43 protein-coding genes and 2 pseudogenes (1 of these 45 running past the window's edge) are annotated in these 57,671 nt (G+C 71.0%); 28 read left to right on the top strand and 17 right to left on the bottom strand.

Annotated elements, in window-relative coordinates; translation table 11 throughout:
• The 5 genes and pseudogenes from ACFP2T_RS31790 to ACFP2T_RS31770 form a co-directional block, all read left to right on the top strand.
• Positions 1-756, top strand: partial view of an N-formylglutamate amidohydrolase gene (locus ACFP2T_RS31790; RefSeq protein ID WP_377428283.1) — the 3' portion only. It extends 42 nt beyond the left edge of the window; only the last 756 of its 798 coding nucleotides appear in the window; its start codon lies beyond the left edge, outside the window; its stop codon occupies positions 754-756.
• A gap of 79 nt (positions 757-835) precedes the next feature.
• A pseudogene (locus tag ACFP2T_RS31785) lies at positions 836-1,054 on the top strand (Acg family FMN-binding oxidoreductase); the annotation flags it as partial.
• Positions 1,055-1,234: 180 nt separating this feature from the next.
• A complete protein-coding gene (locus tag ACFP2T_RS31780) occupies positions 1,235-1,735 on the top strand; it encodes a GbsR/MarR family transcriptional regulator (RefSeq protein ID WP_377428281.1) in 501 nt (166 codons plus the stop codon).
• Positions 1,736-1,921: 186 nt separating this feature from the next.
• Positions 1,922-2,845: an ABC transporter ATP-binding protein gene (locus ACFP2T_RS31775; RefSeq protein WP_377428279.1), complete on the top strand. Its 924-nt coding sequence runs from the start codon at positions 1,922-1,924 to the stop codon at positions 2,843-2,845.
• Positions 2,842-4,419, top strand: coding sequence for an ABC transporter permease (locus ACFP2T_RS31770; protein ID WP_377428277.1), 1,578 nt, complete (start codon positions 2,842-2,844; stop codon positions 4,417-4,419). The genes ACFP2T_RS31775 and ACFP2T_RS31770 overlap by 4 nt, the downstream gene beginning before the upstream one ends.
• 47 nt (positions 4,420-4,466) lie before the next feature.
• Here the strand turns inward: ACFP2T_RS31770 and ACFP2T_RS31765 are convergent, their stop codons facing one another.
• Positions 4,467-6,302 (bottom strand): glycoside hydrolase family 15 protein, encoded by a 1,836-nt coding sequence (locus ACFP2T_RS31765; RefSeq protein ID WP_377428275.1) that lies wholly within the window; start codon positions 6,300-6,302, stop codon positions 4,467-4,469.
• A 417-nt stretch (positions 6,303-6,719) separates the two neighbouring features.
• Here ACFP2T_RS31765 and ACFP2T_RS31760 point away from each other — a divergent pair, with 417 nt between their 5' ends.
• Positions 6,720-6,887: a hypothetical protein gene (locus ACFP2T_RS31760; RefSeq protein WP_377428274.1), complete on the top strand. Its 168-nt coding sequence runs from the start codon at positions 6,720-6,722 to the stop codon at positions 6,885-6,887.
• 127 nt (positions 6,888-7,014) lie between these two features.
• On the opposite strand, the gene ACFP2T_RS31755 is transcribed toward ACFP2T_RS31760, so the two are convergent.
• Positions 7,015-7,851: an Acg family FMN-binding oxidoreductase gene (locus tag ACFP2T_RS31755; protein WP_377428941.1), complete on the bottom strand. Its 837-nt coding sequence runs from the start codon at positions 7,849-7,851 to the stop codon at positions 7,015-7,017.
• A 402-nt stretch (positions 7,852-8,253) separates the two neighbouring features.
• Here ACFP2T_RS31755 and pta point away from each other — a divergent pair, with 402 nt between their 5' ends.
• From pta to ACFP2T_RS31730, 5 genes and pseudogenes are all read left to right on the top strand, one after another.
• The gene (pta, locus tag ACFP2T_RS31750; protein WP_377428272.1) at positions 8,254-10,335 is read left to right on the top strand and encodes a phosphate acetyltransferase; all 2,082 of its coding nucleotides are present in this window, start codon (positions 8,254-8,256) and stop codon (positions 10,333-10,335) included.
• Positions 10,332-11,456: an acetate/propionate family kinase gene (locus tag ACFP2T_RS31745; protein WP_377428270.1), complete on the top strand. Its 1,125-nt coding sequence runs from the start codon at positions 10,332-10,334 to the stop codon at positions 11,454-11,456. The genes pta and ACFP2T_RS31745 overlap by 4 nt, the downstream gene beginning before the upstream one ends.
• Positions 11,457-11,637: 181 nt before the next feature.
• Positions 11,638-13,268: pseudogene (locus tag ACFP2T_RS31740) on the top strand (GAF domain-containing sensor histidine kinase).
• A 194-nt stretch (positions 13,269-13,462) separates the two neighbouring features.
• Positions 13,463-14,428: a DUF4034 domain-containing protein gene (locus ACFP2T_RS31735; protein WP_377428268.1), complete on the top strand. Its 966-nt coding sequence runs from the start codon at positions 13,463-13,465 to the stop codon at positions 14,426-14,428.
• 75 nt (positions 14,429-14,503) lie between these two features.
• Positions 14,504-14,842: a DUF952 domain-containing protein gene (locus tag ACFP2T_RS31730; RefSeq protein WP_377428267.1), complete on the top strand. Its 339-nt coding sequence runs from the start codon at positions 14,504-14,506 to the stop codon at positions 14,840-14,842.
• Between the two features lie 73 nt (positions 14,843-14,915).
• On the opposite strand, the gene ACFP2T_RS31725 is transcribed toward ACFP2T_RS31730, so the two are convergent.
• The gene (locus ACFP2T_RS31725) at positions 14,916-17,741 is read right to left on the bottom strand and encodes a VWD domain-containing protein (RefSeq protein WP_377428265.1); all 2,826 of its coding nucleotides are present in this window, start codon (positions 17,739-17,741) and stop codon (positions 14,916-14,918) included.
• Positions 17,742-18,209: 468 nt separating this feature from the next.
• On the opposite strand from ACFP2T_RS31725, the gene ACFP2T_RS31720 reads away from it, so the two are divergent.
• From ACFP2T_RS31720 to ACFP2T_RS31710, 3 genes are all read left to right on the top strand, one after another.
• A complete protein-coding gene (locus tag ACFP2T_RS31720; protein ID WP_377428263.1) occupies positions 18,210-18,851 on the top strand; it encodes a hypothetical protein in 642 nt (213 codons plus the stop codon).
• Positions 18,852-19,095: 244 nt separating this feature from the next.
• Entirely contained in the window at positions 19,096-23,655 is a 4,560-nt protein-coding gene (locus ACFP2T_RS31715; RefSeq protein WP_377428261.1) for a glycoside hydrolase family 2 TIM barrel-domain containing protein, read from the top strand.
• Positions 23,656-23,757: 102 nt separating this feature from the next.
• A complete protein-coding gene (locus ACFP2T_RS31710) occupies positions 23,758-25,209 on the top strand; it encodes an MFS transporter (RefSeq protein ID WP_377428259.1) in 1,452 nt (483 codons plus the stop codon).
• A gap of 84 nt (positions 25,210-25,293) precedes the next feature.
• On the opposite strand, the gene ACFP2T_RS31705 is transcribed toward ACFP2T_RS31710, so the two are convergent.
• The 3 genes from ACFP2T_RS31705 to ACFP2T_RS31695 all read right to left on the bottom strand — a co-directional run bounded on the left by ACFP2T_RS31705 (position 25,294) and on the right by ACFP2T_RS31695 (position 30,380).
• The gene (locus tag ACFP2T_RS31705) at positions 25,294-27,183 is read right to left on the bottom strand and encodes an adenylyl cyclase (RefSeq protein WP_377428257.1); all 1,890 of its coding nucleotides are present in this window, start codon (positions 27,181-27,183) and stop codon (positions 25,294-25,296) included.
• A 285-nt stretch (positions 27,184-27,468) separates the two neighbouring features.
• Positions 27,469-28,749, bottom strand: a complete 1,281-nt coding sequence (locus tag ACFP2T_RS31700) for an MFS transporter (RefSeq protein ID WP_377428255.1) — start codon at positions 28,747-28,749, stop codon at positions 27,469-27,471.
• Positions 28,750-28,928: 179 nt separating this feature from the next.
• On the bottom strand, positions 28,929-30,380 hold the full coding sequence (locus tag ACFP2T_RS31695) for an MFS transporter (RefSeq protein ID WP_377428253.1): 1,452 nt from the start codon (positions 30,378-30,380) through the stop codon (positions 28,929-28,931).
• Positions 30,381-30,478: 98 nt separating this feature from the next.
• Between ACFP2T_RS31695 and ACFP2T_RS31690 the strand changes: the two genes are divergently transcribed.
• A complete protein-coding gene (locus tag ACFP2T_RS31690; protein ID WP_377428251.1) occupies positions 30,479-30,973 on the top strand; it encodes a winged helix-turn-helix transcriptional regulator in 495 nt (164 codons plus the stop codon).
• A gap of 244 nt (positions 30,974-31,217) precedes the next feature.
• Here the strand turns inward: ACFP2T_RS31690 and ACFP2T_RS31685 are convergent, their stop codons facing one another.
• Positions 31,218-31,877, bottom strand: coding sequence for a response regulator (locus ACFP2T_RS31685; RefSeq protein ID WP_377428250.1), 660 nt, complete (start codon positions 31,875-31,877; stop codon positions 31,218-31,220).
• On the bottom strand, positions 31,874-33,172 hold the full coding sequence (locus ACFP2T_RS31680) for a sensor histidine kinase (RefSeq protein ID WP_377428248.1): 1,299 nt from the start codon (positions 33,170-33,172) through the stop codon (positions 31,874-31,876). Before ACFP2T_RS31680 ends, ACFP2T_RS31685 begins: the two co-directional genes overlap by 4 nt.
• Before the next feature lie 112 nt (positions 33,173-33,284).
• On the opposite strand from ACFP2T_RS31680, the gene ACFP2T_RS31675 reads away from it, so the two are divergent.
• From ACFP2T_RS31675 to ACFP2T_RS31660, 4 genes are read left to right on the top strand one after another with little or no spacing between them, the layout of a single operon-like run.
• A complete protein-coding gene (locus tag ACFP2T_RS31675) occupies positions 33,285-33,836 on the top strand; it encodes a hypothetical protein (RefSeq protein ID WP_377428246.1) in 552 nt (183 codons plus the stop codon).
• Complete coding sequence (locus tag ACFP2T_RS31670; protein ID WP_377428244.1) at positions 33,833-34,882, top strand: peptidoglycan-binding protein; 1,050 nt, start codon at positions 33,833-33,835, stop codon at positions 34,880-34,882. The genes ACFP2T_RS31675 and ACFP2T_RS31670 overlap by 4 nt, the downstream gene beginning before the upstream one ends.
• Positions 34,879-35,532: an ABC transporter ATP-binding protein gene (locus ACFP2T_RS31665; RefSeq protein ID WP_377428242.1), complete on the top strand. Its 654-nt coding sequence runs from the start codon at positions 34,879-34,881 to the stop codon at positions 35,530-35,532. The genes ACFP2T_RS31670 and ACFP2T_RS31665 overlap by 4 nt, the downstream gene beginning before the upstream one ends.
• A complete protein-coding gene (locus ACFP2T_RS31660) occupies positions 35,529-36,722 on the top strand; it encodes an ABC transporter permease (RefSeq protein WP_377428241.1) in 1,194 nt (397 codons plus the stop codon). The genes ACFP2T_RS31665 and ACFP2T_RS31660 overlap by 4 nt, the downstream gene beginning before the upstream one ends.
• A 71-nt stretch (positions 36,723-36,793) precedes the next feature.
• Here the strand turns inward: ACFP2T_RS31660 and ACFP2T_RS31655 are convergent, their stop codons facing one another.
• The 5 genes from ACFP2T_RS31655 to ACFP2T_RS31635 all read right to left on the bottom strand — a co-directional run bounded on the left by ACFP2T_RS31655 (position 36,794) and on the right by ACFP2T_RS31635 (position 43,116).
• Entirely contained in the window at positions 36,794-38,068 is a 1,275-nt protein-coding gene (locus ACFP2T_RS31655; RefSeq protein WP_377428239.1) for a pectate lyase, read from the bottom strand.
• 236 nt (positions 38,069-38,304) lie between these two features.
• Positions 38,305-39,645: an ROK family protein gene (locus ACFP2T_RS31650; RefSeq protein ID WP_377428237.1), complete on the bottom strand. Its 1,341-nt coding sequence runs from the start codon at positions 39,643-39,645 to the stop codon at positions 38,305-38,307.
• Positions 39,642-40,559, bottom strand: a complete 918-nt coding sequence (locus tag ACFP2T_RS31645; protein WP_377428235.1) for a DUF6807 domain-containing protein — start codon at positions 40,557-40,559, stop codon at positions 39,642-39,644. The genes ACFP2T_RS31650 and ACFP2T_RS31645 overlap by 4 nt, the downstream gene beginning before the upstream one ends.
• A gap of 29 nt (positions 40,560-40,588) precedes the next feature.
• Positions 40,589-41,482, bottom strand: coding sequence for a DUF6807 domain-containing protein (locus ACFP2T_RS31640; RefSeq protein WP_377428233.1), 894 nt, complete (start codon positions 41,480-41,482; stop codon positions 40,589-40,591).
• A gap of 5 nt (positions 41,483-41,487) precedes the next feature.
• Positions 41,488-43,116, bottom strand: coding sequence for a glycoside hydrolase family 43 protein (locus tag ACFP2T_RS31635; protein ID WP_377428231.1), 1,629 nt, complete (start codon positions 43,114-43,116; stop codon positions 41,488-41,490).
• Positions 43,117-43,378: 262 nt separating this feature from the next.
• Between ACFP2T_RS31635 and ACFP2T_RS31630 the strand changes: the two genes are divergently transcribed.
• The 5 genes from ACFP2T_RS31630 to ACFP2T_RS31610 are packed head-to-tail and all read left to right on the top strand — an operon-like array spanning position 43,379 to position 49,511.
• Entirely contained in the window at positions 43,379-44,860 is a 1,482-nt protein-coding gene (locus tag ACFP2T_RS31630; protein ID WP_377428229.1) for a pectinesterase family protein, read from the top strand.
• Between the two features lie 34 nt (positions 44,861-44,894).
• The gene (locus ACFP2T_RS31625) at positions 44,895-46,349 is read left to right on the top strand and encodes an RICIN domain-containing protein (protein WP_377428228.1); all 1,455 of its coding nucleotides are present in this window, start codon (positions 44,895-44,897) and stop codon (positions 46,347-46,349) included.
• A 12-nt stretch (positions 46,350-46,361) separates the two neighbouring features.
• On the top strand, positions 46,362-47,687 hold the full coding sequence (locus ACFP2T_RS31620; protein WP_377428226.1) for an ABC transporter substrate-binding protein: 1,326 nt from the start codon (positions 46,362-46,364) through the stop codon (positions 47,685-47,687).
• Positions 47,684-48,616: a carbohydrate ABC transporter permease gene (locus tag ACFP2T_RS31615; protein WP_377428224.1), complete on the top strand. Its 933-nt coding sequence runs from the start codon at positions 47,684-47,686 to the stop codon at positions 48,614-48,616. Before ACFP2T_RS31620 ends, ACFP2T_RS31615 begins: the two co-directional genes overlap by 4 nt.
• A 31-nt stretch (positions 48,617-48,647) precedes the next feature.
• Positions 48,648-49,511, top strand: a complete 864-nt coding sequence (locus tag ACFP2T_RS31610; RefSeq protein WP_377428222.1) for a carbohydrate ABC transporter permease — start codon at positions 48,648-48,650, stop codon at positions 49,509-49,511.
• A 27-nt stretch (positions 49,512-49,538) separates the two neighbouring features.
• On the opposite strand, the gene ACFP2T_RS31605 is transcribed toward ACFP2T_RS31610, so the two are convergent.
• The gene (locus tag ACFP2T_RS31605; RefSeq protein WP_377428220.1) at positions 49,539-50,063 is read right to left on the bottom strand and encodes a hypothetical protein; all 525 of its coding nucleotides are present in this window, start codon (positions 50,061-50,063) and stop codon (positions 49,539-49,541) included.
• 524 nt (positions 50,064-50,587) lie between these two features.
• Here ACFP2T_RS31605 and ACFP2T_RS31600 point away from each other — a divergent pair.
• A complete protein-coding gene (locus ACFP2T_RS31600) occupies positions 50,588-51,883 on the top strand; it encodes a glycoside hydrolase domain-containing protein (RefSeq protein WP_377428218.1) in 1,296 nt (431 codons plus the stop codon).
• Here ACFP2T_RS31600 and ACFP2T_RS31595 read toward each other — a convergent pair whose 3' ends face one another.
• Positions 51,884-53,128, bottom strand: coding sequence for an MFS transporter (locus ACFP2T_RS31595; RefSeq protein ID WP_377428216.1), 1,245 nt, complete (start codon positions 53,126-53,128; stop codon positions 51,884-51,886).
• 248 nt (positions 53,129-53,376) lie between these two features.
• Here ACFP2T_RS31595 and ACFP2T_RS31590 point away from each other — a divergent pair, with 248 nt between their 5' ends.
• Complete coding sequence (locus tag ACFP2T_RS31590) at positions 53,377-54,366, top strand: LacI family DNA-binding transcriptional regulator (protein WP_377428214.1); 990 nt, start codon at positions 53,377-53,379, stop codon at positions 54,364-54,366.
• A 60-nt stretch (positions 54,367-54,426) separates the two neighbouring features.
• Here ACFP2T_RS31590 and ACFP2T_RS31585 read toward each other — a convergent pair whose 3' ends face one another.
• Both ACFP2T_RS31585 and ACFP2T_RS31580 read right to left on the bottom strand, forming a co-directional pair.
• Positions 54,427-54,852: a nucleoside deaminase gene (locus ACFP2T_RS31585; protein ID WP_377428213.1), complete on the bottom strand. Its 426-nt coding sequence runs from the start codon at positions 54,850-54,852 to the stop codon at positions 54,427-54,429.
• Entirely contained in the window at positions 54,849-55,721 is an 873-nt protein-coding gene (locus ACFP2T_RS31580; RefSeq protein WP_377428211.1) for an LLM class flavin-dependent oxidoreductase, read from the bottom strand. The genes ACFP2T_RS31585 and ACFP2T_RS31580 overlap by 4 nt, the downstream gene beginning before the upstream one ends.
• A gap of 93 nt (positions 55,722-55,814) precedes the next feature.
• Between ACFP2T_RS31580 and ACFP2T_RS31575 the strand changes: the two genes are divergently transcribed.
• Both ACFP2T_RS31575 and ACFP2T_RS31570 read left to right on the top strand, forming a co-directional pair.
• Positions 55,815-56,264, top strand: coding sequence for an Lrp/AsnC family transcriptional regulator (locus ACFP2T_RS31575; protein WP_377428209.1), 450 nt, complete (start codon positions 55,815-55,817; stop codon positions 56,262-56,264).
• 156 nt (positions 56,265-56,420) lie between these two features.
• Complete coding sequence (locus ACFP2T_RS31570) at positions 56,421-57,617, top strand: ROK family transcriptional regulator (protein ID WP_377428207.1); 1,197 nt, start codon at positions 56,421-56,423, stop codon at positions 57,615-57,617.
• Positions 57,618-57,671: the final 54 nt, after the last annotated feature.

The following is a 57,671-nucleotide window of genomic DNA, read 5'->3' as shown; positions in this document are numbered from 1 at the left end:
GGCGTCATCCTGCACGTTCCGCACGCCGGGCGGCTGATCCCACCGACCGCGCGGCGACGGCTGCTGCTCGGCGACCCGGAACTGGTGGCGGAACTGGACCGGATGACCGATTCGCACACCGACCTCGTCGCGGCCCGATCGGCGGCGACCGCCGGGCGTACGCCGTGGACGTTCGTGAACCTGCTGTCCCGGTTGGTCGTCGACCCCGAGCGCTTCCCCGACGAACGGGAGTCGATGCGGGCGGTGGGGATGGGTGCGGTCTACACCCGTACCAGCGATGGCCGACGGCTGCGCGAGGACGATCCGGCCGCCGAGGAGGAACTGCTGGACCGCTGGTACCGGCCGTACGGCAGGGCGATGACGGAACTCGTGGACGCCCGGTTGGCCTCGGCGGGGCGGGTGACCATCGTCGACGTCCACTCGTACCCGAGCGCGCGGCTGCCCTACGAGATCGGTGGCGCCGCGCGGCCGGCGATCTGCCTGGGAACCGATCCGGACCACACGCCCGGCTGGCTACTGTCGGCCGCGCGGCAGTCCTTCGCCGGCCACGGTGACATCGAGGTGGACACGCCCTTCGCGGGCTGCTACGTACCGCTGCGGCACTACCGCCGGGACCGTCGGGTACACGCCCTGATGGTGGAGATCCGTCGGGACCGCTACCTGGTCGAACCCGGCGGGCCGCCCACCGGGGGACTCGCCACTCTGGGAAGCGCCCTGGCGACGCTCGTCGACGCGGTCGACGCCCGTACCGACTGATCCGGCGCGACGATCCGGCGACGGCGACGGGACATCCGGCCTCCGACACCATCCCGAGCGCCCGTCAGGAACGCCGGCCGCCGGCCAGGCCCTGCAACGCGTGCTCCTCACCGCCACCGACAGTCGCCTCGCCGTCTCGATGCTGTCCCAACCCATCGAGGTACCCCGGGCCCGCGAGCAGCTGCGGCTGGCCCTCGGCAGGTACGGCACGCCGCAGATGGTCATGCGGATCGGGTACGGGCAACGAGGCTGGCCGTCTCCCCGCCGCGACGTCGACGACGTGATCGATCTCGCCTGATCGCCGGACCTCGGAGTCTTCGGGCCCCAGCCGGCGTCGGTCCGTCCCCGCCACTGCCGGGGGCGCTTTCCGCGGCGCGCGACGCGCCCGGGGCAAAGCAGTGATCCACGTGGATGGATCCGGCGGCGTTCGCTCGGTATAGTCCGTTCAGTACCCCTTGAACGCCGACAGGTGTGTGTGATGGTGGAGCCGTCGCCGGGCGAGCGTGAGTTCATCGAGCGGATCGGCATGTTCTTCGAGACGCTCGGCACTGCCCGGATGATGGGCAGGATCTACGGCTGGTTGATGATCGGCCCGGAGCCGCAGCAGTCGATCACCGAGCTGGCTGCCGCGTTGCAGGCGAGCAAGGCGTCGATCAGCACGATGATTCGGCAGCTGGAGCTGGGTCAGCTGGTGGAGCGGGTGCCGGTGCCCGGTTCACGGCAGCATCACTACCAGCTGAGGTCGGGTGGCTGGACGCAGATCCTGCGGTCGAGGGTGGACCGGTTACGGCCCGGGATCGAGACGGCCGAGTTCGGCCTGTCGATCGTCGGGAGTGATCGGCCGAACCAGCGCGAGCGCCTGTACGAGCTCATGGACTTCTTCGACTTCGTCGGCGTGGAGTACGGCGAGGAGCACGTGCGGCGCTGGGAGGCGTACGCCGAGCGGGCGCGGGCCCGGCGGGCGGGGGAGCGGTCATGACCGCGGTGGCAGGCACGCCCCGAGGGCGGATGCGGTGCTCGTGTGCCGCGGCACGCAAGACGGATTCGGACCCGCCGCGCCGACGGCGCAAGTACCTCTTCACCGACGCATCGTGACTGGCATCGCGCCGTGATGCGTGATGCCCACCGCTTGAATTCTTCTTCCCTCGTCACAGAGGAGCATTTCGTGGGCGCACAGAACGGGGCGGCGATCGAGATCGCCGGCCTGACCAAATCCTTCGGCCCTGCCAAGGCCCTGGACGGGCTCGACCTGAGCGTGGAGTCCGGCCAGGTGCACGGCTTCCTCGGCCCGAACGGGAGCGGCAAGACCACGACCATCCGGATCCTGTTGGGGCTGCTGCGCGCCGACGCCGGCACGGTCCGGATGCTCGGCGGGGACCCGTGGCGGGACGCCGTCGCCCTGCACCGCCGCCTGGCGTACGTGCCCGGCGACGTCAACCTGTGGCCGACCATCACCGGCGGGGAGGTGATCGACCTGCTCGGCCGGATGCGCGGTGGCCTGGACCGGCGTCGGCGCGACGACCTGCTGGAGCGGTTCGACCTCGACCCGCGCAAGAAGGCCCGGACCTACTCGAAGGGCAACCGGCAGAAGGTCGCACTGGTCGCCGCGTTGGCCTCGGACGCCGAGCTGCTGCTGCTCGACGAGCCCACGTCGGGGTTGGACCCGCTGATGGAGGCGCAGTTTCAGCAGTGCATCCACCAGATCAAGCAGGAGGGGCGCACGGTGTTGCTGTCCAGCCACATCCTGGCCGAGGTGGAGGCACTGTGCGACCGGGTGAGCATCATCCGGCTCGGCCGTACCGTGGAGAGCGGCACGCTCGGCGAGTTGCGCCACCTGACCCGTACCTCGATCGCGGTGGAGACGGCGCAGCCCCTGACCGGCATCGACGCCCTGCCAGGAGTGCACGACCTAGTCCTCGAGGACCATCACGCCCGGTTCGATGTGGACACCGCCGAGCTGGACGCGGTGGTCCGGCAGCTGGCGTCGCTGGGGGTGCGGAGCCTGACCAGTACGCCGCCGACGCTGGAGGAGATGTTCCTGCGGCACTACGGCGAGGAAGAGACCTCCGGAGCAGGGGCGGCGTCATGACCGGGGCCGGTGGGCTGCTGCGGTTCATGCTGCGGCGGGAACGGTTCGCGCTGCCGTGGTGGCTGCTGGGTACCACGCTGCTGGTGCTCGTCCAGTCCACCCAGAGCCAGGAGCTGTACGACTCGGCCGAGGACCTGGCCAAGCTGCGCCAGAGCATCGGCGGCAACACGGCGGTCATCGCGATGAGCGGACCCACCCGCCTGCTGGACACCATCGGTGGCGAGGTGGTGTTCGAGATCTTCGCGTTCACGTGCATCGTGGTCGCGCTGATGAACATGTTCCTCATCGGGCGGCACACCCGCGCCGACGAGGAGTCCGGCCGCGCCGAGCTCGTCCGCTCGGCCCGGGTCGGCCGGCGAGCCACGCTGGCCGCCGCGCTCGCCCTGGCCGGCCTGGCGAACCTGGCCACCGGGCTGCTGGCGTTCGCCGCGGCCACCGGCACCGGTCTGCCGGTTTCCGGGTCGGCCCTGTTCGGCGCGGCGTTCGCGGCGGTGGGGATGGCGTTCGCCGCGATGGCCGCCGTGGCGGTGCAGGTGTTCGAGAACGCCCGGGCCGCGTACGGGGCGGTCGCCCTCGCCCTGGGCGCCGCGTACGTGCTGCGCGCCGCCGGCGATGTCGGCAACGGCGCCCTGTCGTGGCTGTCGCCGATCGGCTGGGGACAGCGCACCTTCCCGTACGTCGACAACCGGTGGTGGCCGCTGGCCATCCCGGTCGCGGTGACCGCCATCCTCGGCGCGGCGGCGATGGTGCTGCTGGGGCGGCGGGACTTCGCGACCGGGCTGGTACGCCCACGGCCTGGGCGGCCGACCGCCTCCGCGGTGCTGGGGTCCCCGCTGGGCCTGGCCTGGCGGCTGCAGCGTGCGTCCCTGGCCGGCTGGGCCGCCGGCCTGTTCCTGCTCGGCGCCGCCTACGGTTCGATCGGCGACAGCATCCAGCAGTACGTGGCCGACAACCCCGAGGTGGCCGAGTTCCTGCCCGGTGGCGCGGCGGACATCGTGAACTCGTACCTCGCGCTGACCGCGATGACGCTGGCGTTGACCGCCGCCGCGTACGCGGCGGTCGCCACGCTGCGGGCCCGCAGTGAGGAGACGTCCGGGCGCACCGAGCCGGTACTGTCCACCGCGACCAGCCGGGCCGGGTGGCTGGCCAGCCACCTGACCGTGGCCGCCGTGGGCAGCGCGGTGGTGCTGACCGCGGCCGGCTTCGGCGAAGGCCTCGCGTACGGGCTCACCGTCTCCGACGCCGGCCAGATCCCGCGCCTGCTCGGGGTCGCGCTCGGCTACCTGCCGGCCCTGTGGGTGGTCACCGCGGTCGCGGTCCTCGGTATCGGCTGGGTACCCCGGGCCGCCGCCGGGCTGGCCTGGGCGGTGTTCGGGTACTGCGCGGTCATCGCGTTGTTCGCCGACTCGTTCGACATCCCGGGCTGGCTGCAACGCGGCTCTCCGTTCGCGCACACGCCACGAGCGCCGCTGGACTCGTTGAGCCCGACACCGCTGTTGGTCCTCGGGGTCGTCGCCGTGGCGATGGCCATCGGCGGGTACGCCGGCTTCCGCCGCCGCGACCTGGGCTATTAGTACGCCGGCCGTCGCGGGCCGGCGAGGCGGCCCGCGGCGGTCTCGGCTCAGCGGCGGGCGTCGAGCAGTTGGTCGAGGCCCAGCGCGGCGCTGATCAGTGAGAGATGGCTGAGCGCCTGGGGGAAGTTGCCGGTCTGCTCGCCGGTTGGCGCGATCTCCTCCGAGTAGAGGCCGAGCGGGCTGCTGTAGGTGAGCATCTTGTCGAAGACCAGCGTGGCGTCGTCGAGGCGGCCGGACTGTGCCAGGGCCCGGACGTACCAGAAGGTGCACATGGTGAAGGTGTTCTCCCTGCCGGGAAGGCCGTCGGGCGAGGCGGTCGGGTCGTACCGGTAGACGAGGCTGTCGGAGACGAGTTCCGCGTCTATGGCCGCCAGCGTCGACTGCCAGACCGGGTCGGTCGGTGCCACGAATCCGACCGCCGGCATGGCGAGCAGCGCGGCGTCCAGGACGTCGCTCGAGTAGTGCTGGACGAAGGCGCGGCGTCCGGGGTGGAAGCCACGGGCCATGATCTGTTCGTAGATCTGGTTCCGGTTGTCCACCCATCGGCCGGTGTCACCCGGTCGTCCGCGTTCCTGGGCGAGGCGGACAGCGCGGTCGAGGGCCACCCAGGACATCAGGCGCCCGAAGGTGTAGTTCTGGCGGCCGCCGCGCGCTTCCCAGATCCCCTCCTCGGGCTGGTCCCAGTTGTCGCAGAGCCAGTCCACCATCCGTACCGTGTTCGACCACTCCTGGTGCGAACTCATCAGGCCGTGACTGTCGGCGAAGTGGAGAGCGTCGAGCGCCTCGCCGTAGATGTCGAGTTGCAGTTGGCGGGCCGCGCCGTTGCCCACCCGTACCGGTGCTGACCCCCGGTACCCCTCGAGGTGGTGCAGCACCTCCTCGGCGAGGTCCGGTGAGCCGTCGACGCGGTACATGATCTGGAGCGGTACGCCACTCTCCTCGGCGTCCCGGATCCGGTCGTCCACCCATCGCCGGTAGTGCCACGCCTCGTCGGTGAAGCCCAGGCTGAGCAGCGCGTACACGGAGAACGACGCGTCCCGAATCCAGGTGTAGCGGTAGTCCCAGTTCCGTCGCCCGCCGATCTGCTCGGGCAGCCCGGCGGTGGGGGCGGCGATCACCGCGCCGGTCGGTGCGTACGTCATGAGCTTGAGCGTCATCGCCGACCGTTCGACCATCTCCCGCCACCGGCCGGTGTAACGGGAACGGCCCATCCAGCGCTTCCAGAAGTCGCGGGTCCGCACCAGCATGTCGCTCGCCTCGGCGGGGGAGTAGATACGCGGCCGGTCAGGTGCCACTCCGGTTTCCAGTACCACGCCCGCCTGCTCGCCCTCGCGCATCGCGAAGGTCACAGACAATCCCCCTTCCTCGGTTCGCTGGAGTGGCCGCTCAGCGATCCGGGACTCCGGATATTGAATAATGCTGATCGTGAGGGAAAACGCGGGGCTGCGGAAAACCTGCCCCTCGTAGTACATGTCGAGTTCGTGCGGATCCCGGCCGTAGTTGAAGCGGGGCTCGCACTGGAAACGGAACCGCATGACGCCCCGGACAACCCGCAGTATCCGCACCAGGCGGTGGCGGTCGGTGGGACGGTCCCCGGCGACGGGCATGAAATCGATGAGTTCCCCCACGCCGTCCGTGCTGAGAAAGCGGGTGATCAGGATCGGCGTTCCCGGCAGGTACAGCTGTTTGGTCACGTACTCGACGCCGTCGGGCGACACCTGGCAGTAACCGCCCTTGTGCCGGTCGAGCAGGCTGCCGAACAGACTGGGCGAGTCGAACCGGGGGGCGCAGAACCAGTCCAGCGTCCCGTCCGTCGCCACCAGCGCCGCGGTCTGCAGGTCGCCGATCAGGCCGTGGGCCTCCACCGGAGGGTACGAATCCACCAGACCACCCCACCTCGTCCGAGCAGCCGGATACCCCGAGCCTGACGCAACACACGGCGTTGCCGCTGATTTGGTGGAACCCGGCCGGATCGAACCGGCGACATCTCGCTGACAAGGCGGCAATTCGGGCCAACTGAGCCGGACGAAGCGTACGGACAAGACTCGAAGTTCCGCCTCGGCCCCCGACCGGTTTCCGCGAGCCGGACATCGCTGTGCGGGGCCCGAGGTCCCACGGGACAGGGATTTTGTCCCGCCGTGTCGGTGTCCTCTGGTCCTACTGGCGCCGTGTCGTCCGCGGTGAACTGTAGTTGAGCGCCGGCCGACCGGTCCGGCGGCGAAAAATTGGAGGATGCAATCCCCACCATCGTCTCCCCGCGTCACGACAGGGCCCCCCGCAACGCGTCGGGGACCGGTCCGGTGGCACGGAACCTCCGCACTCCGGCCACTGGCGCGGTCATCGACGACCACCTCGTCCTGGCCGTGCTGCTGATCGGGATCGCCGCCGCCGGAGCCGGCGCCACCCTCGGCCTCGGTCGCTGGTGGACCAACACCAAGCTGGTCAGGAGACTGCCCTGGCTCACGTAGAAACACCCGGTAACAAAGGGCGGTACGCCACCAGGGCGTGCCGGCCCTTCCGTGCGTCCTGGTGTCCCGGGCGCCGGCACACGGGTGGGACCACGGGAGCGCCTGTCTTCGCGGGTTGGTGCGGGACTCAGGCGTCGAGGGTGTCGACGACCTGTGCCGCCGGCAGCCGCGGGGTGTGTGGCGGGCCGGCGTGTTCCGGGTCGGCGATCCCGAGTCGGAGCACCAGGTAAGGGTGGCCGAGACCGGCCAGCACGACGCGCAGGGTCTGTCGGGTGCTGGCCACCTCGATGACGCCGCTGAGCGGTACCACGGACACCCCGAGTTCGGTGGCCCGCAGCCATCCGGCCGAGAGCGCCTCGCCGGCGCGTAGCCAGTCGCGCGGTTCGTCCTCGTCACCGTAGAGCACGGCGTAGACAGCGGTCCGGTCATGTCCGGGGCCGATCGGCAATGTTCCGGGTCGGCCGAAGTCCCGGCCGGGGACAGTCGTCTCCTGCTCGCGCTCGGGCAGTACCTCCGCCGGCAGGCCGGTGCCCGCCGGTGGGGTCCGTCCGGTCCAGTACTCGAGCTCTTCGTGAACCTCCGGCTCGGCACCCTCCACCGCGCCGGCCCGGGACGCCACGGCCGCCAGTTCGAGGACCTGGTCGGCCGACAGCACCCGGATCCGCGCTTCGGCGGATACCGCCTTCTCGATGGCGCGCAGTGCGTCCGCCGGCACCGTTTCGGCGCTGACGGGCCGACGGTCGGTGTGCCGGACCCGGATGGTCTGCGCCAGGCGCGTCGCCTCCGGGGTGACCGGTGTCCTGCCGGTCAGCCGAAGCTGGGCGAGGAGATCAGGCTGAGCGGGATCGGGTAGCCGATCCGTCTCGGCAGTCCAGCCCTCGGCGGCGAGGGCGACCCGGGCATGGTGCAGCGCCGCCCCGCAGCTGAGCAGCAGAAGGTGGCCCGGTGAGTCGGTCGCGCTCAGTTGCCTACTGTGGTCGGCGAACAGTTCGAGTCGGTCTGCGGACCCGCCACCGCCACGGCTGGGTGTTGTGCACCGACGGTGCGTATCCGGCCGCCGTGGCCGCGTTCGCGAGGGCGACCGCGCTCCGTTCCGCGGTGTTGTCCTGGTTCATCGTCGCCATCCTCCGGTCGGTCCGAAACTCCAGCCTCGCGCCGTCAACCAGCCGCTGACAATGGCCAACGTCCCCCGGCGGCCGGGACCAACGGCCCGGATCCCTGCCCCGGGTTCCGCCTTCCAGACCGCCGGGTTCCGTCGGCCGGCATGACCTAGGCTTCGCTGAAGGGGCCATCGTGATCGCGCTCGGGGATCCGGGCGGTGACTTCCGCGACTGAACGGCGATCGACACGGAAGGTCAGGTGAGTCGTGGCTCCCAGTGTGTACGTCGCCGGGGTCGGCCCGAGCGCGGGCAAGGCCACCGTCGCCCTGGGGCTGGCCGAGATGCTGTCCCGGCGGGTCGCTCCGCTGGGCATGTTCCGCCCGGTGGTGCCCGCCTCGCGCGAGGATCCGGTGCTCGCCCTGCTCACCACCCGCTATCCGGTCGCCGCCGGCTACGCCGACTCGTACGGCGTGACCACCACCCGGGCGGCGGCGCTGGCGGCGGACGGGCGTCAGGAGGAGCTGATCGGTCGCATCGTCGAGCGTTACCGTGAGTTGGAGCGCCGCTGCGACGCCGTGGTCGTCGTCGGCGGGGACGTCACCGACCCCGACGACGGTGCCCCGGGCGGGCCCGACCGGCTGCTGGCCTTCCACGCCCGACTCGCCACCGAGTTCGGGAGCCTGGTCGTACCCGTGGTGGACGGCCTGGGCGGGACGCCCGAGGCGGTGGCGGCAGCCGCCCGGACGGCGTACCACGGCGTGGTCGAGGCGGGCGCCACGGTGCTGGCGGTGATCGCCAACCGGGTGCCGGCGGGCACGCCGGCACCGACCGGCCTGCCCGTGCCCGCGTACGCGATCCCGGAGGTGCCGGCGGTGTCGGCGCCCACCGTGGCGGAGGTGGCGACGGCGCTCGACGCGACCGTCCTCTCCGGCAGCCCGGCCGCGCTGGACCGCGACGTGCTGGATGTGGTGGTCGGGGCCGCGCATGTGCCGGCGCTCCTCGACCATCTCACGGACGGCTGCCTCATGATCACTGCCGGGGACCGGGCCGACCTGCTCGTCGCGGCCAGCGCGGCGCACGCCGGAGGAGCCGTCACCCTGGCCGGACTGGTGCTCACCCTTGGCGACTATCCCGACCCGCGTGCCGTACGGGTGATCGAACGCCTGCACACCGGGCTGGCGATGCTGGTGACGAAGAGCGACAGCTTCCATACGGTCGCCGCGGTCGGTCGGATCGAGGGCCGGCTCGCCGTCACCGCGCCTCGGAAGGTCGAGGCGGCGCTGGGCGCCTTCGAGGCCCATGTCGACACGGCCGAACTGTCCCGCCGTCTAGACGTGACCCGCTCGCGTCGGGTCACCCCGTTGATGTTCGAGAACGGTCTCCTCGACCGAGCCCGCGCGCGGCGTCGGCACCTCGTCCTGCCGGAGGGCACGGAGCAGCGGATCCTGCGGGCGGCGGAGACCCTCCTTCGCCGGGGCGTCGCCGACCTGACCCTGCTGGGAGATCCGACGGAGATCACCCGCCGGGCGAACGAACTCGGGGTCGACGTCAGCGCGGCGCGGCTGGTCGACCCCGAGACGAGTGACTGGCGCGACGACTTCGCCGCCCGCTACGTGGAGCTGCGCCGGCACCGGGGTGTGACCCTGGACCTGGCGTACGACGTGGTGCGCGACGTGAACTACTTCGGCACCCTGATGGTCGAGGCCGGGTTGGCCGACGGCATGGTGTCCGGCGCCACCCACACCACCGCGGCGACGATCCGACCCGCGTTCGAGATCATCAAGACCGAACCGGGCGTCTCCGTCGCCTCCAGCGTCTTCTTCATGCTGCTCGCCGACCGGGTCCTGGTGTACGGCGACTGCGCGGTCAACCCCGATCCGGACGCCTCCCAACTCGCCGACATCGCGCTGTCCAGCGCCGACACCGCGGCCCGGTTCGGTATCGAGCCGAGGCTCGCCATGCTCTCCTACGCCACCGGCAGTTCGGGCGTCGGCGCGGACGTGGACAAGGTCGCCCAGGCCACGGCGCTCGTCCGGACCCGCCGGCCCGATCTGCTGGTGGAGGGGCCGATCCAGTACGACGCGGCCGTCGACCCGACGGTCGCGGAGACAAAACTGCCGGGCAGCCCGGTCGCGGGCCACGCCACTGTGCTCGTCTTCCCGGACCTCAACACCGGGAACAACACGTACAAGGCGGTGCAGCGGTCGGCCGGTGCGGTCGCGGTCGGCCCGGTACTCCAGGGACTGCGTCGTCCGGTCAACGACCTGTCCCGGGGTGCCACGGTCAAGGACATCGTCAACACCGTGGCCATCACGGCGATCCAGGCCGCCGGGGAGGAAAACCCGTGACGAGGGTACTGGTGATCAACTGTGGCTCCTCGTCGCTCAAGTACCGGATCTTCCACGACGGCCGGAGCGTGGACCGGGGCCTGGTGGAGCGGATCGGTGAGCCCGGCGGTGGTGCACCGGACCACTCGGCGGCCCTGCGCGACGTGCTGGCCGAGGCGGACCTGGAGAGCCTGGATGTCGTCGGCCACCGGGTCGTGCACGGCGGCACCGAGTTCACCGGTCCGACCGTCGTGGACGACGAGGTCGTATCGGCCATCGAACGCCTGGTTCCGCTGGCGCCGCTGCACAACCCCGCCAACCTGACAGGGATCGCGGTGGCCCGACGACTGCTACCAGGGGTGCCGCAGGTGGCGGTCTTCGATACCGCGTTCCACGCCATGTTGCCCCCGGCGGCCGCGACGTACGCGCTGGACACCGACGTGGCCCGGCGCCTGCACATCCGGCGCTACGGTTTCCACGGCACGTCGCACGCGTACGTGGCCCGACACACCGCGCGGCTGCTGGGTCGCCCACCGGAAGGGCTTGACCTGATCACTCTGCACCTGGGCAACGGGGCGAGCGCCTGCGCCGTGTCCGGCGGGCGCAGCGTCGCCACCTCGATGGGGCTCTCGCCGCTGGCGGGCCTGGTCATGGGCACCCGAAGCGGCGACCTGGACCCGGCGGTGCTGTTCCACCTGCACCGGGTGGGTGGCCTGTCCGTGGAAGCGATCGACGACCTGCTCAACCACCGCAGTGGACTGCTCGGGCTGGCCGGCGACAACGACATGCGCGCCGTGCTGCGCCGCCGTGCGGCCGGCGACCCCGCCGCAGGTCTCGCCTTCGACGTGTACTGCCGACGGATCAAGGAGTACGTCGGCGCCTACCTCGCGGTGCTCGGGCGGCTGGACGCGGTCACGTTCACCGGTGGCGTGGGGGAGCACGCCGCCCCGGTACGCGCCGCCGCGTTGGCCGGGCTCGAGGGTCTGGGGATCGTCGTCGATCCTGACCGCAACGAGCGGTCCGAGCCCGTCATCTCGCCGCCGGCCGCGCCGGTCGCGGTGTGCATCGTGCCGACCGACGAGGAACGGGAGATCGCCGAGCAGGCTCTGGCGGTGCTGAGGATCCCCCGTACGGATCGGTAGGCACGGGCGTACGTCGTCGAGCACCTGGCGGACTTGCGCTCTGAGGTGCGGCAGGGTCGGCGGTAGCATCGCGTGGTGACCGAGCCGCCGCAGGTGCCGTCGGACGAGACCGGCTTCGCGGCTCCGTCGCTGGGGGATCACCCCGCTGTCCCGGGTCCGTCTGGACGAGTTGCTCCAGGAGATGCTGGACCGGGTCGGTGAGGTGATGACCAGCCGCGAGCGGCTGCGGGCGCTGCTGGACGCGGTCGTCGGGCTCAGCACCGACCTGGATCTGCGCAGCACCCTGGAACGGATCGTGGCGGCGGCCTGCCAGCTGGCCGGAGGCCGGTACGCGGCCCTCGGCGTCATCGGGCCGGACCGGCAGTTGACCGAGTTCATCACGCACGGCATCGACGCGCGGACACAGGCCCGGATCGGGGACCTTCCGCACGGCCGGGGGTGCTGGGCCTGCTCATCGCCGATCCACGTCCGGTACGGATGCCGGACATCACCCGGCACCCGCAGTCGTACGGCTTTCCGCCGAACCACCCGCCCATGCACTGTTTCCTCGGTGCGCCGGTACGGATCCGGGACCAGGTGTTCGGCAACCTCTACCTGGCGGAGAAGCAGGGCGCGTCGGAGTTCACCGACGACGACGAGGAGATCGTGGTGGCGCTGGCCGCCGCCGCTGGTGTGATCATCGAGAACGCCCGGCTGTTCGCCCTGGCGCGTCGGCGGGAGCGCTGGCTGGCCGCCACCGCCGAGATCACCGCCGTGCTGCTCGGCGAGGTCCGCCGTACCGGCGCGCTGCGGTTGATCGCCCGGCGGGCCCGCGAGGTCGCCGAGGCGGACGTGGCTCTGGTGCTGCTCTACGACGACGAGGCCGGTCAGTTCACGGTCGAGGTGGCCGACGCCGGGGACGGCGGAACTGCCGGCGACCTGGTCGGCGCGGTCCTCGCCGCCGCCGACACCGTCTTCGTCGAGCCGGTGACCCGCCGCCGGCAGGCTGTGGTGGAGAGCCTGGCGAAGGCGGCGCCCTGGCCGGTTCCGGTCGGCGCCGGCCCGGCGCTGGTGTCGCCGCTGACCGCCGGCGATGCCCTGCACGGCGTGCTCGTGGTCGCGTATCCGGCCGGTCAGCGGGCCGAGAGCGACGTCGAGGTCACCCTGCTGGCGACCTTCGCCGGCCAGGCGGCGTTGGCCCTGGAACGCGCCCGGGCCCAGGAGGAGCGGGAGATGCTGGTGGTCCTGGAGGACCGGGAGCGCATCGCCCGCGACCTGCACGACGTGGTGATCCAGCGGCTGTTCGCGATGGGGTTGCAGTTGCAGACGGTGGCGCCGCTGGCCGGTCGGACGGAGGTGCGGCAGCGCCTCGACACCACCGTCGACGACCTGGACTCGACGATCCGGGACATCCGTCGGGCGATCTTCGAACTCCGTACGCCGATGGCCTCCGCGCTCCGGGCCGAGATCCGGGACGTGGTCGCCGGCTGTGCCGAGGCGTTGGGATTCCGTCCCGCGCTGGAGATGTCCGGTCCGGTCGACAGCGCCGTACCCGACCCGCTCCGCCCCGACCTGTTCGCGGTACTCGGCGAGGCACTGTCCAACGTGGTGCGTCACGCACGGGCGAGCCGGGTCACCGTGGGGGTCGACGTGCGCGACGGTGAGCTGGTCGTCCGGGTCGCCGACGACGGGGTGGGCACCGATCCGGCGTGCGCCCGCAGTGGCCTGGTCAACCTGCGCGAACGCGCCGAGCGGTGGGGCGGTGCCCTGGACATCGGTCCGGGCGCGCCGACCGGCACCACGATCGTGTGGCGGGTGCCGCTGCACGACTAGGAACCGCCTCGACCGTGGCGGTGCGGTGCCGGCGGACGGGGACGACAACCGACGCACGGGCATGCCCCGACCGCGCCCTCGACGATGCTCGTCGATCCGGCGGATCTGCGGTCCGGCGGGCGGAGCGACCGTCGATCCGGGCTCTCGGACGGCCGCCTATAGTGGGCGACCGGACGCTACGGGGAGGAACGTTCATGTGGCCCTTTCGACGCCGCCCGAAGGTCGAGCGACTGACGACCGACCCGGCGATGGGTGATCCGGTCGGCGCGCGGTTGGTCACCGCCGCGAAGCAGGGCGACTGGCGTACGATCCGCGACACCCTGGCCGCGGTCGAGCACCCCGACGACCACACCTTCTATGTCCGTACCGCGGCATACAACAGTGGTGTGGAACGGTGGATCGACGACTGGGTCGCGGCCGAGCCGAGGTCGGCGCTGCCGCTGCTGGTGAAGGGTGCGCACGCGATCGACTGGGCCTGGGACGCCCGTGGCGGTGGGCGGGCGAGCACGGTCGGCGACGAGGCGTTCAAGCTCTTCTTCAAGCGGCTCAAGATCGCGGAGGACTGCCTGGACGAGGTCACCGAGCGGGACCCGGACAGCGCCACCGCCTGGTCGTTCCTGGTCATCCTCGGCCGGGGCAGGCAGCTCGGGGTCGACGAGACGCGGCGGCGCTTCGAGGAGGTCCGCCGCCGTCATCCGTGGCACCTCGAGGCGCACGACCAGATGCTGCAACAGCTCTGCCGGAAGTGGAGCGGCTCGCACGAGCAGATGCACGACTTCGCCCGGCAGACGCTGGCCGACATGCCGGCGGGTTCTCCGCTGGGCCGGCTGACCGCGATCGCCCACCTGGAGCACTGGCTCGACCTGCCCAGCGGCGAGGACTCGGCGTACATCAGGTCGCCCGAGGTCGGTGCGGCACTGCTCGCCGCCGCGGACCGTTCGGTGCGGCATCCGGACTACGTACGCCGGCCGGGTTGGCCGTCCGTGGCCAACTCGTTCGCGCTGGCGTTCACCCTCAACGCGAACTGGCCCGCCGCGGGCGAGCAGTTCGACCTCCTCGGTGACCTGGTGACCGAGTGGCCGTGGCAGTACATGCACCAGCTGCACGACATCTACTTCCTCCGCTTCCGCAACCAGGTCTACAGCCAACTGGGTCGCTGACGCGGCGCTGCCCGAGGCGGAGGTGAACCGGTCGACGTGGGGATGATTCCCCACGTCATCCGGTATCGTCCGGTGGTGATCTTCCACATCGCCGAGGCGTCCGACTGGCAGGCGGCACAGGTGTCCGGGGACTACCGGGTGTCGACCCGGGGCCGGACGCTGGCCGACGAGGGGTTCATCCACGCGGCGCGGCGCGGTCAGGTCCTCGGCGTCGCCCAGGCGTTCTACGCCGACGCCGGTCCGCTGCTGCTGCTCAGCATCGACCCGGCCCGGTTGTCCTCGCCGGTACGGGACGACGAGGTGGCGCCCGGAATCGTCTTTCCACACATCTACGGACCGATCAACCTCGACGCGGTGGTGGCCGTGGCCCCGCTGCGCCGAGAGGTCGACGGCAGGTTCGTCCTGCCCTCGTGACGGCGGCGGGTTTCGGAGGAGACGTGGCCGAACACCGGGCCCGGCGGTTGCGCGCCGGACCCGGTGTCGACGGTCAGGGCAGGGACTCGATGCCGAAGTGGTAGTCGCCGGTCCGCCCGGCCTGGGACCAGACGATGAGCAGGTACGGCCGGCCGGCCGTCAGCGTGGCGAGCGTCTCCGCGAAGCACGGCGAGTACGGGCTGTAGACGTGCGGCGACGGCTCGTCGTCGACGATCGCCAACGCGATGTCCTCGCACGGGCCGCCGCCCGACAGCGCCACCCTGGTGTCGGCGTCCACGGAGAGCCGGTAGAGATCGACCCGTCCCGGTACGTCGAGCCGGCCGCCGACCTGGTCACCCACCTTCGCGGTGAGCCGGCGTTCCTTTGCGGTGACGAGCCGGAAGCCGAACTCCCCGCCGGTCGTCACCCCCTCCGGGTACGACACCTCGAGCTGGTAACTGGCTCCGGGCCGGACCATCCACTGGTAGGGCGAGGTGACCGTGAAGCCGGGGAGGTCGTCCGTACCGCCCGGTGACGGGCCCACCATCGAGACCCGTACGTTGTCCGGCACCTCGTACAGCCGGACGACGGTGGCGTCGCCCAGTTCGAGTGGGAACCGGACCACCTGCCCCGGCCCGGCCAGCTCGCCGCTGGCGGTGTCGCCGTCCCGCAGGACGTCGCCGGGCGTCACCGTCCGGCCTCCGGCGGCCGGCGGTGTCCCGCCCGAGCCGGCCGGGTCGGTGCCGGTCGGAGGGTTACCGGCGGCGCCGATGCCCTGGCTGGCCCCGGCAGCGACCGCGAAGGCGGGCTGCCCGGTCAGCACCACGTCCAGCACGCAGGCGTCGAGGAGCGCCGGCCCGCTGACGCCGACGAACTCGCAGGTGGTCCGCGCCGCCGTGCGGACGTTCTCCGGCAGGTCCGCGACGGTCACGGCCCGGTCCGGGAAGGTCGGGTCGGCGAACGTTTCCGGGTCCGTTCCGGGCTCGTAGTCGAACAGCGAGGTGGCCGCCGTCACCGCCCAGTCGTCCCCGAACGTGCGGTAGAGCTGCGCGTGGTCGGGATCCGGGGGGAGGGTTTCGCCGTCGGAGCCGCGCAGGTCGTTCTCCGGATCGCCGTCGAAGTTCCCCAGCAGGCCGGCGACCTTGCCGCGCCGGTCCGGCGCGAGTTGCAGGTAGAGCCGGAGCCCCCAGCCGCCGATCGGGTCCAGCCAGGCGGCCGAGCCGTCCGGCCAGTCCACCGTGTACCCGTGGCCGCCCAGATGCATGTCCGCCTCGCGGCGGGTGACCGCGCCACCGCCGGCCAGCGGGCTGGGCCGGTCCGACAGGTCGAGCGTGGTGCCGTTCAGGCGTACGCTGACCGCGCCGTCGGTCTGGTAGAAGCCGAGCCGGTCCGGCCCCACCTTGAGTGCGACCGCCGAGTTCAGGCTGGCGAGGCGGGAGTGCGGCACCGGCGCCTGCCGTACCTGCACCTCCAGGTCGCCGGTGGCGGCGCGTACGGCGACGAACTCGCCGACCGCCTGGAAGTCGTAGTTGTGCTGGTCGAACGTTGTCAGGTGCGGGTCGCCGTTGGTCGCGGCGCAGGAGTCCTGGTAGCCCTTGCACCTGGTGGCCGGCCCCTTCCGCTTCGGCGGGTTGGGCTTCTTCCGGCAGTCGTCCAGGCTCTTCGGCAGCTTCTTCCGGTTGTACGTGGTGCGCGGTGCCCGCTTGTGGGCCTTGAGGTAGGCGTTCTCCGCGAACACCGCCTCCACCTCGTCGGTCTGGATGCCGGTGTTGCCGCACCGCTGCGAGTTCGAGGTGTCCTTCAGGTATTCGTAGGCGTGGAACAGTTCGTGGTAGAGGTCGCTACAGGCGTCCCAGTCGCCGTCGTCAATGTGGACGAAGTCGACGTTGTGGTTGAACAGGATCGCCGAGCTTCCCTTGCCGTTCGGTCCTCCCGAGTTGTCGAAGGTGCGGTGCCCCTGCTGCGATATCTGCGGCTGGATCGTCACCAGCGGGCTTGCGGGGTCGTTGATCGCCCCGATGATCCCCGCGGGATCGTGTCCCGGCAGGTAGTAGCTGGCGAAGCAGTCGTTGACCACCTTGTCGAAGGCCTCGTTGCCGTTGACGATCTCCCACCTGGCCTCGGCCGGGGCGGCGCCGGGCAGGACGGCCAGGCTCACCGCCAGCAGGGTCAGCACGGCGCCCGCGACGACCCGCGCGCCGTTGCCGTGACCGTGGTGCCGGCGGCGCCGGCGTTGGCGCCGGAGCCACCCGCCGAGCAGGACGAGCAGGGCGAGCAGCAGGAGACCCAGGACCGCCCCGGCCACCCACCAGAGCTGGGTCGGCGGTGCGTCCCGGCCACCGACCCGGAACGAGACGTCCGCCGCGCCGGTCATCGGGCACAACACGGCGTCGTCGACCGGTAACGCGGGCGGCGCGTAGACGAAGGACATCCGGTACGCGCCGTCCGCGCCGATCGGCCACATCGAGGTCACGGCCGCGCCGTCGCCGGGCATCGGGTACGACACCGGAACGTTCCCGGCCACCACCGTGATCGGGAAGGTGACCATCCCGCCCGGCGCCAGGGTCCGGAGCTGGGCGCGTACGGCCCCGTCGTAACCGCCGGTGTAGTAGCTCCGGGTCGGTAGTGGGCTGATCGGGGTGTCGTCCCGGATCAGCGACGTCACCGTGAGCGCACCGTCCGAGAGCGCGGCGACCTGGCACGGCCGGTCGGAGGAATTGGTGAGGGTGGCCCGGAGTGCCGCCACCTCGCCGGACCGGTAGCTGGCCTCCGCCGTTCCTATCGTCAGGCCGGGCGGTGGCAGGTCGGCCCGCGCGGGCGCAGGTGCCGCGCCGACGGCGACGCACAGAGGCAGCGTGAGCAGGGGAAGGACGAGCAGAAGGAGGCGGCGGACGATCATGGGCTCAAGGTAGGTACCGGGCCGGGACGACGCCCGTCTTGATCGGCTTTCCGACGCTCGGCTCCGGGACGCCGGCACGGATGCTGCAATCGGTGGTTTCGTCGGCGGGCGCGGGGGCCCGCCCGACTCTCCTCCAGTCGCGGTCCAGTGGCGGTCCAGTCGTGGTCCAGCGGGTGACACCAGCATTGGGGTCCGTGGTGAGACACCACCCGCTCGTTCCGCAGATGGCAGGCGTACCGGCGATCAGCGGGACGCGCGTCGACCACGATCGCTCATGCCCAGATCACCGGCCGGTTGGCCGGCGCGCGAACCAACGAGAGAGGAGCCGCCATGCGGTGGGTTCGACAGGCAAGTGCGAGGGTCCGTGGTCGTCGTGACGGCGGGCCCGGGGCGGTCGCGACCGTCGATCCGGTTGTCGCGCCGGCCGCCCGGAGGGCAGGGCGGTCGGGCCGGAGCCGGATCGGCGTCGTGGCCGCACTCGGTGCCCTGCTGTCCGGCATGGTCGTGACGGCGACTCCGGGCGTCGCGAACGCGGGTGCGATCGTTCCGTGTCCGGCCGGTATCACCGAATGGAAACTGATCTCCGGGTACTACCCCGGGTACTCGGCCGGGTCCCGTTCCCCCGACACCGACGGAATCGTCCTGCCGATCAACGTCTGGGAGGGGTACCGCTACACCCTGATCTCCGCCGTGCCGCAGTTCCTGGTCAGTGACGGCCGGGCCCTGGACAACGGCACGGACAGCCCGGTCACCTACACGATCTCGTCGTCGGTGGCGAAGACGTACAAGATCTCGGCGACGGTCGGGATCTCGGCGACCCTGGTGAAGGACTTCCTGACCTCCAACGTCAGCACGACCATCGAGTCCAGCGTCACCACGACCATCGGCGTGATGCTCTCCACGACGGTTCCGCCGCGTACCCGGCTCGTCGCCGAGTACGGCACGGATGTCTACCAGGTCAGCTACTACATCGAGGCGTGGCGGTACCGGGTGCTCGGGCGGGTCGGGCCGCCTGCCGCGGGCACGGCGGGCTGCGAGGAGTGGGGCTACTACCCGCAGAACACCCTGGCGCCGACCCGTCTGGAGACGTGGCGGCTCAGGACGGGCTGACCTCGCGACTCCGGCACCGGCACCAGTTACCGCACCTGGGCCGAGGGCGGTGGCGTCGAGCCGGGGCATCGGTCATCCGACCTGCGCGCGTTGCGCTCGTCGGGTGACCGATGCCGGCGTTGGGGACGAACTCCTCCATCCCGCTCTCCTTGATCCCTTGAATATCGGCAGCTCTGGATGTTAGGAAGAGTTCATACATATCGGTCCCTGTGCGGATCTGTTGAGATCCGATGGGAGGATGTCGATGCCGGGACGTGGACTCCTCGCTGCGTTCACCATCGTCACGCTGCTGGCACCCGCCGGCGTACCCGCCACGGCGGCCTCCGGGTGGGAACGGGGCGGTGTGCCGCCGGGCGGTGGTCCGGTGACCGCCGACGACGTCCACCGCTACCTTGAGGATCCCGGCATGACCGGCGAGGGGCAGGAGCCTCCGCACGCGATGCTCCGCCCGTACCCGGACGCCCGCAGCGCCGCGGCCGACATCACCGAGCACAGTGCCCGTTCGCCGTGGATCGCCGCACTGAACGGCGGCTGGCGGCTGACCATCGCCGCCAGGCCCGACCTGGTGCCGGCCGGTTTCCACGCCGAGGACTTCGACGTCTCGGGCTGGCCGACCGCCACCGTGCCGCACACCTGGCAGTCCGACTTCGTCGACCATCCGATGTTCCGCAACATTCCCGAGGAGATCTGGCCCGACGACCCGCCCCGGGTGCCCCGAGACGTCAACCCCACCGGTGCGTACGTGCGCTCGTTCGAGGTCGCACCGTCCTGGTCCGACCGGCGGACGGTCCTCCGCTTCGAGGGCGTCACCAGCGGCTACTTCGTCTGGGTCAACGGCCGCTACGTCGGCTACGACCAGGGCGGCTACACGCCGGCCGAGTTCGACGTCACCGACGCACTGCGTCCGGGGACCAACCGGGTCGCGGTGCAGGTGCACCGGTGGGGCTCGGGGGCGTACCTGGAGGACGTCGACCAGTGGCGCTACAGCGGAATCTTCCGCGACGTCTGGCTGTACGCGACACCGCGGACCTACCTGCGCGACGCGTACGTCAGCACCGACCTGGACGACCGGTACACCGACGCCACCCTGACCGCCCGGATCGGGCTGGGCGGCGCGGCCGACGGGCACACCGTCCGGGGCACCCTGCTCGACGCCGACGGCCGGCGGGTCGCCACGATGACCGCCCCGAGCACGCCCACCGGCCAGAGCACGCTCACCGCCACGGTGCGGAACCCGGCCAAGTGGAGCGCGGACGCGCCCCGGCTGTACGCGCTGGTGCTGGAACTCCTCGATCCGCACGGACGGGTCACGCAGACCAGCGCGCAGGCGGTCGGCTTCCGCGAGGTCGAGGTGCGCGACGCCCAACTGCTGGTCAACGGCGAACGCATCCTGATCAAGGGCACGAACCGCGCGGAGACCGACCCGGAAACCGGCCGGCACGTCAGCCGGGCCGCCCAGCGCCGCGACGTCACGCTGATGAAGAGCCTGCACATCAACGCGGTCCGCACCTCGCACTACCCGTCGGACCCGTACCTGTACGACCTGGCGAACCGGCACGGACTCTGGATCGCCGACGAGGTGGACATCGAGACCCACTCCCGGGAGAACTGCCCCGCCAACTGCCTCGCCTCCCGGCCGGAGTGGCAGGCGGCGTTCGCGGACCGGTTCCAGGCGATGGTGCACCGCGACAAGAACCATCCCAGCGTGATCATCTGGGACACCGGCAACGAGGCCGGGCTGGGCACGGCGCACTACGCGATGGCGGAGTGGGCGGACGCGAACGAACCCACCCGGCTGCTCTACCACCAGTCCAACAGTCCGAACGGCGACGCGCCGTACGCCGACGTTTGGGGGCCGCGTTATCCGACGCCGGGCTACGTCGAAACCATCGCCCGCACCACCACCCGGCCGGTGGTCTTCGGCGAGTACGCCCACGCGATGGGGAACAGCGTCGGCAACTTCGACCGGTTCTGGGAACTCGCCCGCCGGTACCCGTCCCTACAGGGCGGCTTCGTCTGGGACTGGGCCGAGGCGAACCTGCGCCAGCCGCTGGTGTTCACCCCGGACTCGTCGCCCCACCGGATCCAGGCATTCTTCGTCGGCAAGCCGAGCCTGGTCGCCGGCCGTCGCGGCCAGGCGGTCTCCCTGTCCAGCCTGGACGATTTCGTCGACGTGTTCCGCGATCCCCGCCTCGACTTCACCGGGGCGGCGGTGACCCTGGACGCCTGGGTACGCCCCGGCGAGTGGGCAGGCAGCTTCCCGGTGGTCACCAAGGGGCGGGCGTACGCCCTGCAGATGCGGGACCGTACGACGCTGGAGTTCGGCGTCACCGCCGGCTCCGGCTGGACCGCAGTGACCGCTGGCGTACCGGCCGACTGGTACGACGCCTGGCACCGGGTCACCGGCGTCTACGACGGCACCGCGCTGCGGCTCTACGTCGACGGCGTCGAGGTCGCCACCGCCGCCCGCTCCGGCGCCCTCGACCCCGGCCTGTACGAGGTGAACGTCGGCCGCAATGCCGCCACCCAACAGGACGACCTGCGTACCCGGCTCGCCCGGGGTCTGGTCGACGACGTCCGGGTCTACGGCGCGGCCCTGTCCGCGCAGGAGTTGGCCGCCGACCCGGTCCACCGGGCCGCGTTGGCCCTGGACTTCGACCGCACGCAGCGGCGGGGCGAGTTCGACAGCCTGGGCATCAGCCTCTCCGGCACCGACGGGCTGGTCGGCACCGACCGGTACCTCCAGCCGGAGACCGTGGAGGTGGCCTGGGCACACGCGCCGGTCCGGTTCAGCGCCGACGACGCGTCGACCGGCCGGGTCCGGATCCGCAACGAGCAACCGGCGGGCGCCCTCGACGTCCGGTTGCGCTGGTCGCTGGTCGAACTCGACCGCACGCTCCGCTCCGGTACCCGCCCGCTGCGCCTCGGCCCGGGGCAGACCGTCGACGTCGACCTCGGCGCCGCGCCGGCGAACCCGCAGGACCGGCAGCGCCGGCTCCGGCTGGAGGCCGTGGGCGCCGACGGCTCCCGGTACGGCTGGGACGAGTTCGCCGCCGGGGGCCGGGTGGTGCCCGGTGTCCTGCCGGCCGTTCCGGGTGGCACCGCTCCGGGGCTGACCCGCGACGACAAGACCATCGTGGTGTCCGGTCCCGGCTGGCGGTACCGGTTCGACACCTCCAGCGGCACCCTCCGCTCGATGTCCTCCGACGGGCGGGAACTGCTGCGCACCGGCCCGGAACTCGACGTCTACCGCCCGCCGACCAGCAACGAGACCTACGGCTGGGGCACCGCCGACCGGGAGATCTGGCACGCGCTCGGCCTCGACCGGCTGCGTACCGAGGTGACGGGCGTGTCGTCCACGGTCGAGGAGGGCGCGGCGGTCGTCGAGGTGCGCAGCGTCGCCCGGGGCTCGGCGTCCTTCGAGATCGACCAGACCATGCGCTACCGCATCGACGGTCGCGGCACCATCACCCTCCAGCACCGGGTCACGCCGCGCGGCTCCGGTGTCAGCCAACTGCCGTACCTGCCCCGGCTGGGCGTGCAGGTCAAGGTGCCCGAGGAGATGCGGCGGTTCGCCTGGTACGGCCGGGGGCCGCACGAGACGTACAACGACCGGAACAGCGGCGCGTTCACCGGCGTGTGGCGCAGCAGCGTCGACGAGGAGTACGTGCGCTACTCGCGTCCGCAGGCGTACGGGAACCACACCGGCGCCCGGTGGGCGACCCTGACCGACGGCCGGCAGGGACTGCTGGTCGGCAGCAGCTCCGCCACCACCGACCTCGACGTCAGCGTCACCCCGTACGACGAACTGGCCCGCGCCGAGTACGACTTCCAGCTTCCGCTGGTCCGCAACCGGGGCTGGGTCACCCTGCACGCGGCGGCCGGCGAGACCGGGATGGGCGAGACGCCCAACTCGGTGCTGGACGAGTACCGGGTCCCGGCGAACCGTTCACACGAGTACACCCTGACCCTGCGCCCGCTGACCGGGCGGGAGATCCGGGCCGGCGGGGTGCCCGACTCCCGGGCGCAGGCGCCCTGCCCACCGGACGTCGCGGTCACCGCCGGTGCCCAGATCCGGCCCGGCGAACCGCAGCGCGTCACGGTCACGGTCGGCTCCCGTTGCGCCGACGGTCTCGGGAACGCCGTTGCCAGGCTGGCCGCGCCGGAGGGCTGGACGGTCACCCCGGCCACGGTGTCGCTGGACTCGGTGCGGTACGGCGCCCCCGAGGAGGCGGTCTTCACCGTCACCGCACCGCCGGAGACGGACTACGGCGGGTACGACCTGACCGCGACGGTGGACGCGGTGGGCAACGGTTTCCCGACGACCGTCGAGGCGACCACGACGGTACGCGCCCCGCTGCCCCCGGCCGACCGCTGGGTGAGCGACCTGCCGTTCCTCGTCGCCGAGAACGGCTGGGGGCCGGTCGAACGGGACATCAGCAACGGCGAGCAGGCGGCCGGCGACGGGCAGCGGCTCCGCATCGGCGGCACGACGTACGACAAGGGGATCGGCGCCCACGCGCCGTCGCGGATCGTGGTCGACCTGGGCGGTCGGTGCACCTCGTTCCGGGCCGATGTCGGCGTCGACGACGAGATGGGTACGGGCGGCTCGGTCGGCTTCGAGGTCTGGGTCGACGGCGAGCGACGCACCGCGAGCGGCGTCCTGACCGGCGCCGCCGGCCCCGAGCGGATCTCCGCTGACGTCAGCGGTGGCCAGTTGTTGGAACTGCGCGTCACCGACGGCGGCAACGGCAACGGCGCCGACCATGGCGACTGGGCCGGGGCCCGGCTGACCTGTCCCTGAGCCCGGGCCCGGTGCCGGCGTCCGTGAGGACGGACACAAAAAGCGCGTTCCGGCCGCGCCCTTGTGGACGTCAACCGTGCCTGAGGTCTTACCCTCTGCTGCATGGCCGTCATCCACGGGGATCGAAGGACTTTCTACCAACTGTTGGTCAGCACCCTGCTGGTGTCGGTCATCAACTTCACCGTCTGGTTCGCGATCACCTTCTACGTGTACATCCAGACCCGCTCGGTCTTCGCCACCGGTGTGATCTCCGGGATCTTCCTGGTGATGACGGCGCTGACCGGCATCTGGTTCGGCAGCCTGGTCGACCACTACCCGAAGAAGACGGTCATGCAGGTGTCGGCGGCGGTGTCGTTCGCGCTGTACGCCGTGGCCTTCGTCGTCTACCAGTTCACCCCGGAGGAGTCGTTCACCGATCCGACGAGCGTCGCCCTCTGGACGCTGATCGTGCTGCTGATGTTCGGCGTCATCGCGGGCAACGTCCGGACGATCGCGCTGCCGACACTGGTGACCGTGCTGATCTCGGAGGACACCCGGGACCGGGCCAACGGGCTGGTCGGCACCACGTCCGGGGTGAGCTTCCTGGTGACGTCGGTGATCAGCGGCGTGCTCGTGGCGATCGGCGGCATGTTCTGGGTGCTGGTCCTGGCGCTGGCGGTACTCGCCGTCGCCGTGCTGCACCTGGCCGTCGTCCCGGTACCGCACCGCGCGGCGGCCCCGACGGCCTCGACGGGTGGCACGTCGGGACCGCTGGACGGCACGGCGGCCTTGACGGACGGCACGGCGGGACCGGCGGACGGCGCGGTGGCGGTCGCCCCGAAGCGCAGGGTGGACCTGCGCGGCACCATGCGGGTGATCGGCGAGGTGCCGGGGCTGAGCGCCCTGATCCTCTTCTCCGCGTTCAACAACTTCCTGGGTGGCGCGTTCATGGCCCTCATGGACGCGTACGGGCTGTCGCTGGTCTCCGTCCAGACCTGGGGCCTGCTCTGGGGAGTGCTGAGCACCGGCTTCATCGTCGGTGGGCTGCTCATCGCCCGGACCGGCCTGAGCCGGAACCCGCTCCGGCTGCTGCTGTTGATCAACGTCGTGCTGTGGACGGTCACCATGCTGTTCCCGCTGCGGGCCTCGATCATCCTGCTCGCCGTGGGCATGTACGCGTACATGCTGCTCGTGCCGTACGCGGAGGCCGCCGAGCAGACGATCCTGCAGAAGGTAGTGCCGTACGAGCGGCAGGGCCGGGTCTTCGGCTTCGCGCAGAGTGTCGAGCAGGCCGCCTCGCCGCTGACCGCGTTCCTGATCTCGCCGATCGCCCAGTTCGTGTTCATCCCGTTCATGACCGACGGCGCGGGCGCCCGGATGATCGGCGGCTGGTTCGGCACCGGCCCCGACCGTGGCCTCGCCCTCGTGTTCGTGCTGACCGGCATCCTCGGCCTGATCGCCACGATCGTCGCGCTGCGCAGCCGACCGTACCGGCGGCTGAGCCACCGGTTCACGGCGGGCCCGGCGACCGAGCCCGAGCCGAGCCCGGCGGAGCTGCGCCCGGTCGAGACCTGAGGGGTGTCGCCGCGCGGTGGGTTCGACCGTCGTGGGCCGGAGCTTCGCGAGGCCCCGGCCCACGACGATGGTGCGGGCCGCCGGTTACGGGGCCGGGTACTGCGCGACGAAGACCGGGGCGCCGACCCGGGTCGTGTCCGCCGCTTCACCCAGCCCGTTGACCACGTGGTCGATCGTGCCGGCGCTGAGGTTCACCGTCATGATGTGGTGCAGCCTGACACCCGGGGTCACCGGCACCTCGAAGCCGTTCTCGGTGTGGATCGACGGGTTGTTCTGGTTGAAGACGTACACGCCGCCGCCGTGCAGGGTGTGGTGCCGCACCCGGTCGCCGACCTTGTAGCCGGCCCAGCCCTCGACGTCGCCGTTCATCCAGTCCGCCTGGGTCGGCGGGTCGTACGGCAGCTCGTTCTGGTACAGGATCGTCGTGCCGTGCTCACCGTTCCAGACGGTGTTGTACCGCTGGAAGTGCTCGACGAACAGGCCGGTCGCCGTCACGTGGTCGCCGTTGATGACGGCGCCGTACCGGCCGGTGTTGGTGTTCCAGCGGTCGGTGTCGCCGTTGACACCGGTGGTGAAGCCCTCGACGCCGTGGTCGCCGCGCCACACCCAGGTGTGGTCGATCAGGACGTGGTCGCTGTTGACCTCGAGCGCGATGTTGGTGCGGCCGATGTGTGGGCCGCCGACCCGGAAGTACACGTCGGACAGGGTCGTCGGGTTGTGCGGGGTGCTGGCGTTCCGGCCGTGCCTGCTGCCCACCCGGAGCAGGACCGGTGACTCCTTGAGCCCGGCGTCGATCGTGACGCCGGCCACCACCACGCCGGGGACGCCGGCGACGTCGAGCGGGATGGCGCCGTTCACGGCGGTGAGGGTGGCGTGCCCGATGCCGAGGACGACGGTGTCGGCGCGCCTGACCTCGATGCTGCGGGCGACGTCGTACACGCCGGGGGTGAGCAGCAGGTGCTTGCCGCGGGCGAGCTGGCCGTTGATGACGTGCACCGGATCGGACGGTTTGGCGACGAAGAAGTCCCGGATCGGGATCGTCCGGCCCGGCGTCACGCCGTCCCCCCAGGAGATGCCCCGGCTGTCCCGCCGCACGGCGGGGACGCGGACGTTGTACCGGCCCTGGCCGTCGAGGAACAGGTACGGCTTCTCCCGGCTGAGCGGGGTGGTGTCGAGCGTGGTGTACGGCGGGTCGGGGAAGCCGGCGTCGTCCGGAGCACCGACGACGCCGGCGAAGACCTGGTTCCACACCGCGTTGGACCAGCCGGCGACCTCGCTGTTCCGGGTCAGCCACTGCTGCTGGGAGCCGTTGGTGGTGGCGGGCAGCCGCGAGTCGGCGATGAAGCCTCCGCTGGCGTACTGCGGGCCGGCGGTGCAGTAGTCCATCAGGGACAGCCCACCACCGCTGATGTCGAGACGGCGGAGCGACACCGCCTGGGACACGGCCCAGAAGTTCGCCGACGCCCGGCAACTGTCCTGGCCCGCCGCGTTGATGTTGATCGACAGGTTGGACAGCGTACGCCAGAAGTTGACCAGGGCGAGGCAGTTGCTCGTGCCGCCACCCTCGAGGCAGCGGTTGTAGGCCTCGACCTTGCCGTTGATGACGACGTCGGTGGGCGAGGCGCCCAGGCCGGAGATCTCGGTGTAGTAGCCGACCTTGATCTGCAATGGCTGCTCGGCGGTGCCGTAGGTGCCCGGCTTGAACAGGTAGGCGTACCGGTCGGTGCCCATCTCGTTTCCGACCTGCCTGGCGTGGGTCGCGTCGAGCGTCGCCTGGATCTCGCCGACCGGCATGCTCGGGTCGAAGATCGTGACGTGGCGTCCGAGGTCCGACGTACCGTGCCGGGGCGGACCGGCGACGACGGGCGTGCTGGTCGCGGTGGCGGCGGTCGTCAGCACGAGGGCGAGCGCGAGCGCTCGGCCGAGTCGCCGGTGAACGGGCCGCCGTCGCGGGCCAGGGGACTGGGTCGTCATACGGGTCGTCCTCTCCGCTGGCCGGAACGTGCTCCAGACGCAGCGACGTAAGAATGTGCGGGATGCTCCGACAGAGCGTGCTCGTCCGCCGGGGTGTTCGTGATCGCCATCGACCTGCCTCTTCGGACGGTGGCGGGACGCCGACGGTCGCTGAGAGCGCTCTCTCGGCCGCCGGAGCGGTGCCGCGCCAGGAAAGAAGGGGTGAGATGTTTCTACCCTGTGCGGCGGCGGTACGCCATGGTCCGGAAGACCCGGTCGGGGTCCGGGCCACGTACCGGCGCCGCGCTACGGGCGTCCGGTCAGGACGGTAACCGCCGGGGTGTCCCGCGGCCCGTCCTGCTGTCCGGGCAGGTCGCGGCGGCTGCGGAGCGGAGAGAGGAAGACCGGCAGGAAGGCCGTCGCGAGGAAGGCCGCACCCAGCCAGAGCGTGTTCCGCACGCTGGTCAGCTCGCCGACCAGGCCCGCGACGGCGGCGCCGACGGCGAGCGCCCCGGTGAGCAGGAACCGGAAGGTGGCGTTCATCCGGCCGAGCATGGGGTCGGCGGTCATCCGCTGTCGCAGGCTCACGCCGAGGACGTTGTCCATGCCGGTCTTGAACATGGCCAGCATCCAGCCCGTTCCGGCCAGCCACAGCCAGGGACCCCGGTCGAGAAGCGGTACGAGCAGTCCGGCGGGCGCCAGGCACAGCCCGACGAGGCCGAGCGTCCGGCCGTAGCCGAGCCGACCGGCGACGGGGCGGGCGCAGCGCGCTCCGAGGAGCAGGCCGGCGCCGCCCGCCGCCCAGAACAGCCCCAGCGCGCCTGCCGGGAAGCCGAGGTCGCGGATGAACACCACCGGAAGCAGGGTGTTGACGATCTGCGACCCGACGTTGTTCAGGGCCGCGGTGAGCGCGAGAGCCCGTAGTTCGGGATTGCCGAAGACGTGCCGCAGCCCCTCCGCGATCTGCGTCGCCAGTCGGCTGGTCGGGGCGGGACGGGGCGGTGCGGGCGTACGGTGGACGGCGGCGAGCCGAAGGGCCGAGGCGAGGTAGCTCACGGCCGCCCCCGCGATGGCCAGCGGTGCCGTGAGCAACTGGACCAGCGCACCGCCCGCGCCCCTGCCGGCCACGTTGCCGGCGGCGATCAGGCTCACGATCGCGGCGTTCGCCGGGACCAGGCGGTCCCGCCCGACCAGCCGGGGCAGCACGCTCTGCGACCCGACGTCGAAGAAGACGGTGGCACAGCCGTGCAGCAGGACGACGACGTACAACTGGCCGAGGGTGAGGACGTCGAGCCACCAGGCCAGCGGGATGGCGGCGAACAGGGCGGCGCGGACCAGATCCGCGACGATCAGCACCCGCCGGTGGCGCAGCCGGTCGAGCCACGCCCCGGCGGGCAGACCGATGAGGAGGAAGGCGATGGTGCTCAGCGTGGCGAGCGCGCCGACCTGTCCCGGGCCCGCGTCGAGCACGGACACCGCGATCAGCGGTACGGCGACGTAGCCGATGTTCGTGCCGAGTTGGCTGAGGATGCTCGCGGTGAACAGGACGCGGAAGTCGGAGATCCGCCACGGGGAGTCAGGTGCCATGATCCGTTCACTTGGTGGGTGGAGCATCGGGCCGGATCTCCTACGGTGTCCCGACCACGGTCGTAAGACAAGCGAAAAGATCTGCACGCAGCGTTAAGCTCCCCTACATCCCCGCCGTGGGCCTGACCGGGGTCATGCCAGCGGCTCCTCTGCTAGCCGTCGACCCGCCTCCGTACCGGTCAGGCCGAGATCTCGACGGGCGCCGGTACGGGTACGACACCGGCCCCGGAATCGTCGGCCGGCCTTCGGCGACCGAGGCCGAACGCGGTGATGACGGCGGCCAGCACGGCGACGACGACCGGAACGAGCAGCGCGGTCCTGATCGCCTCCAGTTCGACCCCGGCCGGGTTGCCGTCCGGCATCGCGCCGACGCTGACGGCGGTCACCGCGGAGATGCCCAGGGCCGTGCCGAACTGCATCGACGTGTACAGCAGACCGGCGGCCAGGCCGTGCTCCTCCTCGTCGACACCGTCGGTCGCGGCCATGGTCAGCGGGCCGTAGGTCAGGGAGAAGGCCACCCCCAGCAGCAGCATGGTCGGCAGCATGGCCGCGTACGTCCAGTCCGACGCGACCGGCAGGAACAGCGCGTAGCCCAGCGCCGCCGCCACCAACCCGCCGAACAGGACCCGGACGTTGCCGAAGCGATTCACCAGCAGTGGCGTCAGGGTCGGAGCGATGATCATGTCCATCGCGATGACCAGCATGGCCAGGCCCGTCTCCAGGGCGCTCCACCCCCGCAGCTCCTGGAGGTAGAGGGTGACCAGGAGCTGGAAGCCGGCGAACGAACCCAGGAACAGCAGTGCGCCGAGGTTGGCCCGGACCAGGGGCCCGGAACGGAGGATGCCCAACCGCACCAGCGGGTTGGCCGACCGCCGCTCGATCACGACGAAGGCGGCCACCAGCACCGCCGCCGCGGCGAACACCCCGAGGGTGGTGGCCAGCCCGTCACCGGTGTGCTCCAGCCGTACCACGCCGTAGGCGAGCAGCAGCATCGCGCCGGTGATGCTGAACGCACCGGCCAGGTCGAACCCGCCGGACCGCGGCGTCGGCTCGTCCCGCTCGGTGAGCAGGGGGACGGCCGCCAGCAGGATGATCCCGGACAGGACGACCGGCGCGAAGAACACCCACCGCCACCCGATCGCCGTCAGCAGGCCGCCGGCGACGAGACCGAGTGAGAAGCCGCCGGACGCGATCCCGGCGTAGACGCCGAGCGCCCTCGTCCGCTGCGGGCCCTCCGGGAAGGTGCTGGTGAGCAACGCCAGCCCGGCCGGCGCCATGAAGGCGGCGGCGACGCCGGTGACGAACCGGGCCACCAGCAACATCCAGCCCTCGGTGGCGAATCCGCCCAGGCCGGAGAAGACCAGGAAGACGGTGAGCCAGAACAGGAACATCCGGCGGCGACCGAGCAGGTCGGCGACCCGGCCACCGAGCAGCATGAAGCCGCCGTAGCCGAGCACGTACGCACTCACCACACCGCTGAGCGTCCCGGTGGAGAGTCCGAGATCGGCCCGGATCGCGGGCAGTGCCACATTCAGCATCGCCACGTCGATCCCCTCCAGGAAGATCGCTCCGCACAGGACGAACAACACACCCCACGCCCGTCCGTCCATGCGGCCGCTCGACGCAATCATGATCGACTCCTCTCGGGGAACCGTCGGCTTCCTGGTTCCTCCAGTGCATGCCGGTTCCTTCTTGTAACCAGCAGCATCGTCAGGCACCATCGGTAGCCATGGAAGAAGGAACTTCGCGGTCCCTCGGTCACTGCGCGGATACCGACGCCGACTACGACGTGCTCCAGTGGGACACCCGGGAGGACTGCGAGGTCCGGCAGATCCTCGACCGCATCGCGGACAAGTGGTCCCTGCTCGTCATCGCCCTGCTCGACCGCCGGAGCCTCCGCTTCACGGAGTTGCGCCGCAAGGTCGACGGGATCAGCCAGCGGATGCTCGCCCGTACCCTGCGGCACCTCGAACGCGACGGGCTGGTCACCCGCACCGTGTATCCGACGGTGCCGCCCCGGGTCGACTACGAACTCACGCCAATGGGCGCGACCCTGCACGAGACCATTCGTGCTCTGGTCCACTGGACCGAGACGCACCAGAATGCGATCGCGACGGCGCGCGCCGCGTACGACGTCCGGATGGCGGAAGAACAGCGGCAGGCCGAGCGGGAGGCCGAACGCCGCGAAACCATGGGCCGGAGCGTGTCGGCCAGCCGAGGCTGAAACGGCCCCCGGTGGCGGAACGCCGCGTCGCGCCCCGCCTGTCGATCGCCGATTCGACCCGCGGTCCCATTCGCGTAGTCACAAGATCATGCAGGGTTCACATGTTCGGCTACTAGTGCTGCGGCCGGCCCTGACGCGGCGGGAGGCGGAGCTCTATCCGGAAGGGCAGCTGATGGGTGGCAGTTGACGGCGCGGTCAGCGTGCACCTCCGGCAATGGTGCGGGGCCGGAACGGCCCTCCGGGTTCACGGCGGTGCCAGGCCGGCTTCGTAGCCCAGGATGATGGCCTGCGCGCGGTCGCGAAGCTGCAGCTTGCCGAAGATGCGGTTGATGTGGGTCCGGACCGTCCCCGGCGTCAGGTGCAGCTTCCGGGCGATCTCGGTGTTGGACAGGCCCCACGTGATGAGCGTCAGCACGTGGCGTTCCCGGACGGTCAGCGGCGCCAGCAGTTCGCGCCGTGCCGGGGTGGGCGGGGCGGAGCTGACGTAGTGCGCGATGAGGCGCGCGGTGATCGTCGGCGCGGTGACCGCGTCGCCGGAGGCGACGGTCCGCACGGCGGCCAGCAGGTCCTCGGTGAGCGCGTCCTTGAGGAGAAAGCCGCTGGCGCCGGCCCGGAGCGCGGCGTACACGTACTCGTCGAGGTCGAACGTGGTGAGGATCAGCACGCGCGGTGGGTCCGGCAGCGCCCGGAGCCGGCGGGTCGCTTCGACGCCGTCCATGCCGGGCATCCGGATGTCCATCAGCGCGACATCGACGCGGACCCGCTGGACGAGGTCCATGGCCGCGGCGCCGTCGGCGGCCTCGCCCACCACGGTGATGTCGTCGGTCTCGCCGAAGGTAGCGCGGAATGCCCTGCGCAGCAACGACTGGTCGTCGACGAGCAGGACCCGGATCGGCTCGCTCACGCGCCCACCGCCGGTTGGTCGAGGCGCAGGGACGCGCGGACACCGAAACCGGCATCGGGGCGCGGCCCGACCGCCACCTGCCCACCGAGCAGAGCGACCCGCTCGGTGATGCCGCGTAGACCGTTGCCCCGCGACGGCGTGGGCGTCACCAGGAGGCCCGCGCCGTCGTCGGTGACCTCGACGTCGACACGGTGGGCGGCGAACGCCAGCCGCACCTCCGCGCGGGCGCCCGGTCGGGCGTGCTTGATGGTGTTGGTGAGGGCTTCCTGCACGATGCGGTAGGCGGTCAGGTCGACGGCCGGCGGCAGCGGCACGAGCTGGCCGTCGATGCCCAGCCGAACCGGTGTCCCAGCTGCCCGGACCCGGTCCAGCAGCTCGGACAGGCCGTCGAGGCCGGGCCCCTGACCGTCGGAGGGGCCGGCGACTGTACCGAGCAGGCGGCGCATCTCGGCGAGCGCGGCCCGGCCGGTCGTGACCACGTCGTCCATGGCCTCGGTGCTGAGCTCGGGCCGACGATGCTGGGTGGCGCTCGCCGCCTGGGCCTGGGCGACCATGACGGTCAGGCTGTGCGCGACGACGTCGTGCAGCTCCCGGCTGATGCGTGCCCGCTCGGCCACGGTCGCCAGCTCGACCTGTCGACCGCGGTCCCGCTCCAGGTCCGCGGCACGTTGCTCCGCGATTTCATGGTACTTGCGCCGAGCGCGCGCGCCCTCGCCCAGCGCGGCGGCGGAGGCGAGGACGAGCATCATCCCCATCCCGTTGCCGGCGGCCCCGGCGAGGAGGCCCAGGACCGGTTTGCGGTTTCTCTCCTTTCCCACGGTGTTGACCAACACCGCACTCCGCTGTCCACCCTCGAGACCGCCGGCCCTCGCACTGAGCAGGACGAAGAAATTCGTCACGACGACGCCGGCCAGGAGCGCACCGGTGACGGCGACGGTGGTCCACCGGGCGCGGGCCCGGTTGGCGACGGTGTACAGCGTGATCGCCACGACCAGGTCGACCAGCGAGACGACCTCCAGACGCGCGTAGTACAGATGCCCGGCCGCCCCGACCACGGCGAGCGCCAGCGCGGGCAACGGCCACCGGTGCTGCAGGAACAGGGCGACGAAGAGCGGGACGGCGAATAGCCACCAGTACCGCACCATGTCGACATTTTCGCCGGAGCGGCCGACGGTGGTCCCACCGGACGGCGGCAGGTAGGCCGCGGCGGCCAGCAGCACCACAGCCAGGAGCGCCGACAGCAGGTAACTGCGCCCGCTGTGGACGAAGAAGTGCCAGCCGGCTGGGCGACGCATGGCCTTGATGCTAGCCATGGGGGCGGCCCAAGACGTCCAACCGTGCTCGTACCCGGGACTACGAGCACGGGCAGACGACGGCGGACCCGGTCCGGGCGCACCGTGAACCACCATGAGAACCCTTCATCGCGTCCGGATCGTCGCGGTACCCGTCCTGCTGTGCGGGTTCTTGCTGGCGACCGCCTGCACAACGCCGGCCAGCGGGCCCAACTCGGCGAAGGCGGCCAGCGCGTCAGCGGAGGCCGCCGAGGTCGCCAACGCGCAGCTGAACTTCGCGAGATGCATGCGGGACCACGGTCAGAACGTGCCGGACCCCGATCCGGCGACGCACGAACTGCGTCTCCCCACGCCCTCCTCTCATGAGCGGGGCTCTGCCTGGGACGTCGCGGTCCAGGCCTGCCAGCATCTCTTGCCGGGCGGCGCTCTCGTCCCGCCCCTGAACACGCAGGAACTGGAGCAGTTGCGCGCGTTCGCGGTATGCATGCGCGCCCATGACGTCGATATGTCAGATCCGGAGACGACCGGCGCCAATCTCGGCAACATCGTCATCCGGGGTCGGCTGGCGAACCTCTCCAGGACCGAGCTCGACAACGACCCCGTCTACAAGGCTGCGATGGAAGCCTGCGAGGACAAATTGCCCCGCGGCGAAGGCGGTACCAAATGAACCGACCGCTACGAACCGCGCTGGTGATCGGCACATCGGTCGTGGTAGTCGGCGCCATGGTGGCCGCCGCCGTCGGATTCGGCGGCAGAAATCCGGCCACATCACCAAACACCGCCGACCCGTCGGCGACGACCGCCCCGGTCACCCGGACCACCCTGATCAGGACCCAGCAGGTGAACGGCGTGCTCGGCTACGGGGCACCGGTCAGGCTCAACGCCCTAGGCCATGGCACCATCACCTGGCTGCCGGCTCCGGGCGCGACGATCATCCGAGGTACGCCTGTCTACAAGGCGGACAACCGGGCCGTACCCCTGTTGTACGGCTCCCTTCCGCTCTACCGGTTGCTGCGATCCGGCGACACCGGCGATGACGTGAAGGAGATCGAGCAGAACCTCGCCGCCCTGGGCTACACCGGATACACGGTCGACAAGAGTTACACGTCGACGACCGCGGCGGCCGTACGGCGATGGCAGAAGGATCTCGGGCTCGTCCAGACCGGGGTCGTCGATCCGGCCGCGGTCGTGCTCGCACGCGCCGCGCTACGCGTCACCGAGGTGATCGCGCACCTCGGTGATCAGGCCGGCGGCCCGCTACTGACCTACGCCGGTACCACCAGGGTCGTCACCATCGCCCTTGATGTGGCACTCCAGAGTCTGGTCGGCCCGGGCCTGCCCGCGACCATCACGTTGCCGGATGGCAGTACGGTCGACGGCACGCTCACGACAGTCGGTGCCGTCGCGACCCCCGGCGAGGACGACCAGCCGGCCACGATCGACGTGACGGTCACCGTCGCCGACCAGTCCAAGCTCGGCCGGCTCGACCAGGCTCCGGTGGTGGTCCGCCTCGTCTCGTCCAAACGGGACAACGTGCTGGCTGTTCCGATCGCCGCACTGGTCGTGCTCCCCGGGGGCGGCTACGGGGTACAGGTCATGACCGGCTCCAGCACCCACGACGTCGCCGTACAACTGGGCATGTTCGCGGACGGCAAGGTGCAGATCACCGGGGACGGCATCGCCGAGGGCACACTCGTGGTGGTGCCCTCATGATCACGCTCGAGCGGGTGGGCAAGACCTACCCGGGAGGGGTCGAGGCACTCCGCGAGGTGTCGCTGACGATCGACCCGGGCGAGCTGGTCGGCGTCGTCGGCCCGTCCGGCTCCGGCAAGTCGACGATGCTGCACCTGATCGGGGCGCTGGAGTTACCGACCACGGGTACGGTCACCATCGCCGGAAACGACCTGTCCCAACTCTCCGACAACCGGCTGGCAGCGCTGCGCGGTCGAACCATCGGCTTCGTCTTCCAGCAGTTCCATCTCGCCGGTGGTGTGCCCGCCGTGGACAATGTGGCCGATGGCCTGCTCTACGCCGGGATCGGCCTGCGCGAGCGGCGACGCCGTGCCGGCAACGCGCTGGAGCGGGTGGGAATGGGACACCGGTTGACCCACCGCCCGCATCAGCTCTCCGGCGGTGAGAAGCAGCGGGTGGCGATCGCCCGGGCGGTCGTCGGCGATCCGAAGCTGCTGCTCGCCGACGAACCGACCGGAAACCTCGACTCCGCCTCCGGCGCGGAGGTCATGGACCTGCTACGGGAACTGCACTCCGGAGGCACGACGATCGTGGTGATCACCCATGACCGGGACATCGCCGCTGGCCTGCACCGTAGGGTGTACGTGCGGGACGGCCGGGTGACGGCATGAACGCCCCGTCACGCCTGCTGCCCCGCGACGTGGTCCGGGTTGGCACCGCCGGACTGCGGACCCGGCCGTTGCGGGTCCTCCTGTCTGCCGTGGGCATCGCGATCGGTATCGCCGCGATGGTCTGTGTGGTCGGCGTCGCCAGTTCCAGTCGGGAGAGCCTCGATCGGCAGCTTGCCCTGCTGGGGACGAACCTCCTGACGGTCGGACCCGGTCACAGCGTCGGCGGCGAGTCGTCGCATCTGCCGGTGGACGCGGTGGCGATGATCGGACGGATCGGCCCGGTCATCTCGGTCACGGCCACGGCGACTCTGGCCGGGGCGCACGTGTACCGCAGCGACCGCGTACCGCCGGCTGAGACCGGCAACATAACGACGCTCGCCACCCGCAACGACCTGCTCGACACGGTCGGCGCGACGATCGCCGACGGCGCCTGGCTCAATCCCGTCACCGCGCGGTACCCGGCCGTGGTCCTCGGCGCCGGCGCCGCCAAACGCCTCGGTGTCACCAGCGTCGCCCCCGGCGTACAGGTTTGGCTCGGCAGCCGGTGGTTCACCGTCATCGGTGTGCTCAACCCCGTCGTGCTCGTGCCCGAGCTGGACTACGCGGCCCTGGTCGGCTGGCCGGTGGCAGTGTCCGAACTGGGCTTCGACGGCTATCCGACCAGAATCTTCGCGCGCACGCTCGATGAGGCGGTCGCTGCGGTGCGGACGATCCTGGCCGCCACCGCCAACCCGGAGCACCCCAACGAGGTCGCCGTGTCACGGCCATCGGACGCGCTCGTGGCGAAGGACGCCGCCGACACGACGCTCAGCGCACTGCTCCTCGGGCTGGGCGCGGTGGCGTTGCTGGTCGGCGGGGTGGGCGTCGCGAACACCATGGTCATCTCCGTCCTTGAACGGCGCCCGGAAATAGGCCTGCGCAGAGCTCTCGGCGCGACCCGTCACCACATCCGCCTGCAGTTCCTCGCCGAGTCCCTACTGCTCTCGACGCTCGGCGGGGTGGGCGGTGTGCTCCTGGGAATCCTGGCCACGGCGGCGTACTCGAACTACCAGGCCTGGCCAGTCGTCGTACCGGCCTGGGCCACCATCGGCGGTGTGCTCGCCACCGTGTTGATCGGTGCCTGCGCTGGTGTCTATCCCGCCTGGCGAGCCGCCCGCATCGTCCTCACCGAGGCGCTCGGAGCAGCGTGACATACGCCATTCATAGTCGACGGGGCCGGCACTGGTGCGTGCCGGCCCCGCCAGATGGCCCTTTGTACCGGTCAGCGGATCGTGATGTCGGACGGACTGTAGAAGCAGTTGACGCCGTCGGCTCCCTCACCGATCTTCTCGGGCTCATTGCCGCTGGAGACACCGCGGTACTTCTCGCAGATGACCGCCGAGCCGTACACGGTGATCCGGGTGAACCGGGCGGTGTCGCCCCAGTTGGTGTTGATCCCGGCGAGAACCTTGGTGGAGCGTACGACCACGTTGTCCATCACCACGTGACGCTGGTACGAGCTGCTGCAGTTGCCGCAGGCCCGGTACAGCTTGCCCACGTTCTCGGCGTAGAAGCCGTTGATGTGCACGGTTCCCGAGCCGTTGTGCTGGAACACCTTGTCGGATGCGGACCGGGCGCCGCCGCCGATGACGTAGTAGTTGCTGCCGCCCCGGAAGGTGGCCGCGTCCTCGCCCACGTCCTCCCACCACACGTTGCGCAGCGTGCAGTTGCCCTCGCAGTGGACGCCGTCACCGGCGGGTGCGCCCAGGATGACGTTCTGTAGCGTGCCGCCGGCCGCGATCTCGAAGACCGGGTCCTGGCTCTCGCCCTGGCCGCCGTCGCCGATGCAGCAGTAGCGGCGCATGCCGCCGTCGAACGTGCCGGACACCTGGATGGTGCCGTTGTTGACCGGGGAGTTGCCGGTCGGGGTCGGGAAGCTGGTGCTCGGCGGGTTGCCGGTGGGTGGCGGGGTCGTGGGGCCGCCGCCGCTGCCGACCTGGACGATTCGCCACTGCTGGTTGGCGCCGTTGAGGTCGTCGAACTGGGAGATCCGGGCGCCGTTGGCGGTCGACCACTCCCAGACCTCGAGGGCCAGCCCGCTGTGGCGGTTGATGAGCTGGATGTTGTCGCCGATGTTCTGCACCGAGAACTGCTGGTTGTATCCGCTGGTGATCGGCCACTGCCGGTACTCGGCGCCGCCCGCGGTGTTCCACTCCCACAGGTCGAGCGCCTTGCCGCTGTGCCGGGCGACGACCCGCCACCAGCCGGTGCCGGCGGACTCGAACCGGAACTGCTGGTTCTGCCCGCTGCCCACCGTCTGCTGCACGACGGTGGCGGCGTCGGCGGTCGAGCCACCGGAGATCTCGATGGCCTTGCCGCTGTGCACGTTGATGATGTTGTACCAGGCACCGGGGGTGATGGTGGCCGCCTGGGCGGCGGGCAGCGTGACGACCGCCGCGGCGCCGATCAGCACCATCGAACTCGCGACCACTACCGCCGCCCGCCATCTGGCTCGGCGAGCAGTGGGGCCGCGCAGTGTCCTACCGAGAACCGCCATGTGATCGAACCTCCCGATCGGGCTGGCCCGCGACGGCAGACCGGCCGAAACCACGGACGACGGCCCATGCGCGTCATCCGGCAGCGCCCGGAAAGCGCTTTCCGATTTCAGGTTAGGTTCGGACTGTGGCGAACGTCAATGGATCGCGCCGGGGAATCGTGCGAGAAAGTGGATCTGCTTGCGACCAGGGTGGGGATACTTCGTTTGCAAGCACGACAAACTGGCGACAGTCCGGCTCAGCCGGCGACGATGCCGGTCCGGAGTGGACTTCCGGCCTCCCGGCCGTCCACTCCGGACCGGCGAAGCAGCCAGGACGAGGGGTTGTGCCGGACCCGGTCGATCGAGGTGAGCGCGCCGCCGATCACCGCCGCGTCCGGTCCGAGCAGGGCCGGACGTACCTCGACCGGGGCCCACCGGGTGCTCAGCGCCCGCTGTGACAGCTCGGTCCGGATCCGGTCGGTCAGCCAGGAGGCCAGCACCGAGTAACCGCCGCCGAGGAGGATGGTGCCGACATCGACGAGGTTGACCAGCCCGGCCAGGGCGATCCCGAGGGCGGTGCCGGCCCGGTCCAGCGCGGCCAGGGTCTCGGGCGAGCCGGCGTCGGCGAGGGCCAGGGCGTCCGCGACCGGCGAGCCACCGGACGGCTCTGCGGCGGTCGCGAGAATCGCCTCCATTCCGGCGTACGCCTGGAGGCAGCCGCGCGCCCCGCACGGGCACCGTGCGCCGTCGGGGAAGACGGTGACGTGCCCGAGTTCGCCGCCCCAGCCCCGGGAGCCGCGCAGCAGCCGCCCGTCCAGCACGATGCCGGCGCCCAGCCCGAGCGCGCCGGAGACGTAGGCGAAATCGGTGAGTTCCTCCCCGCCCGCGTACAACTCGCCGAGCGCCGCGAGGTTCGCCTCGTTCTCGACCGTGACCGGCAGTGCCGCCGCCGGCAGTGCGGTCACCGCCGGTGCCCGCGCCGTCCGGGTGGTCGCGCGCGCGCCGATGCCGTGGCCGAGCAGTGCACCGACGTCGACGTCGCGCCAGCCCAGCGGCGGCGCGAACCGGACCAGGGTGTTGGCCTGCACCGCGCCGGGGACGGCGAGGGTGGCGCCGACGACGGTGAGGTTCTCGATGGTCGCCGCCCGGATCGCCGACCAGGCCATCGCGGCGAGGTCGGCCAGCACGTCGTCGGCCGGTCGGTCCAGTCCGGGGTTCGGCACGAACGCGAGGTGCCGGACCGTGCCGGTGAGGTCTACCACGCAGGCCGCCAGGCAGTCGGCCCGGATGTCGAGGCCCAGACCCGCCGGCCCCTGCCGGCAGAGCACCAGCCCGACCCGGGGGCGACCAGCCCCGCCGTAGGGCGCCGGGCCCGCCTCGGTGACCAGCCGGCCGGCCAGCAACTCGTCGACGATCCGGGAGATGGTCGGCCGGGTCAGCCCCGTCTCGTGGGCCAACTCGATCCGGGAGATGGGGCGGCCGTCGGCGGCGACGATCTGCCGGAACACCAGCGCCAGGTTGTGCGCCCGGAGGCTCTCCTGCCGGACCGGTGCGTCGGTCGTCGGTGCCGGTCCGGTACGGCGTACGTGCCGGGTCACGGACCGGACCCCGGACCGGCCGCGAGGTCACGGATCCGTGCGGGCCGGAGGATGCCGTCCGCGATGACGGTGACGATGCGTCGCGTCGTCGCCTCGGCCGGTGCCAGTACCAGCGGTCGGTCCCAGGCCAGCGAGGAGCCCACTCCGATGTAGTCGCGGATCCGGACGAACCACCGGTCCCGTCGGGTCCGCTCGGTGGCACCCGCGAAGATCAGCGTCCAGTCGCGGTCGCCGGTGCTGCCGGTCAGGGCCAGCCAGTCGGCGGTGGCACCGTGCAGGTCCGCCAGTTCGGCACCTCGTGGCCCGATCGCGCGGGCCGGCCGGGCTCCGGTCGGGGCGCGCCAGAAGAAACCGCCGTACCCGGCTCCGGCCCGGCCCTGCGTCGCCGGGCTGCGGATGGCGAGCGGCTGCCCGGTCAGGTTCGTGAGGGTGAAGTCGACGTCGAGGGCCCAGGCGTCGTCGTGCACCGGGCGGCAGGCCAGGGTACGCCGCTCGGCGAGCAGGACCTCTCCGTCGATGGTTGCCCAGTGCAGCGAGTGGGCGAGTTCGGTCGGCTCGCGTCGCAGCCACTCCCGGTGCTGCTGGGTACCGTGGTTGTCCAGCCACATCGGCCCGTGTCCGGGTACGAAGGTCCGACCGCCCCAGAAGTTCGCGCCGCCGACGTCCGGCACCGCCAGTCCTGCGCCGAGGTGGTGTCGGTGGGAGGCGGGCATCAGTTCGGTGACCGGGGTGCCGCCGATGGTGCGTACCGGATGCAGGTACGGCCGGGGAGCCAGCGCGTCGGCGAGACCGGCGCCGGTCCCGTAGTGCGCGACGGGTGGCTGACCCGGGGACAGCGCAAGCGTGGCCGCCTCCGGCGCGGCGTCAGCGGGGGAGGCGTCTCGCGGGTGCCGGTTGGGCGATCGGCCTGCCATGCCATCGCCCCTCTCGTCCGTCGATGTCCTCATCCGTCCGTGGCGTGCGCGGTGGCGGCCGCCGCGAGCCGGACGGCCCGGTCGACGGTCAGGGTGCCGTCGGCGACGATGGTGATGATACGGCGCCGCAACGTGCCCCCGGTCGGGACGACCAACGGGCGTTCCCAGGCCAGGCAGGAGCCGACGCCCGGGTAGTCACCGGTGCGGACGAACCAGCGATCGGCCCGCGCCCGCTCGTCCACGGGTACGAACACCAGGGTCCACCGGGCGTCCGGTCCGGTGGCGCCGGTGAGCGCGAGCCAGTCGCCCCGGCGCCCGTGCAGGTGTCGTACGCCCCGGCGGCGCGGGCCGAAGACAGCCGTACGGGCCGTGCTGCGGGGAGCACGCCAGAAGAAGCCGCCGTATCCGGCATCCGTCCGGCCGTTGGTCGCCGGGCTGGCGAACGCCAGTGGCTCGGCCGTGACGTTGGTCAGCTCGAAGCTGAGGTCCAGCGCCCAGCACTCCGGCGTGAGCGGCACCGCGGCCATCCGGCGTCGCTCCCGCAGCAGGACCGTTCCGTCGGGTGCGGCCCAGGCCAGTGCGGCCACGATGGACTCCGGGGTACGGCTGACCCAGCCGTCGTGCCGCTGCGTGCCGTGGTTGTCCAGTCGGGTCGGTCCCTGGGCGCGGACGAAGGTACGGCCGCCCCAGAAGTTGTGTCCGGCGAGGTCGGGTACGGCGATGCTGACCCCGAGGTGGTGCGGGTGGTCGCTGGGCATCAACTCCGTCACCGCCACCCCGTCGAGGGTGCGTACGGGATGCAGGAACGGGCGGGGCGAGACGTGTCGGGGCAGGTCGACGGGCTGCCAGACGTACTCGGCGACTTCCTGGTCGACGTGCCGGAGCCCGACGGCGCCCCGTACCCGGGTCTGTTCTCCCGGCATGGACCTCAGCTCCCGACCATGGTGAACCGGCTGATCTCGGCGTGACCGGCCGGGCCGTCGCCCGGTGGGGCCGCAGCGAACAGTCCGACGGTGGCCCCGACCCAGTGACCGGGCAACGCCACGAACGGCGTGCCGAGCGGCACGGGCGGGTCCTGGCCCGGCGCGGCGGCGAACCGGCACACCGCGCCGGGTCCGAGGTGGATCCGCAGGGTGGCGGCCCGTTGGCCGGTCGGCAACGGCACCGGGCGGGCCAGGTCGGTCTCGGCCGGAGCCGGCCCGGGAACCGGCGCGAAGCCGCCGACGCCACCGCCGGAGCCGGTGGTGCGAGCCCCGGACGAGGCTGCGCCGGGCGCGGGTGCGGTGCGGTGGACCAGTGCGATGCCCGTCGCGGTACGTTCGAGGCCGATCCAGGCGTAGCCGCGACCGAGAATGGTCAGGCCGGCGCGGGCCCCGGGCACGTCGCTGTGCAGGGTCACCGTGGTGCTGACCGTGCCCGGGTCGGCCGGAAGCCGCTGCCCGAGGACGTTGGGCAGTTGGCGCAGATCGGCCAGGGCCGCCGAACGGACGCAGGCCAGCCGCAGCGCTCCCGGAGGACCCGGACTCCACCAGGACGACCGGGGATTGGCCGGCCAGTACCACTGTGGTCCGAGCCGACCGGTCGCGAGGTCGCCGCCGGTCGCGGTGCCGTCGGCGTCGTCCGCCGGTACGTCGGTCGCGGTGTCGTCGCGGCCGACCGCCGGTACGGGGTGGCTGCGGACCGGTGTCCCCGGCCCCGCCCCGGTGCCGTCGCCGATCCGGGGCCAGTCGTCCTCGGCCCAGCGCATCGGCTGGAGGTATACGACCCGACCGTGGGCGCCCCGGTCCTGGAAGTGCAGGAACCAGTGCTGCCCGGCGGAGGTGTCCAGCCAGGCGCCCTGGTGTGGTCCGTTGACCTCGGTGTCGCCCCGGGCCAGCACGATCCGGTGTTCGTACGGGCCGTAGATCCGTCGGGCCCGGAAGGCGTACTGCCAGCCGTCGGCGACCCCACCCGCGGGCGCGAAGATCCAGTACCGGTCGCCCCGGCGGTAGGCCTTCGGCCCCTCCAGGGTTCGGCAGCCGGGGATCCGGTCGCCGTCGATGATGGTCCGCCCGTCGTCGAGCAGTCGGGTCGCGTCCGGACTCATCCGGTGGCAGGTGATCCGGTTGTTGAACCCGGCCCGGCTGCGGGCCCAGGCGTGCACCAGGTACGCCGTACCGTCGGTGTCCCACAGCGGGCACGGATCGATCAGTCCTCGGCCGGACTTGAGCGGCTGGGGCCGGCGCCACGGACCGGTGACCGCCGGGGCGGTGGTGACGAAGATGCCCCGGTCGGGGTCGGGATAGAAGATCCAGAACAGGCCGGCGTGGAACCGGATGGCGGGGGCCCAGATTCCCCGGCCGTGCTGGGGCGTGGCGAACTCGGTGGCCGGCTCCAGCCGGTCCAGCGCATGCCCCACGATCGTCCAGTCGACCAGGTTCCGGGAGTGCAGGATCGGCAGGCCCGGAACCCGATGGAAGCTCGATGCCACCAGGTAGAAGTCGTCGCCCACCCGGATCGCGTCCGGATCGGACCAGTCGGCCGCCAGCACCGGGTTGTGGTAGAGGCGCTGGGTCACGCCGACACCTTAAATCGACTGCTTTGATTACGTCAACTTCTGTAACTAACCGGCCGGTCCGGCTCCCATATCGATGATGACCACAGGCTTGACAAAGTTTCACGGCGAAACTTATTGTCGCCTGACTATCTCTGCCGGGGTTCACAAGGGAGCCACGGACCTCGTCAGCGGAGTCGGGTGCGCCGCCGGGCAGCGTGCGCACATCCCTGGCGCGGACCGTCCCACCCGAGTCGTGCCACTCCCGCGAAGGGACAACCTCGTCATGCCCATCTCCACCCGCAAGCGGATCCGGCGCCGGACGATCCTCGCCGCCACGGTGGCGGCGACGGCCGTGTCGACCGGGCTGATGGTGCCGGCCGCACCCGCGTACGCGGCGACGGTCGACCCCGCCGCGTACTACGTGTTGACGTCGCGGCACAGCGGCAAGGCCGTCGACGTGTACAACCTCGCCACGAACGACGGCGCCCCGATCGTGCAGTGGGCCCGCAACGACGGCTACCAGCAGCAGTGGCAGTTCGTTGCGGTCGGTAACGGCTACTACCAGGTACGGTCCCGGCACTCGGGGAAGGTCCTCCAGGTCGCCTCGGCGGCGGACGGTGCGGAACTGACCCAGCAGGCGTCGAGTTCGGACACCCGGCAGCACTTCGGGCTGGTGGACTCGCCGGACGGATACGTCCGGCTGGTCAACCGGAACAGCGGCAAGGCGCTGGACGTCTGGGAGTGGTCCACCGCCGACGGCGGCCGGATCTCCCAGTTCACCGACCTCGGTGGCACCAACCAGCAGTGGCAACTGGTCCGGATCGGCGACACCTCCGGGCCGCCCGCCGGCTCGATCGTCGTGGCCGCCGACGGCACCGGCCAGCACCGTACGGTGCAGGCGGCGATCGACGCGGCACCGGCGAACAGCGCCAGTGTGGTGACGATAGCGATCCGGCCGGGCACCTACCGTGGGGTGGTCTCGGTGCCGTCGAACAAGACGAACCTGCACCTGCTCGGCCTCGGCGCCGCTCCCGGCAACGTGGTCATCGTCGAGAACCACTCCGCCGGAACCCTGCGCCCCGACGGCAGCACCTACGGTACGAACGGCAGCGCGACGGCCACGGTGACCGGCCGGGGCTTCGCCGCGACGAACCTGACCATCTCGAACGACTTCGACGAGGTGGCCAACGCCGGCCAGGCCGGGCACCAGGCCGTGGCGCTCTACCTCAACTCCGACCGATCCGTGCTGACCAACGTACGGCTGCTCGGCGACCAGGACACCTTCCTGGTCGGCGCCGCCGCCCGCTCGTACGTGCGGAACTCGTACGTCGAGGGCACCGTCGACTTCATCTTCGGCGACGGCATCGCGGTGCTGCACAGCACCCAGGTCCACGAGAAGCGGTCCACCGGCGGCCCGCTCACCGCCGCCCGCACCCCGGCCAGCCGGGCGTACGGCTTCCTGTTCTACCGCTGCAGCCTGACCAGTTCCGCGGCGGCGGGCTCCAGCAGCCTCGGCCGACCGTGGGGGCCGGACGCCCAGGTGCTCTACCGCGAGTCGACCCTCGGCGCGCACATCAACACCGCCCAGCCGTGGACCAACATGTCCGCCAACACCTGGCAGAACGCCCGCTTCTCCGAGTACCGGAACAACGGTGCCGGTGCCGGCGTCAACGGCAACCGGCCGCAGCTCACCGACGCACAGGCCGCGACCTACACCCCCCAGCGCTACCTGGCCGGCTCGGACGGCTGGAACCCCGTCTCCTGACCCCCGACCACCACCACATCCGGAGGACATCCAGATGCTCACCAGGATTCTCAGACACCGGCGCCCGCCGGCCCTCGCCGCGACGATGGTGGCGGCGCTGGCCGTGCCGGTCGCGCTGGCCGTCTCGACGACGCCGGCCCAGGCCGCCAACGTCGACACCGGCGCCTACTACGTGCTGACCTCCCGGCACAGCGGCAAGGCGATCGACGTGTACAACCTCGCGACGAACGACGGTGCGCCGATCGTGCAGTGGGCCCGTAACGACGGTAACCAGCAGCAGTGGCAGTTCCTCGACGTCGGTAGCGGCTACTACCAGCTCCGGTCCCGGCACAGTGGCAAGGCGCTGCAGATCGCCTCGGCCGCCGACGGCGCGGAGCTGACCCAGCAGGCGCCCAGCAGTGACACCCGGCAGCACTTCCGGGTGGTGGACTCGGCCGACGGCCACGTCCGGTTGGTCAACCGCCTCAGCGGCAAGGCGCTCGACATCTGGGAGTGGTCGACGACCGACGGCGGACGGGTTTCCCAGTTCACCGACCTGGACGGCGTCAACCAGCAGTGGCAGATGGTCAAGATCGGTGGCTCGTCGGGACCGCAGGTGCCGTACTCGTCCGTGCCGGACGGGTTCGCCCAGGGTACGACCGGTGGTGCGGGTGGTCAGACGGTCACGGTCACCACGCAGGCGCAGCTCAACCAGTACGTGACGGCCAGTACCCCGTACGTGATCCGGGTGGCCGGGACGATCAATATCAGTCCGAAGGGTACCGAGCTGCGAGTGGCGTCGAACAAGACGATCATCGGGGTCGGTACCAGTGGGCACATCGTCGGTGGCGGGTTCTTCCTCGGCACCGGGGTCAGCAACGTCATCATCCGGAACCTGACCATCCGCGACACCCTGATGCCGGACGACGACCCCGACGACGACGCGTACGACTACGACGCGATCCAGCTCGACACCGCGAACCGGATCTGGATCGACCACAACCGGCTGTCCCGGATGAACGACGGTCTGATCGACAGCCGGAAGGACACCACGAACCTGACCGTGTCCTGGAACCACCTGGTCGACAACAACAAGACGTTCGGGATCGGCTGGACCGAGAACGTCACCGCGCGGATCACGATCCACCACAACTGGTTCCAGAACACCAGGACCCGCAACCCCAGCGCGGACAACATCGCGTACTGCCACCTGTACAACAACTACCTTCAGAACTCGACCTCGTACGGCAACTACATCCGGGGCCTGACCAAGGGTGTGGTCGAGAACAGCTACTTCGAGAACGTCCGTAACCCGTACTACGTCGAGGCCGGCGAGCTGGTCAACCGGGGCAACGTCCTGGTCAACAGCCCCTGGGACTCCGGCAAGGTCACCTCCAAGGGCTCGGCGTTCAACCCGAGCAGCTTCTACTCGTACACCCTCCACCCGGCCTCGGGCATCCCCGCCATGCTGCGGACCTACGCCGGCCCGCAGGCCGGCATCGGGAACTGAGGGGAGCCCGCAATGCCGCCCGATACCCACACCGCCGTGTTCGGCCGCCGCGCGGCGCTGAAGGCCGCCGGCCTGGCCGGTCTGGCTCTCGGACTTTCCGCCTGCGGCCGAGGCTTCGGCGGTGGCGACGACGGCGCCGACCAGGGCAGCGTCACCCTGAACATGGTCTGGTGGGGCGACGCGAAACGCGCCCAGAAGACCCAGGCGGCGCTGGACCTGTTCCAGCGGAAGCATCCCGGCGTCACCGTCCGGGTCGAGTACCAGGACAGCGGCCCCTACAAGGACAAACTGGCCACCCGGTTCGCCGCCGGCGATCCGCCGGACCTGATGGCGATGCGAGTGGACAGCCTGCGCGAGTACGCCGACCGGGGCACCCTGCTCGACCTCGGCGCGCACGGCGACGCGCTCGACCTGACCGGGTTGGGCGAGAGCGCCCGCACGCTGGCGACGGTCGGTGACAAGACCTACGGCGTGCCGTCCGGACTGAACAGCATCGGCTTCGTCGTCAACCGGACCCTCACCGACCGGTACGGCGTGCAGGTGCCGAACGGCGACACCTGGAGCTGGGACGACCTGGCCGGATTCGCCCGGCAGATCACCGCGAAAAGCGGCCGGAAGGTGTACGGCACCGGATTCGAGCCGCAGACCATGGCCAACCTCCTCGTTTTCACCCGGCAGCGCGGTGAGGACTTCTTCACCGCCGACGGGGCGCTCGGGGTCAGCGAGGGCACCGTCACGGCCTGGTTCGAGATGGTGCAGCGGATGCGGGACCAGGGCGGTTTTCCGCCGGCCGGGTTCTTCGAGGAGACCGGGGCCTCGGCCGCGCAGTCGTATCTGGCGAAGGGCACGCTCGCCTCCCAGATCATCCCGACGAACAACTTCCTGTCCTACAACGAGGCGGCCGGCGGCAACCTCGCGCTGTTGCGGATGCCGGGCGAGGTCCAGGGCCGGCGGCGTGGACAGTCGATCGACACCCCGGCGCTGTGGTCGATCGCATCGGCGTCCAAGCACCGGGACGAGGCGCTCAAGCTGCTCGACTTCCTCGTCAACGACGCCGAGGCGGCCAGGGCCACCGGCACCACCCGGGGCGTACCGGCGAACCAGCGGATCGCCGAGACGGTCAAGCCGACCCTGGAACCCGACGACCAGACCGCTACCGAATACCTGATCAGGCTCCAGGGGGAGAAGCTGCCGAGGTCGTACACCTATCCGCCGGGTGGCAGCGCGATCGCGGCGAGTCTGGAGACCATCGCCACCGAGGTGGAGTTCAAGCGGCGGAGCGCGGCCGAGGGTGCCCGTGCGTTCGTCGCCGAGGCACGCAAGGCGCTCACGAAGTGACCGGACCCACCGGGGTCGTCGCCGCCACACCGGCGACGACCCCGGGACCACCACGCCGCCGGGGCCGGCGGGACCGGGCCGGCTACCTGTTCCTGCTGCCCTGGTTCGTCGGGATGCTCTTCACGGTCATCCCGTTCTTCGCGTCGCTCTACCTGGCCTTCACCGACTACAACCTGCTCACCGCGCCCCGGTGGATCGGCCTGGACAACTTCCGGGAGATGCTCGGTGATGCCCGGCTGCGCCAGTCGCTCCAGGTGACCTTCGTCTACACGTTCGTGTCGGTGCCGCTGTCGCTGGTGGCGGCGCTGCTGGTGGCGATGGTGCTGCACCGGGGCATCCGGGGCCTGCCGGTCTACCGGGCGGTCTTCTACCTGCCGTCGCTACTGGGCGGCAGCGTCGCGGTCGTGCTGCTCTGGCGCTACATCTTCGGCGCCGAGGGCATCGTCAACGACTTCCTCGGCTGGTTCGGGGTGCAGGGGCCCGCCTGGACGACCGATCCGGACCATGCCCTCACCACGCTGATCATCCTGCACGTCTGGACCTTCGGTTCGCCGATGGTGATCTTCCTGGCCGGGCTGCGGCAGATCCCGGTCGCCTACTACGAGGCCGCCGCCGTCGACGGCGCCTCCCGGTTCCGCCAGTTCCGATCGATCACGATTCCGCTGCTCAGCCCGATCATCTTCTTCAACCTGGTCCAGTCGCTGATCGCCTCGTTCCAGACCTTCACCCAGGGCTTCGTGCTCAGCGGCGGTACGGGCGGCCCGGCGGAGTCGACCCTGTTCTACAACGTGTACCTGTACCTGCGCGGCTTCACCCAGTTCGACATGGGCTACGCCTCGGCGATGGCGTGGGTGCTGCTCGTGCTCATCGCGATCCTGACCGCGGTCAACTTCCTGGCGGCCCGCTACTGGGTCTTCTACGACAACTGAGTCCGGCCCGGACGGAGAGGATGGCGTCAGCATGTCGGACACCGACAGCCGCGTCGAGCGGATCGGCAGCACCCGTCGGTCCCGGTTCATCCGGCACGTGACGCTCTGCCTGATCGGCGCGGTCATGATGTACCCGCTGGCCTGGCTGGTCTCCAGTTCGTTCAAGCCGAGTCGGATCGTCTTCACCGACCTCGGGCTGTGGCCGACGGAGTGGGACCTGACGAACTATCCGGGCGGCTGGTCGGCACTGGAGCATCCGTTCAGCCTCTACCTGGCCAACTCGCTCGTGATCGTCGTACTGAGCATCGTCGGCAATCTGCTCTCCTGCTCGCTGGCGGCGTACGGGTTCGCCCGGTTGCGGTTCACCGGCCGCCGGCTCTTCTTCGTGCTGATGCTCGGCACGATGATGCTGCCCGGTCACGTCCTGCTGGTGCCGCAGTACGTCGTCTTCGCCAAGCTCGACTGGATCAACACGTACTATCCGCTGTTGGTGCCGAACTTCCTGGCCACCAACGCGTTCTACATCTTCCTGATGGTGCAGTTCATGCGGGCCCTGCCGACCGAGCTGGACGACGCCGCCCGGATCGACGGCTGCGGGCCGTTCCGGGTCTTCTGGAAGATCATCATGCCGTTGAGCATGCCGGCGTTCGCCACCACGGCGATCTTCACGTTCATCTCGGTCTGGAACGAGTTCTTCGGCCCCCTGCTCTACCTCACCGACTCGGAGCTGTACACGGTGCCGCTCGCCCTGCGGCAGTTCGTCGACTCCGAGGGACAGAGCCAGTGGAGCCAGATGTTCGCCATGTCGGCGGTGTCGCTCGCACCGGTCATCGGCTTCTTCATCGCCGGTCAGAAGTACCTCGTTCGGGGCATCGCCACCACCGGCCTGAAGTAGTGGTTGTCTGCGGCCGCCGAGTCGACTTCAGTCGGACCCGCCCGTCTTGCTGTGACCCGAACCTGGGTCAACCGTAATGGGGCCGAACTCCAGGTGCCGGCAGGCTTCATCGGCTTTCCGCCATACCGGGTCGTCATTCTCCAGAAACCTGCTCGGACGGAAGACAGCGTCGGCCTCCGGGTCGGGCCAGTCGGGCACACCGTTCGTGCGTATGCAGTCCGCCCACTTACGCAGCTTGCTCATCTCGTCGGCGGTCACCGCTCGAGCCGTAATCTCAGGGATGGCTCCGGCCCTCCGGAGCAGCTGATCACAGTCTGGATTGGGCTGCCGGAGTATGTTCGGTGCGGGGGCCGGGTACGCCCAGCGTCCATCGGTTTCGACCGGATCGGGAAATTCGGGGAATCCGTGAGCGCGCATACATGCCGCGGCCTCGATGAGCGCTGCTTGGTTGGTCACGCCGGACGATGCGGACGGCTTGCCGCTGCCGTCGTCGGTGCACCCGGCCAGGACGATTGTCGCTGCTCCTGCTGCGGCGAATATTCGGAGCTTCATGCCTCAACGGTGCTGGCCAGTGCCTAATCCAGCTTCCCCCAAATGTAGGGTGCCGCCACCTGAATTCGAGGGCCCTGAATACATTGCGCTCGTCCAGATTCGTATCCACGGTCGCGCAGCGCCCGGACCCGCCTGCCGTACACGTCCGCGCAGGCCGGCAGGGTCGGTTCGGAAGCTGACGCTGCGGGTGGTCGCGGTGGACGGCCGATCGACCTACCACGGGTTCGCTTCCCGCTCCGTCACCCTGAGGGCGTTCGCGTGCGTCAACTGGTTGCGGGTCCTCAGGCGGCGCAGCAGTTCTGCACGGGGAACGGGGAAGTAGAGCAACCGCCACCGACCGCCGGCCGATCACGAGGATCGCTGGACGACGTCCCCGATCGCCATGACCACGGCGGGACCGTCGGTTCGCCGCCGGAGATTCACGCCGGCTTGTCCTGGATCCTCCTAGCGGCAGCCATCGATACGTGGTAGGAATTTTCCAAGGATCTACGCCGCGTGTAAAAATTCCTCCAAAGGAGACCTGGATGAGAAGGATCATGGCGGGCCTGACCGGCCTCATGATCGCGGTCGCCGGAGCATCGGTGGCCGCCATGCCCGCCCAGGCGGTCGACGTCGGCTCGTCGTCGCTACCCGACGGCGGCTCGACGTCGCGACTCTTGCCCGGGGCGGCGCCGCTGGCGGCGGCCGGTCCTCAGCCGGGCACCTTCACCGGACGGGGCTTCGACACCTGCACGGCCCCGTCCCAGTCGGTCATGAACACCTGGCGAGCGAGTTCGCCGTACCGTGCGGTCGGCATCTACATCAGCGGCGCCAGCCGCTCGTGCGCCCAGCCGAACCTGACCGCGACCTGGGTGACGAACCAGACCAACAACGGCTGGCGCCTGATTCCCATCGAACTCGACAACCAGGCCCCGTGCGGAACCAGGCTGCCCAAGATGTCCGCCGACCCGACCACCGCGCGGTCCCAGGGCGCGAGCCGGGCGACGAGCGCGGTGAACGCCGCGCGGGCGCTCGGCATCCCCGCCGGTAGCACGATCTACAACGACATCGAGCAGTACCCGTCGAACGCGTCGTGCAAGGCCGCCGTGCTGTCCTACCTGTCCGGCTGGACGGAACGGCTGCACACGCTCGGCTACCTCTCGGGCATGTACTCCAGCGGATCGTCCGGGGTCCGGGATCTGTGCAGCGCGTACAACGACCCTGCCTACACCCGCGTCGACCACCTCTGGTTCGCCTGGTGGAACAACGTGGCGGACACCGACGCCGGCCCGTACTGCCCGGCGGAGTACTACGCCGACCGTCAGCGGTTGCACCAGTACGCCGGTGACGTCTACGAAACCTGGGGCGGCGTGCAGATGCGCATCGACCGCAACTACCTCGACGTCGGGACCCCCGACCAGCCGGAGCCGCCGGAATGGAGCACCACGGTCGACAACACCGACAGCCGGTTCACCGCCAGCGCGAACTGGGGAACCTCGGCCTACTCCAGCCAGCGGTACGGCACCGACTACCGGTTCGCCGAGCCGGTGACGAGCAGCGACGTCGCCTGGTACAAGGTGAACATCCCGGCCACCGCCAGCTACGAGGTCTCGGTCTGGTACGCGGCCGACCCGGGCTACAACGACTCGACCCCGTACATGGTGGCCACCACCACGGGCAACCAGACCGTACGCGTCAACCAGCGCGCGGGCGGCGGCCAGTGGGTGTCCCTCGGCGTCTTCACGCTGGCCGCCGGGGACGGAGACAAGGTGGGGGTGAGCCGCTGGACGTCCGGCACCGGCTACGTCATCGCCGACGCGGTCCGGGTCACCCGGGTCTGATCAGCCGGTAGGGTCGCCGGCCCGATCGGTGGGCCGGCGGGTCGTCGGCACCAGAAGAAGGGCCGGCAGCAGCACGAACGGCACGATCAGGAGGCCCCGCAGGACGCCGACCCGGTCGCCGAGCAGCCCGACCAGCGGCGGCCCGGCCAGGAAGGCGGTGTAGCCGATCACGGCCACCACGCTGACCCGGGCCGCCGCGCGGTCCTCCTGATCGGCCGCCGCGCTCATCCCCACCGGAAAGCCGAGGGAGGTACCGAGCCCCCAGAGGACCACTCCGGCCAGCGCCACCGGCCACGGGCTGGCCAGCACCGCGGTCGCCGCACCGAGCGCGGCCAGCACGATGGTGCCGAGCAGCACCGGTACCCGACCCCAGCGGTCCAGCGCGACGGTGCCGACGGTCCGACCCACCGTCATCGCCGCCGCAAACATCCCGAAGGCCAGCGCGCCCAGCGCCTCGGTCAACCGGTGGCCGTCGACGAAGGCCACCGCGATCCAGTCGTTGGCGGTCCCCTCGGTGAAGGCCATCACCAGGACCAGCAGCCCGATCAGCAGGGTGCGCGGCTCGCGCCAGGCGGCCAGCGCGCCGCTGCCCCGGGCCGGAGTGGTTCCGGTGTCCGCCGGCTTGCCGGTGGCGGCCGGCAGGAAAGACCGGACCGCGACGAGCGTGCCGGCCAGCATCACAACGGCGGCCAGGCAGAGGTGGACGCCGATCGACAGCCCCACCCGGGCGGTGCCGGCACCGACGATCGCCCCGGCCACCGTGCCCAGGCTCCAGGCCGCGTGGAAGCGGGGCATGATGGTGCGCCCGAGTCGCCGTTCGACCGCTGCCGCCTCGACGTTCATGGCGACCTCGCAGGTGCCCGAGCCGTAGCCCAGGGCGAAGAGGCCAACCGCGACAACCGGTACCGCGTGCCAACTGCCGGCGGCGACGCCGGCCAGGGCCACCCCGCCCGCAGCCAGCGCGGTCGCGCTGGCCACCGTGCGGGCCGGGCCGAGCCGGTGCGCCAGCACCCCGGCGGTCGGCAACGCGAGCAGGGCACCGGCGGAGAGTGCCAGTAGCAGCAGGCCCAACCGTCCCGGCGTGAGCCCGAGGGCGTCCCGGGCCGCCGGAACCCGGGAGAACCACGAGGCGACGGCGAGCCCGTTGAGACCGAACACCACGGCGACGCCGGTCCGGGCCGCGAGGACCCGCGCCGGTACGGTCGGTGGTCGGAGCGTGCCTGCGGCGCCGGTAGGAGGGGTCACCGGTGCGGCCTCCGCTCTCGACTCTTTCGACGAACGTCGACTCCTCGGGCGGGGGAGTCGCTGACAAGATCGCACCCCTGAGAACGCTCCCAATGCAAGCGGTGCCGGTGGAAGACCGCCGGCGACCGACCGGTGCGATTTCGGCTCGCCGCAGCCCGCGCCACGGGTGCATCATTTCCCCATGCGCCACCTTGATCGTGCCACCGCGCCGCCACCGTGCTCGGATCAGTCTCCGCGCGGGGGCCGGCATGGCTAGGCCGCTTTCACAGCAGGCCACCCTGGAGGACGTCGCCCGGCTCGCCGGGGTCTCCCGGTCGACGGCGTCCCGGGTCCTCGCCGGGTACGGCGCCGCCTCCCCCTCGGCCCGGGACCGGGTCGCCGCCGCCGCCGAACAACTCGGCTACGCGCCGAACCCGGCGGCCCGGGCGCTCGCGACCGGTGGCGGGGTACGGCTCGTCGTGGCGGTCGCCGGCACGGAACCGGGCGTGCTGCACGACCCGTACGTCGACCGGGTGGTGCGGGCCGCGGCCGAGGTCTGCGCGCTGCGGGAGGTCGGGGTGTCCCTGGAGTGGCTGCCGCTGCACGCGCCGGAGCGACTGCGACGGTTGGCGGAGGACCGCAGCGTCCGTGGGGTGCTCATCGTCAACACGACCGAGCGGATCCTGGCGGCGGTACCGGCCGCCCTGGGCGGCAGGGCCGTGTCGATCGGCATCGGTTCTGCCGCCGTGCCGTCGTTCGACGTGGACAACGGGGGCGCGGCGAGCACGATCGTCAGCCACCTGTACGACTCCGGCCGGCGCCGGATCGCGATGATCACCGGTCCGGACTGGATGCCCTGCACCCGGCGGCCCGTCACGGCGTACCGGCAGGTGATTCGGGCGGCGGGGCTGCCGATCCGGCTGGTGCCGGGCGATTTCACCGCTGCCGGTGGCCAGGCCGCGATGGTGACGATCCTGGACCGCTGGCCGGACACCGACGCGGTGTTCGCGAACAGCGACGCGATGGCGTTGGGCGCGCTCGCGGTGCTGCGTCGGCGCAGTGTCAGGGTGCCGGACGACGTCGCCGTCGCCGGTTTCGACGACGTGCCGTTCGCCGCGCTGAGCGCCCCGGCCCTGACCACCGCGAGCCACCCGGTCGAGCGGATCGCCACGGCGGCCGCGACGGCCGTGCTCGACCGGGCCCGGGTGCCGCCGGCCACCGCCTATCCGTCCCAACTGATCCTCCGGGAGAGCGCCTGACGGAAGCCGCCGGAAGCCCACGGTCAGCGGGGCGTCCGGCGGGCTTCGGGCCCATGGGGCTCAGTGGTAGTAGCCGTCCACCGGTTTGCGGGCCTCGTCGAACAGCGCGGGACCGCTCTGCGGTACGGGTGGAAAGCCGCCGGAGGGCTTGAGGGTCGCCAACTGCTCGCCGGAGAGCGCGAACACGACCCGGCCGAGGCCGGAGCGTTCGATCGCCCCGGTGCACATGTTGCAGGGCTGGCAACTGGTGTACATGACGGTCCGGGCCGCGGTGTCCGGATCGAGTTCCCTGGCCGCCCACCGGGCCAGCTTCTGCTCCGGGTGCGCCGAGATGTCGGCGTCGGTGATGGTGGTGTTGCGCTCCTCGGCCAGTACGGCACCGTCGGGGCCGACCAGCAGTGAGCCGAAGGGCGGGTTGCCGGCCGCCCGCGCCTCGGCGGCGAGTGCGATGGCCCGGCGCAACAGGCGTTCGTCGTCGGATGTCATGGTCGCTCCGTTCGGTGTGCGGTGTTCGGTGTTCCGGCCCGGTGGGCGGCGATGGTGGCGAGCGCCTGCCACGCCACCTGCGGATGTCGGGTCTCGGCCGGGTTCCCGCCGAACGGGTCCAGCACGACGGTTTCGGCGCCGAGCAGGCGCAGCGCCTCGATGTCGTCGAGCACCTGGTCGAGGCTGCCCTCGCCGGCCAGCCGCTCCGGTCCGACCAGTGGTGCGTCGGTGATCCGCAGGATGATCCGTGGTGCCAGGGCGGGCACCGGGCGGCCCTGCTCGTTGGCCGTGGCCTTCAACCGGTCCACGGCGGCGGAGAACCAGTCGAGGGTGAACCGCAGCGGGTGCCACGCCTCGCCGAGGCGTACCGCGCGGCGCTGGCCGGTGTCGCTGTTGCCGCCCACCCAGATCGGAATGTCCCCGGCGCGGTAGTCGCCGTCGTCGGCCCAGGCCGCCCGGATCGTCTGGAGGTGCTGGTCGGTGAGCCGGCCGCGCTGCGCGAACGGTACGCCGAGAGCGGCGAACTCCTGCCGGGCCCAGCCGACGCCGACGCCGAGGACCAGTCGTCCACCGCTGAGTTGACTGAGGTTGGCGGCCATCCGGGCGACGAGCAGCGGGTGCCGGTACGGCACGATCAGCACCGTCGTGCCGAGCCTGACCCGGGAGGTGATCCCGGCCAGCCAGGCGAGCGCGGTGAACGGTTCGTAGAACGGCGCCGGGTACTGCTCGGCGACGTCCGGGGTCACCGCGACGTGGTCGGAGACCATCAGCAGGTCGAAGCCGAGGCCCTCCACGGTCTGTGCCCACTGCCGCAGCATGCCGGGATCGGTGCCGGGTCCGAAGTTCGGTACGTTCACGCCTATCTGCACCGGAACAGGCTAGTCAGCAGGCTCCCCGGGTCGGAAGGGACTTCTGCCCGCGTACTCGGGGATGTGCCGTGGATCTGCCGGTACTCTGGTCCGGTGGCCGAGGATCTTGATCTGACCGACTGGGCCATCCTGGCCGAGTTGCAGCGGGACGGCCGGGTACCGCTCACCGAGCTGGGCCGACGGGTCAACCTCAGCGCGTCGGCGGCCACGGAGCGGGTCAGGCGGCTGGAGCAGCTCGGGGTCATCACCGGCTACCGCGCCGAGGTCGACCTGACGAAGGTCGGTTACCCGGTGCTCGCCGTGGTGCGGCTCAAGTATCCGGGCAGCCAGCACCAGCCGCTGCACCGGCTCCTCGACGAGCGCCCGGAGATCCTGGAGTGCCTGCGGACCACCGGCGAGGACTGCTACCTGCTGAAGGTGACCGCCGACAGCATGGCCCACCTCGAACAGCTCGTGGACGAGCTGGCCCAGTTCGGGAGCACCACCACCAACGTCGTGTACCGGCAGACGTTGCCGTACCGGGGGCCCCGGCGAGGGTTATAAGTACATCGGTTTGATTTAAGGTACCGTCCTCTGTGGCGACCGGCGTACCGCAGGTCGGGTGGGCCGCCGCCAGCGCGTCCCCGCGCGGGGCGACGTCGGGTCCGGACCGGTGGCCGGGCGGTTACCCTCAAGGCACCCGAAACAGGGAGTACGGGCGTGACGATCGACCAACCGACCGTTCGACGTGGGACGAATCTTCCCCGGATGGGTGACTTCAACGAGTCGGTCGTGCTCGACGCGATCCGGCGTGCGCCCGACGGGCTGAGCCGGGTCGAACTCGCCGCCGCGACGGGCCTGTCGGCGCAGACCGTGTCGAACATCTGCCGTCGCCTGCTCGACCGGGGACTCGTCGTCGAGGCGGGCAAGAAGGGCGGGCGGGTCGGCAAGCCTCGGACCGTTCTCCAGGTCAGCCCCGGCGGAAGCTTCGCGATCGGCGTACACCTGGATCCGGCCGTGGTGACCTATGTGGTGCTCGACCTGGTCGGCGCGGTGGTACGCCGGATGCGGCAACCGACGCCGCAGGTCGTCGACCAGGCGCAGACGCTGGCCGATATGAGCGCCGCCGTCGAACAGCTCGTCGAGGACTCGGGCATTCCCCGCGACCGCATCCTGGGCCTGGGCGTCGCGGTTCCGGGGCCGATCGACGCGGTGGCCGGCGCGGTCGTCGAACCTCCGCAGTTGGCGGGCTGGGAACGGGTGCCGCTGCGCGACCAGCTGTCCCGGGTCACCGGGTGGCCGGTGGTGATGGACAAGGACGTCATCGCGGCGGCGATCGCCGAACGGTGGGCGGGCGCCGCCGTGCACTCCGGCAACTTCCTGTTCTTCTACCTCGGTACGGGTTCCGGGATGGGCGTGGTGGTCAACGACGTCGTCCTGCGTGGCGTCTCCGGCAACGCGGGCGAGATCGGCGGGCTGGACGCCAACTGCACGACGTACGCGCTGGTCAACGAGGCCATCGAGCGAAGGATCCTGGGTCCGGAGAAGGCACCGGTCGGGCCCGGCGAGGCGGAGCGGAGCCTGCTCGACCTGATGGCGCTCGCCGACGCCGGGGACAGCACCGCGCAGAACATCATCCACGGCTGGGCCCGGAGAGTGGGGCTCGGCGTCAGTGCCGCGGCCACCCTGGTCGACTCCGAACTGATCGTCTTCGGCGGTCCGATCTGGCCGCACCTGTCCCGGCTGTTCCTCCCGGTGATCAACTCCATCGTCGCGTCGTCGCCGTTCGTCGGAAAGATGCACGAGACGACGGTGACCGGTACGGCCCTCGGCGACGACGTCGGCGCGCTCGGTGCCGCCTGCCTCGTGCTGGACCAGGTCCTGTCGGCGCGGCCCCAGTCCCTGCTGCTCGCCTAGGGCGTGTCCTGTCGATCATGCATCGGCAGTCCTGCTCATGACATGCTTCGGTCG

Origin of the sequence: Plantactinospora solaniradicis (genome assembly GCF_042658085.1) — a bacterium.
Taxonomy (GTDB): domain Bacteria; phylum Actinomycetota; class Actinomycetes; order Mycobacteriales; family Micromonosporaceae; genus Plantactinospora; species Plantactinospora solaniradicis.
Note: the sequence above shows the minus strand (reverse complement) of the source record. Positions and strands in the feature narration are given on the sequence as shown.

Excerpts from the sequence above, each read along its gene's own strand:
- ACFP2T_RS31780 (WP_377428281.1), top strand. The coding sequence starts at position 1,235 with ATGGTGGAGCCGTCGCCGGGCGAGCGTGAGTTCATCGAGCGGATCGGC.
- ACFP2T_RS31770 (WP_377428277.1), top strand. The coding sequence starts at position 2,842 with ATGACCGGGGCCGGTGGGCTGCTGCGGTTCATGCTGCGGCGGGAACGG.
- ACFP2T_RS31735 (WP_377428268.1), top strand. The coding sequence starts at position 13,463 with ATGTGGCCCTTTCGACGCCGCCCGAAGGTCGAGCGACTGACGACCGAC.
- ACFP2T_RS31725 (WP_377428265.1), bottom strand. The coding sequence starts at position 17,741 with ATGATCGTCCGCCGCCTCCTTCTGCTCGTCCTTCCCCTGCTCACGCTG.
- ACFP2T_RS31715 (WP_377428261.1), top strand. The coding sequence starts at position 19,096 with ATGCCGGGACGTGGACTCCTCGCTGCGTTCACCATCGTCACGCTGCTG.
- ACFP2T_RS31710 (WP_377428259.1), top strand. The coding sequence starts at position 23,758 with ATGGCCGTCATCCACGGGGATCGAAGGACTTTCTACCAACTGTTGGTC.
- ACFP2T_RS31705 (WP_377428257.1), bottom strand. The coding sequence starts at position 27,183 with ATGACGACCCAGTCCCCTGGCCCGCGACGGCGGCCCGTTCACCGGCGA.
- ACFP2T_RS31700 (WP_377428255.1), bottom strand. The coding sequence starts at position 28,749 with ATGGCACCTGACTCCCCGTGGCGGATCTCCGACTTCCGCGTCCTGTTC.
- ACFP2T_RS31695 (WP_377428253.1), bottom strand. The coding sequence starts at position 30,380 with ATGATTGCGTCGAGCGGCCGCATGGACGGACGGGCGTGGGGTGTGTTG.
- ACFP2T_RS31690 (WP_377428251.1), top strand. The coding sequence starts at position 30,479 with ATGGAAGAAGGAACTTCGCGGTCCCTCGGTCACTGCGCGGATACCGAC.
- ACFP2T_RS31680 (WP_377428248.1), bottom strand. The coding sequence starts at position 33,172 with ATGCGTCGCCCAGCCGGCTGGCACTTCTTCGTCCACAGCGGGCGCAGT.
- ACFP2T_RS31675 (WP_377428246.1), top strand. The coding sequence starts at position 33,285 with ATGAGAACCCTTCATCGCGTCCGGATCGTCGCGGTACCCGTCCTGCTG.
- ACFP2T_RS31670 (WP_377428244.1), top strand. The coding sequence starts at position 33,833 with ATGAACCGACCGCTACGAACCGCGCTGGTGATCGGCACATCGGTCGTG.
- ACFP2T_RS31665 (WP_377428242.1), top strand. The coding sequence starts at position 34,879 with ATGATCACGCTCGAGCGGGTGGGCAAGACCTACCCGGGAGGGGTCGAG.
- ACFP2T_RS31660 (WP_377428241.1), top strand. The coding sequence starts at position 35,529 with ATGAACGCCCCGTCACGCCTGCTGCCCCGCGACGTGGTCCGGGTTGGC.
- ACFP2T_RS31655 (WP_377428239.1), bottom strand. The coding sequence starts at position 38,068 with ATGGCGGTTCTCGGTAGGACACTGCGCGGCCCCACTGCTCGCCGAGCC.
- ACFP2T_RS31645 (WP_377428235.1), bottom strand. The coding sequence starts at position 40,559 with ATGGCAGGCCGATCGCCCAACCGGCACCCGCGAGACGCCTCCCCCGCT.
- ACFP2T_RS31640 (WP_377428233.1), bottom strand. The coding sequence starts at position 41,482 with ATGCCGGGAGAACAGACCCGGGTACGGGGCGCCGTCGGGCTCCGGCAC.
- ACFP2T_RS31630 (WP_377428229.1), top strand. The coding sequence starts at position 43,379 with ATGCCCATCTCCACCCGCAAGCGGATCCGGCGCCGGACGATCCTCGCC.
- ACFP2T_RS31625 (WP_377428228.1), top strand. The coding sequence starts at position 44,895 with ATGCTCACCAGGATTCTCAGACACCGGCGCCCGCCGGCCCTCGCCGCG.
- ACFP2T_RS31620 (WP_377428226.1), top strand. The coding sequence starts at position 46,362 with ATGCCGCCCGATACCCACACCGCCGTGTTCGGCCGCCGCGCGGCGCTG.
- ACFP2T_RS31610 (WP_377428222.1), top strand. The coding sequence starts at position 48,648 with ATGTCGGACACCGACAGCCGCGTCGAGCGGATCGGCAGCACCCGTCGG.
- ACFP2T_RS31605 (WP_377428220.1), bottom strand. The coding sequence starts at position 50,063 with ATGAAGCTCCGAATATTCGCCGCAGCAGGAGCAGCGACAATCGTCCTG.
- ACFP2T_RS31600 (WP_377428218.1), top strand. The coding sequence starts at position 50,588 with ATGAGAAGGATCATGGCGGGCCTGACCGGCCTCATGATCGCGGTCGCC.
- ACFP2T_RS31590 (WP_377428214.1), top strand. The coding sequence starts at position 53,377 with ATGGCTAGGCCGCTTTCACAGCAGGCCACCCTGGAGGACGTCGCCCGG.
- ACFP2T_RS31585 (WP_377428213.1), bottom strand. The coding sequence starts at position 54,852 with ATGACATCCGACGACGAACGCCTGTTGCGCCGGGCCATCGCACTCGCC.